This is a genomic window from Acetobacter sp. DmW_125128 (genome assembly GCF_008704325.1).
GTDB classification, from domain to species: Bacteria; Pseudomonadota; Alphaproteobacteria; order Acetobacterales; family Acetobacteraceae; genus Acetobacter; species Acetobacter oryzifermentans.
In genome coordinates this window covers 1-57,671 of sequence record NZ_VHOP01000019.1, presented here as the reverse complement: position 1 = coordinate 57,671, position 57,671 = coordinate 1, and the positions used below count along the sequence as shown (strand labels likewise).

Below are 57,671 nucleotides of genomic sequence, written 5' to 3'. Positions count from 1 at the left end.
GCCGCGCTGGCAGATGGCACGATAGACGCCATTGGTTCAGACCACCTCCCGCGTGATGCAGATGACAAGCGCCTGCCCTTTGCGCAGGCCGCAACCGGCGGCACAGGTTTGGTAACGCTTCTGGGTGTTACGCTGGCACGGGTGCATGATGGCACGCTCACACTGCCTCAGGCTCTTTCTTTGCTAACCCATCGCCCGGCACAGTTGCTGGGTGCAGAATGCGGCACGCTGGCCGTTGGCGCTGCGGCTGATCTGTGCTTGTTCGATCCCGAACAAAGCTGGCTGGTGGAAGCTGGCAAACTGCCGGGCCGGGCGCAAAACACACCCTTTGATGGTCGCCCGCTGGAAGGCCGTGTGCTTGGCACATGGAAAGCCGGCCGCCGGGTTTATGAGGCAGGGCAGGCATAATGGACTCCCTGCCCCCCTATGCCTTAAAGCTTATCGCGGCCATGGCGTTCATGGGCTACACGCTGGGCAGCGTGCCCTTTGGGCTGCTCCTTACCAATCTGGCTGGTGCGGGAGATTTACGCAAAATTGGTTCCGGCAATATCGGGGCCACCAATGTCTTGCGTACGGGCCGGAAGGATCTGGCAGCCGCAACGCTGCTGCTGGATGCTGCCAAAGGTTTTTTGGCAGTCGCCATTGCCTGGATTATGACGCCGCCTGATTTTTCAGACAACACCGTAACCGTGGCTGCACTGGCCGCTGTGGTGGGCCATTGCTACCCGATTTTTCTGGGGTTCAAAGGCGGCAAAGGCGTTGCAACCGGGCTGGGCGCCATGCTGGCCCTTTCTCCGCTTACCGGGCTGGCTGGCTGCGCCACATGGCTGGGTGTTGCCAAGCTGACACGCATTTCCTCTGCCGGTGCCTTAGCGGCCTTCATCATCATGCCGGTGGTGGTGCTCGCACTTTATGGTTTTTCCTTTCATGCCTCTCCCAAGCCATTGGCTGCTGTGCTGATCAGCGTGTTGGTGATTGCGCGGCATCATGAAAACATTGTCCGCATTTTTAGCGGGAAAGAGCCGCGGATTGGTGAGAAAAAGCCGTGATCTGCAACTTGGCTGTCTGATTTTTCGCATATGACATCTCTACCCGCCTGCCTACGTCTGGCCCGTACTGAACAGGTTGGCCCACGCACATGGCGGAAACTGGTAGATAAATACGGCTCTGCCGCAGCAGCGCTGGAAGCCCTGCCTTATCTGTCAGTGCGGGGGCGTAACCAGCCGGTTATGCCGCCTATGGATGTGGTGATGCGGGAGATAGACGCCACCTTGCAAATGGGTGGCTGTTTTCTCACACTTTTTGATACAGATTACCCTGCTTTTTTACGCCAGATTCCGGATGCGCCGCCTGTGCTAAGTGTTCTGGGCGATGTTGCGTGCCTTAGCCGTGCAGGAGTCAGCATTGTGGGGGCACGCAATGCCTCTGCACAGGGCATGCGGCTGGCAGAAAGCCTTGCAACAGAACTGGTAGAAGCCGAGCTAAGCGTTATTTCCGGCTTGGCGCGCGGCATTGATAAAGCCGCCCATAAAGGGGCGCTCCATCGGCTGGGCTGCACCGTAGCCGCCATTGCCGGTGGGCTGGATTGCCCCTACCCACCAGAAAATGCCAGCCTTCAGGCAGAAATTGCCCAAAAAGGCGCAGTAGTAACCGAGGCCCCACTAGGCACGGCCCCTTTGGCGCGCCACTTCCCACGCCGTAACCGGCTTATTGCAGGCTTGGGCCTTGGCTGCGTGGTGGTGGAAGCAGCACCCCATTCTGGCACACTCATTACTGCCCGCATGGTAGTAGATTATGGGCGGGAGTTATTTGCCGTTCCCGGATCACCGCTAGACCCGCGTTGCAGGGGCAGTAACAATCTTTTGCGTAATGGCGCTGTTTTAACAGAAAGCGTGGCAGATATTTTGCCACATTTGCCGCCTGTTGTTCCTCAACCTGCTGGCTCTACGCACCCCCTTTCCAGCGTTACCGCACCACGCCAGAAAAAATCTGCATCTGCTGCGCAAACTGGCCTGCCTTTTGTTTCAGACCCTCCGGAACCTGCATTTTTTACTTCTCCCCAAAATGTGGATGAAAAAGAGCCAATTGCCTTAAAACCGCATTTTTCAGCGCCTTCCACCGCACAAGATGTGCGCGAAAACCTGCTTTCGCTCCTCTCCTTTACGCCCATAGCGGTTGACGATCTGATAAGGCGCTGCCAGTTCTCGGCTTCTGCCGTGCTTGTCGCGCTCACGGAACTTGAGCTTTCTGGCTGCGTCTCCACTTATCCTGGGGGCATGGTCGGTCTGGCGGATAATCAGGCAGAAACGACAGGGTAAGTGCTGCTTGCAGGCAGGTCGGAGAGAGTATGACTGACGTTGTTGTGGTCGAATCGCCCGCAAAGGCAAAAACGATCAACAAATATCTGGGTGATGGCTACACGGTACTGGCCTCCTTCGGGCATGTGCGCGATCTGCCACCCAAGGATGGCTCCGTGCTGCCGGATGAAGACTTCACCATGAAGTGGCAGTCTGATGAACGGGGCATGAAGCAGGTTGCCGCCATTGCCAAGGCGCTTAAAGGCGCCCACCGACTGTATCTGGCCACTGACCCTGACCGCGAGGGTGAAGCCATTTCGTGGCATGTGCGCGCTATGCTGGAAGAACGCAAAGCCCTGAAAGGGGTGGATGTTCAGCGCGTTACGTTTAACGAAATTACCAAATCCGCCATTCGGTACGCCATGGAACACCCGCGGGATCTGGATTTCCCGCTGATTGAGGCCTATCTGGCCCGCCGGGCGCTGGATTATCTGGTGGGCTTTACGCTTTCCCCCGTGTTGTGGCGCAAACTGCCCGGCTCTCGCAGTGCGGGACGTGTGCAATCTGTGGCGCTCCGCCTGATTTGTGAGCGCGAAGCCGAGATTGAGGTTTTTAAGCCGCGGGAATACTGGAGCGTTATTGCATCGCTGCTTACCCCTGCGGGTGCCGCCTTTACCGCACGGCTAACGCATCTAAACGGCAAAAAGCTGGATCAGTTTGATCTGCACAACGCCGAACTGGCCGAAGCTGCTAAAAAAGCGGTGGAAGCTGAAAACCTTGCCGTAAAATCTATTGAACGCCGCAAGGTTCGCCGCAACCCGCAGCCACCGTTCACCACCTCTACGTTGCAGCAGGAAGCCTCCCGCAAGTTGGGCATGAGCGCGCAAACCACCATGCGCACCGCCCAGCAGCTTTATGAAGGCATGGATCTGGGCGGTGAAACTGTAGGTTTGATCACCTATATGCGAACCGATGGCGTGACGATGGCGCAGGAAGCCATTAATGCTATCCGTCAGCATATCGGCCAGAAAATTGGCACGGAATATGTGCCCGCCAAGCCGCGTATCTATACTTCCAAGGTGAAAAACGCGCAGGAAGCGCATGAGGCCGTGCGCCCCACAGATGTTTCCCGCACGCCCGACTCCGTTGCTCGGTTCCTGAACAATGATCAGCGCCGGTTGTACGAACTGGTATGGAAACGTGCAGTTGCCAGCCAGATGGAATCCGCATCTCTGGATCAGGTGGCGGTAGATATTGCTGGCCCCTCCGGCCAGACCGTGCTGCGCGCCAATGGCTCCATCATCACGTTTGAGGGCTTTCTCAAGCTCTACCGTGAAGGGCGCGATGATACGGAAAAAGCAGCGGATGATGATGCCCGTATGCTGCCCAGCATGCAGGAAAAAGACCCGCTCAAGCGCGAAAAAGTGGATGCCGAGCAGCACTTCACCCAGCCGCCGCCGCGTTATTCCGAAGCATCGCTGGTCAAAAAGATGGAAGAGCTGGGTATTGGTCGCCCCTCTACCTATGCTTCCATCCTGACCGTATTGCAGGATCGCAGCTATGTGCGGCTTGAAAACCGCCGCTTTATTCCCGAAGCGCGCGGGCGTCTGGTTACGGCCTTCCTTGTCTCGTTCTTTGAGCGATATGTGGATACGGGCTTTACCGCCAGCCTTGAAGAACTGCTGGATGATATCTCCGGTGGCCGCGCACAGTGGAAGCAGGTTCTGGCAGCGTTCTGGAACGATTTTTCCAAAGCCGTATCCGGCACCAAGGAACTCACCATTACCGATGTGCTCAACGCACTCGATAAGGACTTGGGGCCATTCTTCTTCCCCGATCGGACGGATGGATCAGACCCGCGGGTTTGCCCTTCCTGCGGCACAGGCCGCCTTGGGCTGAAGCTCGGCCGTTATGGCGCATTTATTGGTTGCTCCAACTATCCGGAATGCCAGTACACCCGCCGCTTAACGGCAGATAGCGCCGAAGAAGGTGATGATGCTGCCCTTAAGGACGGTATGCGCCTTTTGGGCCAGAACCCGGAAACGGGTGAGGATATTACTGTGCGCCAAGGCCCGTGGGGCCTGTATGTGCAGCAGGGTGAACCCAACCCCGAAGACAAAAAAGCCAAGCCCAAGCGTGCTTCTCTGCCCAAAAACATCAATGGGGAAAGCATTACGCTGGATCAGGCCCTTGGCCTGCTTTCCCTGCCCCGCCTTGTTGGCGTTCACCCCGAAACGGGCGAGCCCATTCAGGCCGGGCTTGGGCGCTTTGGTCCATTTGTAAAAATGGGCGCAGTATATGGCTCTCTGGACAAGGACGATGACGTTCTAACCATCGGCCTGAACCGCGCTGTGGATGCACTGGCCAAAAAGCTGGCCTCCATCCGCAATCTGGGTGTGCACCCCAAGGATGGTGAGCCGGTTATGGTGCGCAAGGGCCGCTTTGGCCCATATGTGCAGCATGGTCAGATAGTAGCCACCCTGCCGCGCGGCACAGATATGGATGCCGTAACGCTGGATGAGGCCGTGGCTCTGTTGGTAGACAAGGGCAAACCCCTAAAAGCCAAGGCTGGCGCCAAAAAGAAAGCCACCACCAAAACAACGGCCAAAAAGAAAACCGCAACCAAAAGCACAGCCAAGGCTGATGAAGACGGTGCGGAAAAAGCGGCGCCCAAGAAAAAAGCACCCGCCAAAAAGAAGGCCACCACCACAACGCGCAAGAAAAAAGCCGAGACCGAGTAATCTGTCGTGTTGGCAAGCCCGTATGTTTCTGCCCTGCCATCTGTGCAGGAGCTACGGGCTTTTCTTGAAAGCCGCGCCGGAGCCGCCACCGGGCTAACGGACATTCTGCGCACCTTCCAGCTTCCCGTGCGGCAAAAGGCCAGCATACGCGCTTTGCTGCACGATATGGCCGTTGCGGGGGATCTGCTTGATCTTGCTGCTGGCACGCTCAAGGCTTCCATCGGCCTGCCAGATGTTGCCCGTATGCGGGTTTCCTATATTCGGGATGATGGCAACGCGGCTGGCTTTTTGGCCGATGATGTACTCTCCCGCCCTGTTGTATTGCTGATAAAGCCGCCGGATACGCCGTATTTTTTCCCCGGCGATATTGTGCTGGTACGCCTGCGCCCGGCAACGGGCACTCAAAAGCGCGAAGCGCGTGGCCTGCGGCTTCTGACCCGGCTTGATAACAACCTGCCCGTTACCCCCGCCAACACGCCAGAACCCTTGTTGCTGCCATGTGATGCACGGTTAAACCTGCCGCTTACCCCAGAAGAAAGTACAAACTCCCTCCCTCTCGCACCGCAGCAGATTGGGCTTGCAACACCGCATGCTCTGCCTCATGGCGCTTATGCGGGACGTGTACACAGCGTTTTGGGCAAGGCGGATGATGCAGGCATGCCCTCACGCCTCAGCCTGCTTATCCATCATCCACCCACTACATTTTCAGAACAGGCCGAGGCCGAAGCCCGGCAGATCGCACACCAGAACACTGCCTTACAGAGCGCACCTGCGCCTTCTGGCCGCACAGATTTACGCCACCTGCCGCTTATCACCATTGATGAGGCCTCAGCGCATGATTTTGATGATGCACTCTGGGCCGAACAAACGGCTGAGGGTTTTCATCTTATTGTGGCCATTGCCGATGTAGCGCATTGGGTAAAGCCCGGCTCCGCGCTGGATATGGAAGCGCAAGAACGCGGCAATTCCATTTATCTGCCAGACAGAGTGGTGCCCATGCTGCCACTGGCTCTTTCTGCACAGGCTTGTTCCCTTTTGCCGGGGCAGGATCGGCTTTGCCTCTTTGCTGATATCTACATCACCTCGGATGGGCATGTAGTTTCTGCTCATATTGGCCGCGGGATCATGCAAAGTGCAGCGCGGCTGACATATGAGACCGTGCAGCAAGTCTTTGAGACACAAGCACATCAGCCCACTTTGCCGCCCGAACACCCTGCGGCCCTGTTAGCACCTGCGCTACTTCCCGCATTGCGCAATGCGGGTGCCGCCATTCGGCGCGCAGCCCTCCAACGCGGTGTTATGGAACGGGAAGAAACAGGTTGGAACGTGCAGTTTGATAGCAGCGGGCAACCCTGTGCCTTTGTGCCGCGTAACACTCAGGAAGCACATTATATGGTGGCGGCGTGCATGATTCTGGCTAATCAGATCGCAGCGGAAAAATTGCACGCGCAAGCGCTGCCAGCACTTTTCCGTACCCATGCGCAGCCCAGCCCCGATAGCCCGCGCCCTATGGCACGCTACAGCACCTGCGCAGCATCACATTATGGCCTGCGGCTCAAGCACTACACGCATTTTACCAGCCCCATCCGCCGCTATGCAGATCTGCTGGCACACCGCGCCTTAACCCATATAAACGACTCTTCTGCGCTGCCTCACGTCCCCCTGCCAGCACCAGATGTGGCTTTGGTATCACAGCTAAACTTTACAGAACGCCGGGCAGCAACCATCATGCAGGATAGTCTGAACCGGCTGGCTGCTCTCTTTCTTGCTCCGCTTATTGGCCAGAGAATGTCCGCCCATGTCATGACAGCAACACGGCATGGCTTGCGGGTGAGATTGACGAAAACCGGAACTCCGTCTTTCCTTGCATGGTCAGCTTTTCCGGATCGCACAGGGATGAATGACGACTCGCAGCACACCCATGCCTTGGCACATCACCCCCACGTGCAAAGTGGGGCTGTACTTTCAGTTACCTTGGCGGGCACCTGCCCGGCACGAGGTACGCTGATGCTGACTGATGCCGTATATGAGCACTGAAACCGCCATCTGGTTTGTGCGTGGTCTGCCGCGTGCCTTGCCGGGCATGGTGCTGGCTGTGTTGCTTTTTTGCCAGCCTGCACCCCTGCACGCCCAAAACAAATCCGATACACCGCTGCCAGACAGTGCTCCGGGCTCGGCCTCTGCAACACAGGCTACTGCATCCGTAGCACCTACGGCAGAACAACAACCCGCTGCTTCCGCTACTGCGGCGCCAGACAAAGCACCTGTGCCGGATATGCTGATGGTTAAATCCGTTATCAGCACCGCCCTTCAGTTTTTACAGCCGCGCACGCTGGAAGCTCATAGTTATCGGGATTTCACACTTTGGGGACTGGCCAGCCTTTCTGCGCTTGATCCTTCCCTGTCTTTCGATTCCCGCGGGGCCAATATCCAGCTTCTTTCTGGCCAAACCAGCCTGCTCTCCCGCCCTGCCCCTACAGATGGTTCAGCAGATGATTGGGCACAAATTGCCGTGGATTTTCTGGATACAGCCCGCGCCCATTCCCTTGCCGTGCGCACAACCAGCCGCGAAGAACTGGTGCAGGCGTTTTTTGATGAACTGTTTAACCATCTAGACCCCTATTCCCGCTATATTGGCCCCACTTCCGCCACATCAGATCGGGCTGCGCGTGTGGGTGGAGAAGCAGATATTGGCGTTAGCCTGGGGCAAAGTGGCCGCTACCTTGTTGTATCCGCCATAAACGCCAACGGCCCGGCCTGGACAGCCGCCATAGATACGGGTGACAGGCTGCTTTCCGTCAACAACCGCTTAACAGCAGGCAAAACGCCCGAAACGGTTATGGAATGGCTGCGCGGAGAGGAAGATACCCCCGTTGTGCTGCGCCTGCTCACCCCCGGCCAGCGCCGCGCCCGCACCGTAACCCTGCGCCGCGCCAAAACCCCGCCCGAAACCGTATTTGCTTTTGCCAGTGGCTCTATTGTGGTGCTGCGCGTAACGGCCTTTTCCTCCGATACCGCAGAGGAAATGAGCCAGTATCTGGATCAGGCCGTGCAGGATACGCACTTAAAAGGCCTGATTATAGATTTGCGCGGCAACCGTGGCGGCGTGCTGCAACAGGCCGTAACCGCCGCAGCCCTGCTGCTTGATAGAGGTGTGGCCGCTGTAACCAGCGGGCGGGATTCTCAGGCAAACCACATCTGGGCCGTGCAGGGTGGAGACATGACAAACGGCCTGCCCATTGCCATTTTAGTAGATGGGCGCACCGCAAGTGCGGCAGAAATTCTGGCCGCAGCCTTGGCGGATCATCGCCGCGCGGTAGTGATTGGCAGCGCCACATTGGGCAAAGGGCTTGTGCAAACCGTGGCGCAACTGCCTGATGAAGGTGAGCTGTTTGTAACATGGAGCCGCGTTATAGCTCCGTTGCGGTGGCCGTTGCAGGGCCTTGGTGTCATGCCTCAGGTTTGCACCAGCCTTGGTGCTGCTGATGTAGAAAAAAATCTGCATGATCTGGCAGAAGGGCAAGTAGCCAATCAGGCTGCCATTACGGCTTCTCGCAATGCGCGCTTTCCGATTCCCGTTTCCCAGATTATGTCTATCCGCAAAACCTGCCCCGCCGCTTTGGGAACAGACCGGGATGTAAACGTGGCGCGTAGCGTGCTGGAGAATCCACAGTGGTATAAAACGGCCATCAACGCCATTCCGGATGATGCCGTAACCGCCCCCCAGATTTCCGCAGCCCCTTAAAGCAGGATATATGGCACCCCCACCCCGCCTTAAAACCGATATCATGGCCCGCGCCATACTCCGCCAAAGCGGGCAAGATGGCCGTTCCGCCATGCTTTTGCGCAAGGGAGACCCAGATGCAGGTGGCATTCTGGTGGTGTTGGCGGCGCGCAACGGTTCTGGCGTGGTTTTAAGCCAGACCCGTACACCAGAAGGTGAACCCGCATGGCTGCGTGCAACAGGTAATACGCCTGTTGATGCGGAACAGATTCAGAAGTTTATAGAACGTCAGGTTAAGTTTGACCCCGACTTATGGGTTCTGGAAATTGAATCGGACAGCTTCAGCCCTTCGTTTGAAGCAATACTGCTCTGATACAATTTGCTTAATTGTGGCTTATCGCACACGCCTGCGGCATTTATTACACATAAAACCCGTCTGTTTGTGTCAACTGGCCGTTCTACCTGTTGCACACTGGGCAACTTTACAGCAAAGAAGGCAAGCATGTGTGCCTTCGTACTATTAGATGCGATGCCGGACGTATCGCGCGACTACTGCCATAGCAGGGAGAAGACCATGAAGCCGCGCCAGAAATTGCTTGCGCAAACGCTGCTTTCTGCGCCGCTGGCCGCGGGGCTTCTGTTGTGTGCTGCCGTAACCGCAAAAGCCCAGCCTGTGCAGGGGCTTTATATCGCGGGTGAAGGTGGTGCTACCTTTAACCAGGATCAGCGCGTACGTACGTCCGCCCAGTTTCCTGATGGGCGAGACCGCTGGCGCACTGGCGCTGCGGGTATTGGCTCCATCGGTTGGGGCTTGGGCAACGGCTTTCGTGTGGAAGTTGAAGGTGATTACCGCAGCATGGGCTACCAGCGGTTTGTTACCAACACCTTCAACAGCCGTGCAGATGGCCGCCGCCAGACTTATGGCGTTATGGCCAATGCCCTGTTTGATCTGGATGTCGGCAAGCCGTGGCTGTTTCCGTATTTTGGGGCCGGTATTGGCTATGGCTGGACCGCCATGCGCACATCCGTAACCGCACCGGGCAACCAGCTTGCAGAAAAAATGGGCGGCACGTTTGGCAATTTTGCCTATCAGGGCATTTTTGGCCTCGCCTTCCCCATTCCGTGGGTTGTTGGGCTATCTGCCACAGCGGAATATCGGTTCTGGACAATGCTTGGCCCGCAATCTCATGGCGCAACGTCATGGGGCACTATTGGCGGCACTATCAACAGCATCAACCAGACGCACCCGTATCAGTTCTCTAGCGGGCATCACGATACCAAAACCGATTTTAACCACACCCTCATGCTGGGGCTGCGGTATGAATTTAATCCGGCCCCACCCCCACCACCGCCAGCACCTACTATGGCCGCACCGGCCCCAGCGGCTGCCCGCAGCTATCTGGTGTTCTTTGATTGGGATAAATCCGATCTTACAGACCGGGCACGTTCCATTGTTGGCGTAGCAGCGCAGGCAGCCGCCCATGTGGCGCTTACGCGCATTACGGTTTCTGGCTATACGGATAACTCCTCCGCCCATCCTGGCCAGAAAGCTGGTGAAGAATATAATATGCGGCTCTCGCTCCGCCGTGCAGAAGTGGTGAAAGCCGAACTGATGCGTGACGGCGTACCGGGCACCACCATTGATATTCATGGATATGGTGAAACACATCCGCTGGTCACAACAGGCCCCAACACCAAGGAAGCCCAAAACCGGCGCGTGGAAATTATTTTCCGCTAAACGATCTGCTTCAGCTTTACAGCTTCAAAAAAAGCCCGTTGGCCATATGGCCGAACGGGCTTTTTTGTAGCTACCGGGCCAAATCTGACCGCTGAGAACCGACCTTACAGGCCGGTAAACAGAGGGGTGGACAGGTAGCGTTCAGCAAAGGAAGGCGCAATGGCTACAATGGTTTTACCTTTGTATTCATCCTGCACAGCCAGTTGTAACGCTGCGTGCAAAGATGCCCCAGAGGAAATACCTACCGGAATACCATCCAAACGGGCGCAACGGCGCGCCGCCGCAATGGCCTCACGCTCTGAAACAGTGATGACACCATCCAGCAGCTTTGTATTCAGCGTGGCAGGGCAAAAACCGGGGCCAATACCCTGAATACCGTGGGGGCCGGGTTCATCACCATTCAGAATCGCACTTTCCGCCGGTTCTACACCAAAAACCTGTAGCGTATTGCAGCGGGGTTTGAGGGCTTCTGCAATGCCGGTGGCCGTGCCGCCAGTGCCAACACCGGCCACAACCACATCCACCTTGCCTGCGGTATCTACCCAGATTTCCTCTGCCGTGGTGGCGGCATGTACTGCGGGGTTTGCCGGATTATCAAACTGATCTGGCATCCACGCATCTGGGGTTTCGTTCAGAATTTCGTTTGCGCGGGCAATGGCCCCGGCCATCCCCAAACGTGCGGGCGTAAGCTCTACCTGCGCATCCATCAGGCGCAGCATACGCCGCCGCTCAATAGAGGCCCCTTCTGGCATGGTTACAATCAGCCGATAGCCCCGTGCAGCAGCTACAAACGCCAGAGAAATGCCCGTATTGCCCGAAGTGGGTTCAACCAGCAAAGTACGGCCCGGTGTAATCAGGCCCTTGCGTTCAGCATCCAGCACCATAGCGGTGCCGATTCTGTCTTTTACAGAACTAAGCGGGTTAAAAAACTCCAGCTTCAGCAGTACGCGGGCTTTCAGCTCATCTTCCTGTGTCAACCGTGGCAACGCAACAAGCGGCGTGCCCCCCACCAAATTAAGGACAGACTCGTAAACCCGCCCTCTGGGTGCAGCAAAGCCGTAATCCGCTTTTTCCTGCGTTGATGCTGCCATTAGAAGTTCTCCCATGTCTGTTTTACAATTCTCAGACCCATATAATACGAATTTATAGCGTAGATAAACCATATCTGTGCTGCTATACTGAACATAAGATCTGGAAATAAAACATCATCAACCATACCCCAACCAAGACAGGGACTGTTTTGCATGATCCTCCGTCGTGATAGAGCCATGACCGCCGTTCTTATTATGCTGGATGTTGCGTTTCACGCCGGGCGTTCCGGCACGGTAAGTGCTGCTGATATTGCAGAACGCTCCGAACTGGCGCGCCGTGGCATAGAACCACTGCTTCAGGCTCTTTCTCGTTCTGGTTTGCTGGAAAGCATTCGTGGCCCACGTGGGGGCTATCGGCTTGGCCGCCCCCGGCGCGATATTGCCTTGGTGGATATTATTGAAGCCGTACTGAACACAGATACCGATGCCAATGATGGCCCGCAGGGTGCGCTTTTCCAGAAAGTTCTGGCCCCGTGTTGGGATAAATTTGATCAGAAGCTCATCACGCAGATGGGCAAAACCACACTGGATGATCTGGTTAAACAGGCAGAATCCGCAGGGCTGAAGCGCCCATTGGCTGAACCTATTACATTTTCCATTTAGTTTTTATCCTGCCCATCTTGCTGCCGGGTTTTGCCCGGCACATCAGAGCATAAAAAAAAACGGTGCTCCATTTCTGGAACACCGTTTTTTAATTCTATCACCCAAAAACTGGGTAGCAGGGCAAATTAACGCTTACGCGTAACAGCCTTACGCACCACTGCTTTCTTTTTAGGAGCTTCTGCGGCAGGTGCCGTTACAGCCGCGTGCGGAATCACCACACCCGTTGCATCTACCTGCGCCGTCACTGTCAGGCGTGTGCGCTGCTGACCGGGGCCGGGAATAAGGATAACCGTAAACTTATCCTGCCCAGCATAGCCCAGTGTGGGGGTGTAGGTAACATGCGTATCGCTATCCAGCGTGTACAGGAACGCCTTGCCGTGCTCTGGCGCAGGAGAAACCCCAAAGGATGCATACGCCTTGCCACCGGGCTGATCTACCAGCACTTCACACAGACCATCATCAGACCGCACGGTCATGGTGGTGGAAAGTGAGCCATCAGCCTCTTTCTTGATAGGCGTTGTGCTGCACACGGCAGACTTTTTAAGGTACCCAAAGGGATTGGGGGACCCGATATGAATAGGGCCGCCCGTTGTTGCACAGCCGGCAAGCATCCCACCAGTTAGCGCCAAACCGGCAATTCCTCGTAAGCGCACTCGACAGCTCCGCTTCTGTTGTATCAATTAAACTTGCAATCTCTTCTGCACGCTTCGGGGCTGAATGGAAAGAGGCCCAAACCGGGCATCTGCCCCTACCCACAAAGCATGATTCGCATTTGCCTTTAAAACATCCCGCAGCAGGAAGGAAGAGGCATACAGCACACGTTGGCAGCTTGTGGCGTATCAACATCCACACAACTGCGCGAAAACATCTTTTAACCGCAAATATTCTGCTAAACAGAGCGGCCTATTTTTCCAACTTTTACGCCAAAATAACATGCTGGTTTATCCGCAACCACCAAAGCAGGCAGAGGGTATGAAAAAATACCAGTTTCTTTCTTGCGTGAATGCGGTATTCCCTTTCCAGCATCTGTCGGAGGTACTATGTCCTTTTCCCGTTTCCTTGCCGCGGGGGTTCTTGCCGCGGGCGTTCTGCACAGCTCGGCTTCCTTTGCCGCCAGCGAATGTGGCCACTCCCCTGCGCACGAAGCCTTTAACGTGCAGGGCCTAAAAAGCGAACTGATGGTTACCGCACTGTCTTGCGGTGCGCAGGATCGCTACAACGCATTCGTGGCCAAGTTTCGCACCACCCTCCTGCGGGAAGAAGAACGCCTGAACGGCTACTTCCGCACCACCTATGGCCGCCGTGCCCAGCAGGAGCATGATGATTACATCACGCAGTTGGCCAACGTGCAGTCTGAACGTGGCCTGCAATCTGGCACCATTTTCTGCCAGCAGCGCCTTGCCATGTTTGATGAAGTGAATGCACTGGAAAGCGGAGAAGATCTTTCCAGCTACTCCGATGCCAAGGACGTCACGCAGCCTGCTTCCTTTGAAACATGCGCAGCGCCTTCTGCTTCCCGTTCTACGCACACCACAACGCGCCGCCGTACCACACGCCGCGCATAAAAAGCCCGCTGGTAAGGGGGCTTTGGCTAGGAAGCAGTTAAAAGCTTGCCGCCCCCTCACCACTACGCTTGACGAATCAGCGCCAACGCGGGACAGATTTCTCGCATGAGCGATCTGTTTTCCAATACCCCGCCAGCCCGCAAATCCTCCACCGGCAAATCCCGCGATGCCAAGCCGGGAACGCAGGCAGACTCTGCACAGGCCTATGATGCCAGCGCCATTGAGGTTCTGGAGGGGCTGGAACCCGTACGCCGCCGCCCCGGCATGTATATTGGCGGTACGGATGAAAGTGCGCTGCACCATCTGGCAGCGGAAATTCTTGATAACGCCATGGATGAAGCCGTGGCGGGCCATGCCAACACCATTGATGTGCGGCTGGATACAGAAAACCGCCTGACCATTCGGGATAACGGGCGCGGTATTCCGGTGGACCCACACCCGCGCTTTCCCGATCGTTCTGCGCTGGAAGTTATTCTTACAACCCTGCATGCCGGGGGTAAGTTTTCTGGCAAGGCTTACGCTACATCTGGCGGTTTGCATGGGGTTGGTTCTTCCGTGGTGAATGCGCTTTCCACCCGCATGGAAGTGGAAATTGCGCGTGATCGCACCGTATGGAAACAGGTGTACGAACGCGGTAAACCCGTAACAAAGTTGGAAAAAGTAGGCGCAGCGCCCAACCGACGCGGCACGCAAATCAGCTTTCAACCTGATCCTGAAATTTTTGGCACACATGTATTTGTGCCTGCCCGCCTTTACCGGCTCTGCCGCTCCAAGGCGTTTCTGTTCCGTGGTGTCACTATCCGCTGGTCGTGCGATCCTGCGCTGATCAAGACAGGAGATGAAACACCCGCAGAAGCCACCCTACACTTCCCCGGTGGGTTGGCAGACAGCCTTACGGATGAGCTTGGCCCCAAGGCCCCACTCCTTACCCCTCTGTGGGCTGGCGAGGCACCTCTGCCGCCAGCAGCAGACGGCACAGATAACGGCAAGGTGGAATGGGCCGTGGCGTTTTTAGAAAACGGCTCGGCCTCTCTGGTGTCTTACTGTAACACCATCCCCACCCCGCAAGGCGGCACACATGAAACCGGCTTCCGCAACGCGCTGGTAAAAGGCCTGCGCGCGTGGGGAGACCAACGCTCCATCAAAAAAGCCTCCGCCATTACCGCAGAAGATGTGCTGGGCATGAGCGCAGGTCGGCTTTCCGTGTTTATTCGTGATCCACAGTTTCAGGGCCAGACCAAGGAAAAACTCACCTCATCCACCGCCAGCAAGCTGGTGGAAACGGCTTTGCGAGACAGGTTTGACCACTGGCTGGCGCAAAACCCGCCACAGGCCGATACGCTGCTAGGCTTTGCCATAGAACGGGCAGAGGAACGCCTACGCCGTAAGGAGCAAAAAGAGACACCGCGCAAAAGTGCAACGCGCCGCCTGCGCCTGCCCGGCAAGCTGACGGATTGCACCAAGGAGTTTGCCCCGGATACAGAAATCTTTCTGGTGGAGGGCGACTCGGCTGGTGGTTCTGCCAAACAGGCCCGTAACCGTGAAACACAGGCCGTTTTGCCCTTGCGCGGTAAAATTCTAAACGTTGCCAGCGCCACGGCAGAAAAATTGCGCGGGAATCAGGAACTGCGCGATCTGATTGAAGCATTAGGCTGTGGATCGGGTGATAGATTCGATCTTTCCAAACTGCGCTATGGCCGCGTGATTATCATGACCGATGCAGACGTGGATGGCGCGCACATTGCCTCGCTGCTCATGACATTCTTTTACCGTGAGCTGCCAGAGCTTATCCGCAACGGGCACCTGTATCTGGCCCAGCCCCCGCTCTACCGCCTGACACAAGGCGCGAAATCGGTTTACGCCATGGATGATGCAGACCGTGACCGCAAAATGAAAACCGAGTTCAAGGCGCGTGGCAAAATAGATGTGTCCCGCTTTAAAGGGCTGGGGGAAATGCCGCCGGGGGATCTAAAACAAACAACAATGGACCCCAAACGCCGCACGCTGCTGCGCGTGATCACCCCGCAGGAAGACAGGCTGGCAACACGCCAGCGGGTGGAAAGCCTAATGGGCCGTAAGCCAGAACTGCGCTTTGCCTTTATTCAGGAACACGCAAGCACAGTGGATGATCTGCTAGATGTTTAACCCGCTCTCCTACGTGGTAGGCGGGCCGTATGGCTTGGGGCTTGCACATCTGCCACATGGGCGTGCATGACAGCAGCCCCTTCTTCTGCCTCTCTGCCCCTTCGCACACGCCTGCTGGCTTTATCCCAATTGTTAACCAGCATGCTGTGCATTCAGTTTGGCTCTTCCCTCGCCAAATCCATTTTTCCGGTATTTGGCACATCTGGCGTTGTGGGCCTGCGCGTCTGCCTGGCAGCATTTATGCTGGTGCCGTTTTTTAGAAGCTGGAGGTTTCTGTCCGTCCATGTTCTGCGGCTGGTCATCCCTTACGGGTTGGCCATGACAGGCATGAACCTCTGCTTTTATCTGGCGCTCCAACACATTCCACTGGGCACAACTGTTACATTGGAATTTATTGGCCCACTTGTTGTGGCTTTTGTGGGCTCTCGCAAGCTGTCTGATATTGGCTGGATTCTGCTTACCGTGTTGGGGCTGGCACTTGTGCTCAACCCATCTGCATCCACCAAAACCGATTTTGCAGGTGTGGGTTTTGCTCTCATGGCTGCGCTGTGCTGGGCGCTTTACATTCTGTTTGGGCAGCGTGTGGCTGGTAAAGTGCCGGGGGCACATGCCTGCGCACTAGGCATGGCATGCGGTGCCTGCGTTGTCTTTTTGCCCTGCTTTGTGCCTGCGCTGATTATCGGCTTTTCAGCCCCTACCATGTTGGGGCTGGGCGTTTTGGTGGCGTTCTGTTCTTCGGCCCTACCCTATTCTCTGGAAATGCTGGCCATGCAGAACTTGAATGCCCGCGATATCGGCATTCTCAGCAGTCTGGAACCTGTATGCGCAACCGTGGCGGGAGCGGTCATCCTGCACGAAACGCCCTCTCTACTTCAGCTTTGCGGAATTTTATGCGTGGTTGCAGCCTCGGCTGGCATTATTCTCAGCCCCAGCAAACCCAAACAAAAGGCAGTTCCAGCACGAGATGTGCCAGAACTGCCCAACTAAAAACCTGAGCGTGTTTTAAGCCCTATTAGCGGGCGGCCACATGCAAAACAGTATGGCCAGTGGCTGAAGCCACATTGGCAGCGCTACCGTGAATGGCCTGCATGATCACGGGGTCAAACAACCGGGTAAAGCTGCCCGGATGCACACCCATCCACAATGTTACGATAGCCAATGGGGCCAGCACGGCAATTTCTGCGGCGGTTAGATCTCGCAGAAGGCTTACCGTGCCTTTTACGCCGCCAAACAGCACCCGCCGATACAGTGAGAGCATGTAAACCGCGCCCATAATCATGGTGCTACCTGCCAGCAGCGCCACCCAGAAGGAAACATGCACAGCGCCCATAAGCACCAACAATTCCCCAACAAAGGACCCGGTGCCCGGCAGCCCTACATTGGCCATTGTAAACAACATGGCCAACAGCGCCAGCACCGGCATCTGGCGCGCAACACCGCCCAGTGCATCAATCTGCTGGGTTTCTGCCCGCCATACCACCGCTGCCACGCAGAAGAAGAGCGCTGCGATCACCACCCCATGAGAAAGCATCTGAAAGATTGCGCCATCAATACCTTCTGCCGTGAGCGTAAACAGCCCCACGGCAATCATGCCCATGTGGGAAAAGGAGGAATACGCAATCACGCGCTTCATGTCTGTTTGGGCAAAGGCCACAAAGGCTGCGTAAATAATAGCCACAACACCAAGAGCCAGCACATAAGGCGCAAACAGACGCACTGCATCGGGGAACATCAGCACCCCAAAGCGTAACAGCCCATAAGCGCCGGTTTTGGAAAGCACGCCAGACAACATGGCCGAAGCTGGTGTTGGGGCCTCGGAATACGCATCTGGCAGCCACGCGTGCAGCGGAAACAGCGGCAGTTTGACACCAAAAGCCAGCAGAAAGGCCAACAGCAACCACCCCTGTAAGGGCTGGGAAAAACCTGCGTGCATGAGGGCTGGAATATCCGTGGTGCCTGTTTGCAGCCACATGGTGATAAGCCCCACCAGCATGAACAGCGAGCCACCAAACGTAAACAGAAAGAACTGAAGCGAGGCCCAAACGCGCTTTGGCCCACCCCAAACGCCAATCATCAGGCTACCGGGGATAAGCGTTGCTTCGTAAAACACGTAAAACAGTAGCATATCCTGGGCAGAAAACAGGCCGAACAAGGCTGTTTCCAACGCCAGCATGGCAGCTACAAACTGCCGCCCCTGTGTTTGCACGCTACGCCAGCCTGCCCCTAACGCCAATGGGGTTAAAAACGCTGTTAGCAGAATAAACACCAAGCTGATGCCATCCACCCCCGTATGGTAGGAAATACCGTAATCCCCCATCCAGCGCAGGCGTGTTTCAAATTGCAGGCCGGGCTGAGTGGGATCAAACTCCAGCCACATCAGCACGCTAAGGCCAAGGGTGATCAGGCTGCTCCACAGCCCAACCCACCGGGCTGTACTATCTTGCTGCTCTGGCCTGCCGGGGGCAAAAAATGCCACCAATGCCGCAACAAGAGGAAGATAGGTTATGAGCGAAAGCAGGATGGGCTGCACGGCATCACCACCATTCAGGTTACATGAAGATGCTGCAAACCTGCTCTTTTTTGCGGGCTGACACCAGCAGGTGGGCGTTCACGTTCAGCCGATCACACCACGCAGAACAGCCATATTCTTAACGGCGGCCAAACAACTTTTCGAGATCAGCCTTGCTCAGCTTCAACCACGTGGGCCGCCCGTGTGAGCATGTGCCTGCACGGGGTGTTTCTTCCATCTGGCGGAGCAGCGCGTTCATTTCCTCCACGCTCAGCCTGCGCCCGGCCCGAATACTACCGTGGCAGGCCATGCGGGCAATAACGGCATCTAACCGCCCATCAAGCGCTGCCATTTCATCTGGCGCACCGTTTTCATCCGCTTCCAACTCATCTGCCAGATCACGCAGCAGGTTTACGGCATCGCTACTGCGCAGCATGGCGGGCAAGGCTCTTACCAAAACGGAGTCGCCGCCAAAGGCTTCAATTTCCACACCCAGTTTTTCCAGCGTGGGCTGACGTACCAACAGCAGTTCCACTTGCACGCGGGGCAGATCCACCACATCGGGCACCAACAAACGCTGCGCCTGCACATGCCCGCTTAAAAACTGCGCCCGCAAACGCTCATGCGTTAGCCGCTCATGCGCTGCGTGCTGATCCACCAGCACCAAACTGCCATCTGCCGCTACGGCCAGAATATATGTGTCCAACACCTGCGCAATTGCCGCACCCAAGGGGTGATCTGCTGCTACTGATGGCCCAGAGACCCCATCCATCACATATGATGATGCAGCTTGCCCGGTTGTTGGCGTGTTGACTGCTGAGGCATCCCACCCAGCGCTGGGAGAAGACATGGCAACAGGCGGTAAAGTTCTGGCGGCCGGGGCATCACCAAACTGCAACCGGCCTTCTGCAAAACGCACACCTTCTGGCGTTGGGGTATGAAACGCGGGAGCAGGCATAGGCGGCGCAGCCCCTTTTTCTGGCGGATACCAAATACGGGCTTGCCGTGGTGCAGAAGAAAGCACAGGCCGCACGCCCACACTGCCAGCCCCATGCTCTAACGCACGCTGAATGGTGCCAATAACCAAGGAGCGCACGCCTGCTTCATCCGCAAAGCGCAATTCTGTTTTAGCAGGGTGCACGTTTACATCCACCCGATCGGGCGGCACCGTAAGCATAATTGCCACCACGGGGTGCCTGCCGGGTTCGATCACACGCCTATAGGCCACGCGCACGGCGGTTTTAAGCACTGGGTCCACCACAGGGCGGCCATTCACCAGCATGAACTGCCCATTAGCCGTGGAACGATGCACTGATGGCGGGCAGATAAATCCGCTTAGGGTCATACCATCGCGTTCCCCAGAAATTTCCAGAAAACCATCGGCCTCGCTGGCATCTAACAAGGCGGCAGAACGGGCAGCCATATCCTGCGCGGGCAGATCAAATAGCACGCGCTCATCCAGCACAAAGCGAAAGGCCGTTTGCGGCACAGCCAAGGCCAGACGCCGCACCACGTTTTCAGCGTGTCGGCCTTCTACGCGCGCGCTTTTCAGAAATTTGCGGCGGGCAGGCGTGGCAAAAAACAGGTCTTCCACCACCACGCTGGTACCCGGTGCTCCGGCTGCGGGTTCAACGGGGGAAACCTTGCCGCCTTCTACCCTAATCCGCCACGCGCCGCTTTCTCCTTTTGGGCGGGAAGTTATGCACAGCCGCGCCGCCGCGCCGATGGAGGGCAAAGCCTCCCCCCGAAAACCGAGCGTGCTGATATGCACCAATGTTTCATCACGCAGTTTGGATGTGCAGTGCCGATCTACCGCCAAAGCCAGATCATCGGCGGACATGCCCACACCATCATCTGTAACGATAATGCGGTCCACACCCCCGCCCGCGAGAGAAACCTCCAGCCTGCGGGCACCTGCATCTATCGCGTTTTCAACCAGCTCTTTCACTGCTGCGGCGGGGCGTTCTATGACCTCACCCGCAGCAATGCGGTTGACAATAACCTCTGGCAGCCGCCGCACATGGGGCAATGTTTCGGGCTGGTTTGTATCCATACCGGGTTCAGCAAACAGGCCGGACATGCGTCAGACCTTTCCGATCAGAACAGACCGGAGCCTTTAGGGTGCTGTGTAGGTGTAACGCCTTTGGTGGGTGAATTGCCCAAGGCTGCATTGGTTTTCAGGCGGCGGTTTTCTCCATCCGCATCCACGACGCCCCCGGCCTTGCCGCCTTTCCAGAACATCAGTTCCTGCACAAAGCCCGAACCGGCTTCACCCAGTTCTCCCCGGTCTGGCGCATCCGATGCCTCTGTGGCTTCATTCACCAAAATGGTCTGGCCTTCACTGGTATCACCATTTGTGCCGCGCAGCGCCACATCGGGGGAAAGTGTTTCCAGCGCCTGCAGGCGTTCACTTTCATCCTGCCTGCGATCATCACCCTTTGAGGGCTTTACCAGCTCATCTGATGGCGGCATGGAAAGCGGAGCACGGGTTGTAACCGTGTATTCATCCGGCAGGCTGCGTTCCAGCCCGAAAGCACGGGCGGCTTCGTTTCCTGAGCAGCCACTTAGCAAAAAGCAGCCGCCAAGAAGCAGCAGCGGAGAAATCAGTGTCGAAACACGGCGCGCCATCGTCTGCCTTCCACTCATCCTGAAAAAACACCCAGCCCTTTGGGGGTTACCCGGTTTTTACGTTGTCTTGTTGCTGCCCGCCTGCCAGAAAATTCTGCACCAGCAGCATACATACGGCGCATACTATAGCGGAATCTGCCACGTTGAATACATACCATGACCACCCAAAAGCGTGGGCATGCAGAAAATCCACCACGGCCCCATAGCGCACACGGTCCATAACGTTGCCAATGGCCCCGCCTGTAATGGCCCCAACGCATGCAGCGGTTAGTTTGCTGTGGGTGCGAAAAATCCATACCAGCAGGCAGCAGGCCACGGCCAGCGCAATGGCGGAAAATACAATCCGCCCTGCCCCGCCAAGGCCGCCAAACATGCCAAAAGTAACGGCGTGGTTCCATACCATAGTGAAGTTAAGGAACGGCAGCACTTTAACAGAACCCCGTGCGGGCAAATCCAGCCCGTACAGAATCCAATATTTACTCAGTTGATCTGCTGAAAGAGTAAGCATCAGCATCAGCAGGCCAAGGCCTGCCGGACGCAGCATGAAGGGGCGAGAACTCACGCGCCCTCCTGCCCTGCGCGTGGGCCGCCCTGTTCTTCCACCACATCGGCGCAGCGCAGGCACAAGCCTGCGTAATCATCCCGGGTGCCGGTTTCTGGCAGAACCTTCCAGCAGCGCACGCATTTTTCACCGTCCGCAACCTGCACAACCGGGGCACCATGCAGCGTGCCGCCTTCATCACCTTCCACGTAAATGGAGGAAGACGTGGGGTCCACCACCACATCCACGTGGGAGACAATGGCCAGTTCGCTCCAGTTTACACCAGCAAACAGTGCAGCTTCTTCCTCAGAAAACGTCAGTTCAACCTGCGCCTGAAGGGAAGAGCCAATAATGCCTTCGCGCCGGGCGCCTTCAATTTCCGTGGTAATGATACGCCGCACGGAACGGATACGCGCCCAGCGTTCATCCAATGCCGGGTCATTCCATTCTGCTGGCAGTTCAGGAAATGCCTGTTCATGCACGCTCTGATCTGGCCCAAAGCGGGATGTCCATGCTTCTTCCGCCGTAAACACCAGCACGGGGGCCAACCATGTTGTTAAGCACCGGTGCAGGATATCCAGCACTGTGCGGGCTGCGCGGCGTGTGGGGTCGGAAGGCGCATCGCAATACAACGCATCCTTACGGATATCAAAGTAGAAAGCAGACAGATCCGTGGTGCAGAACCCATGCAGGGCCGGATACACACCCACCCATTCATGCGTTTCCACCGCGCGCGCAATCAGGCCGCCCAGTTCTGTTAGGCGATGCAGCACCCAGCGTTCCAGCTCTGGCAGTTCAGCGTAAGGCACGGCTTCTGCTTCTGTGTAGCCATCCAGCGCACCCAGCAGCCAACGCAACGTGTTGCGCAGGCGGCGGTAAAGTTCACCCTGCTGTTTGAGAATTTCCTTGCCAATGCGCAAATCATCATTGGTATCGGAGTTTACCACCCACAGGCGCAGCACATCTGCACCCAAGCTGTCATTCACATCCTGCGGGGCAATCACGTTGCCGAGGGATTTGGACATTTTGCGGCCTTGTTCATCCAGAACAAAACCGTTGGTAACGACTGCTTTGTAAGGTGAAACCCCGCGCGTGCCGACACTTTCCAGCAGGGAAGACTGGAACCAGCCACGATGCTGGTCTGAGCCTTCCAGATACAGATCGGCAGGAAAGTTCAATCCCGGATGGCCCAGCACGAAGGCGTGGGTGGAGCCACTTTCAAACCACACATCCACAATATCGAACACCTGATCGTAGTCATCCGGGTTCCGATCCGGGCCGAGGAAGCGTGCAGGTTCAGAACTATACCAGGCATCTGCCCCTTCTTCCTGAAAGGCCGCTACCACGCGCTGCATCACATCGGCATCGCGCAGCACTTCGCCAGTGCGTTTTTCAACAAACACGGCAATAGGCACGCCCCATGCGCGCTGGCGGCTAATGCACCAATCTGGCCGGGTGCGGATCATGGATGTTAAGCGGTTGCGCGCCTGTGCAGGCACGAATGTAACATCTTCCAGCGCTTTAAGGGCTTTTTCACGCAGCGAATCTTCACCGTCCATGCGGATGAACCATTGCGGCGTAGCACGGTAGATAACCGGAGCGCGGGAACGCCATGAATGCGGGTAGGAATGCACAATTTCACCACGCCCCACCAAGCCAGCCGGAGCTGTGCCGTTGGCGTTGGCGTGTTCCATCACCGCTTCCAGCGTGGAGCACACAACATCGGCTGCCTTGAACACGTGCGTGCCTGCAAAGCCTGCCACCCACGGAGCGTATGTGCCATCGGCCTGCACAACTTCCGGCACTTCCACGCCGTACATGCGGCAAAGCTGGAAGTCATCCTCACCATGAGAAGGCGCCATGTGCACAAGGCCAGTACCAGCCTCGGTGGTGACAAATTCACCCGGCAACATGGGCACATCAAAATCATACCCGGCGCCACGCAGCGGATGGGCGCATACAGCCCCTTTCAGCGCGCTACCCGGCAGGGTGTAGAGAATATGGTGCGCGGTAACGTGGGCTTCCTGGCAGAAGGCCTCCACCAACGCTTCGGCCACCAGCACCTTTGCGCCGGGTTCAAGCAATGCGCCCTCACCCGTTTCATCCACCCGCAGCACCACGTAGGTAATTTCTGGCCCATACGCCAAAGCGCGGTTACCGGGGATGGTCCACGGGGTGGTGGTCCAGATCACAACAGACACATCCTCCAGCGCATGGGCTGGTGTGGGGTCTCTTACAACCGGAAAGGCCACCAGAATGGTAGTGGATGTGTGATCGTGATATTCAATTTCGGCTTCGGCCAGAGCGGTTTTTTCAACCGGGCTCCACATAACGGGGCGCAGGCCACGATACAGCCGCCCGTTAAGCAGGAACTTGCCAATTTCATTTACAATGGCTGCTTCGGATGAGAAATCCATGGTGGCATAGCGGTTCTGCCATTCCGCCTGCACACCGAGCCGCTGGAACTCCTGCATCTGGATATTCAGCCACTCACCCGCATAAGCCCGGCATTCAGCACGGAATTCCAGCACAGGCACGGAATCCTTGTCTTTCTTTGCCTTGCGGTATTTTTCTTCCACCTTCCATTCAATCGGAAGGCCGTGGCAATCCCACCCTGGCACGTAGCGCACGCCATAACCGGACATGCGATGCGCACGATTGATCACATCCTTGTTGATCTTGTTCATGGCATGGCCAATGTGCAGGTGACCATTGGCGTATGGGGGGCCATCATGCAACGTAAAGACAGGCCGCCCTTCCGCCTGCTGTTTCAGCCGCGCATCCAGCCCGGTTTCTGCCCACTTTTTCAGCCACTGAGGTTCCTGCTTTGGCAGGCCCCCGCGCATGGGGAAAGAGGTACGGGGCAGGAACACCGTATCACGATACAGATCGGCGGGGGATTGGGTGTCCTGGTCGCTGCTGGATGTGGTCATGAGCGGGTGATGTCACTTCAGTTCGGGTTCATGGTCTGGCCCCGCATATGCTGGTCAAACCATCTTGCATTCAGGCTCTTATCAAAAAGGACAAGCGCAGGGTCAAGCATGAACGGCCACATTGCAGCCGCAAAATATATTCTGCCCCATCTGCCTGCGCTTTTATAGAGGGTTATATGCCTGCCAGTTCGGCGTTCAGAACCATGCGTGCCTGCTGCGCATCCTGCGCAATCTGGGCTTTGAGTTCATCCAGCCCGGCAAAACGCTGTTCTGGCCGCAACATTTTGTGCAACGCCACAGAAAGCGTTTGGCCGTACAGATCACCGTCAAAGTCAAACAGGTTCACTTCTACGCGGCTTTCCTGCCCATCGTTAATGGTGGGCCTGCGGCCAATATTGGCCACGCCGGGCCGCGTATAGCCGCCGGGCAGGCGCACCGTTACGGCGTAAACCCCACGGGCGGGCTCTAAATGCCGCCCAAGCGGGATGTTGGCTGTCGGGAAGCCCAGCAAACGCCCGCGCTTATCACCATGCTGCACTTGGCCACGAATAAACCACGGACGACCAAGCTCTTCCGTAGCACGCTCGGGGTATCCTTCCTGCAACAGCCGCCGGATACGGGTGGAGGAATACGGCCCGGCGGCATCTGCCAATGCGGGCACGGATGTAAAGCCCATGCCTAGCTCGCCCGTGCGTTCGGCCAAGAACGTAACATCGCCCCCACGGCGATACCCGAATGCAAAATCTGGCCCACAAGCAACGTGGCGTAGGCACAGGGCATCGTGCAGCACGTCTTCTACAAACCGCTCCGCCGTCATGCGGGAAAATGCTTCATCAAACCCGATCTGGAATACATGCTGCACACCTAACGCCTGTAGGGCAGCAAAGCGCTCATCCGGCAAGCTCAGGCGGAATGGTGGGTCCTGCGGGCGAAAGAGTTCTCGCGGGTGGGGTTCAAACGTTACCACCGCCAAGGGCAGATCTGGCCGCGCAGCGTGGGTGGAATGAACCAGATGGGCGTGGCCCAGATGCACACCATCAAAATTGCCAAGTGCTGCCGCACAGCCGTGCGCTTCTGGCGGAATATCCCGCCAGTTTGTGTGCAACTGTGCTTTCAGCACTTTTATGCTCCTTCCGGCAGGCCGAACATCTGCCCCGCCTGCGGCAGAGATTGCGCTACAGGGTGGGTGGTACCTGCCACCGTACCATCTTCCGGGCGGGCAATCTGGCATACACGCAAACCAGCTTGGGCTGCTGCATCCAATTCTGCCACCACATCGGACAGAAACAGCACATCCTGCCCCTGCCAGCCACTTTGTTCCAGAATATGGCGATAACTTTGTGCGCTTTTCTTACCACCAACGCGCAGATCAAAAAACGCGCTGAAAAGCGAGGTCAGGTTCCCCTGCTCGGTATAGCCATAAATCAGCTTCTGCGCGGCTTCGGAGCCAGAGGAATACACTGCAAGCGTAAGGCCTGCGGCTTTCCATGCCTTTAAGGTAGGCTCAACATCCGAGTAAAGCTGGGCTTCCAGCTCCCCTTTTTCATAACCCTGCTGCCAGCACAGGCCTTGCAGGCTTTTAAGCGGGGCAACTTTGGCATCTTGCGCCATCCAGCGTTCAAGCTGCTCCAGCGGGGGCACGCCGGGGGCTTCTTGGGCAATCTGTGCCAATGCTTCCTGCACCACTGGGTTTTCGTGCTGTTCCAGCAATGCGGGCAGGTGTTTGCGCGCGTAGGGAAACAGCACTTTATGCACAAAAGCCACTGGCAGGGTGGTGCCTTCAATATCCAGCAGCACCATGCGCGGAGGAATCCGAGTATCGGCCATTATGCCCTCAATCAGTTTTCGTAAGATGGAAACTGCCGGGCAATATCGGTGCCTGTATAGCGGGCTACCCAGCCTTCCTTGTGTGTGAAAATACGCAGCGTGACCATATCTGGCTCTGGCCCGGCATCAAACCAGTGCTTTGTGCCTTCAGGCACAGAAATCAGATCGGTTTGCGTGCATTCCACATCGTAAACATAGCCAGCAATGTGCAGGATGAAGTGCCCGCTGCCATGCACAAAAAAGCGGATTTCATCTTCACTATGCGTATGTTCGGACAAGAACTTGTCCCGCAAGGCCTCTCTGTTAGGCGTAGAAGGGCTAACACGCAGCACATCGGCAGAGCCTGCGCCGGTTTCACCCATCAGCTTGTCCAGAAATGGGCCATACACATCCAGCACGGCCTGTTCGTCCGCATCCCTTGGGGGAATCTGTGGGCCTTCCCAACGCTCAAACCGCACACCTAGCGGGGCCAGAACGCGCGCCATTTCTGCCGGATCCTGCGTTTGCAGCACGGGGAGTTCGGGGGTGGTATCTTTGTAAATTGTCAGGGAACTCATACGTGCAGCTTCCTTCGCTCAAGCGCGCAGGCCAGCAGGAACTCCAGCCCCTCCAACCGCGCAAGGGCGGTGGGCATATCCTTGCCCCACACATACACACCGTGGCCTCGGATAATGTAGCCCGCTGGCATATCCCTACCAAAAAACGGTTCCACAACTTCCGCCAGCCGCGCAATGTCCTGATCGTTCTCAAACAAGGGCACCTGCACGGATGTTTCGTGCGTGGTCTGCCCTTCAAACACTTTCAGAACTTCGTAGTCCGCCAGTGTAAGTGCGGCTGTTTCTTCCTCCATAGACAGAACAGTGGAGGCCACGGAATGCCCGTGCAGCACTGCGCCCACATGGGGGAAGTAGCGGTAAATCTGGCAATGCAGCAGCGTTTCCGCACTGGGCCGATTTTCCGGGCTATGCGGTTTGCCCTGCATATCCACAGTAATTACGTCTGCGGCTTGCAAAAAGCCTTTGTGGCAACCTGAGCGCGTAATGGCTATGCGGCCATCCGCCAGCCTGCGGCTGATATTACCTGCCGTTGCAGGCACCCACCCGCGCTGATCCATACGCTGTCCGGCAAGCAGAATATCCTGCACGGCACGGGCAAAATCCGTAACGGTTTGATCCATGGCGTTATCTGCCCGTCTTAAACTGCCAGCGCCTTACGGCTGGACAGATTTATCCGCTGGTGCAGCCGTGCGCTGCTCCACTGTGGAAGATGCAGGAGGTGGGGCAATATGCCCGTTGCCGGGGCGTGCCGTGCCATCATCCATCGGTTCATCATCCGCCATGTGCTTCTTGAAGGATTTGATGCCCTTGGCCATATCGCCCATCAGCGAGCTGATCTTGCCGCCACCGCCAAAAACAACAAGCACAACTACAAGCACGATCAGCCAGTGCCAGATACTCAAGCTACCCATCAAACCAGTCCCCTACACTTGCATTACGCGCCCAAAATGAGCGTGTGCTGCACATCCTTAGTTTGTACATGATGGCGGAAACACTTTCTTGCAAGTTTTTCCTTACGCGGCCTACCCGCCTATTGGGTGCTAACTGCCACCCGTGCCCGTTGGTTCAATAAAGCCATAAACCGGATAAACCGTTTTGCCCATGGCATGAATGGGGCTCCACCACACGCGCACACGTGTCCAGTTATTATTAGGGGAAACATCAACAACAGGAGCATGGCGCGTGACTTGCCCCGGCTCCCAATTGGCATGGTCCACCAACACCAGGCGTGAATTCCGCACTTGTTTCACAACAGAAACATGGCCTGACGGCAGCCTACCGGTAGACCGAAACACCAGAACATCCCCGGCGCGGGGCGAGGATGTGCGGCTATATTGCCCCTGCGCTTCCCCCCACCAACTTGCCGCAGCACCCCGCAGGTTTATGGCGGAGTGTTCCCGCGCATAGGGCGCGCACTGCACAGATCCATTCCAACTTCCACGCCCACCCGCACAGGCAGCAAGTACTAAAGGCAGAATAAGAACAAGGCTACGCTTCACGATTCGGCCCTCAAACGTTGCATCCAGTCCTCCGCTTCTGCGGGAGACATATCCAAAACCTGTTCCGCCACATCCCGCGCATAGCCCGCGCGGGCCAGTACACCCAGCGCCTTGTGCCTGCGGGCAAGAGCCTGCTCACTCTCCACCTCATCATCCGCAACATAAGGCGTGGCAAATGGCCCCATCCTGCGCTTGCGGGCCAGAACCAGCGCCGCACATAACTCCCTTTGCGCAGGAGAAAACCCTTCCACCGCATCCTGCAAGGCGGCATCGCGCAGATCAGCCTCCACGCCGCGTGCGGCCAGATGCGCCTGCACCGCACGGCCAGATCGGCCAGACCGCACCAACCTGCGCGCGCGGGATGTGGCAAAACTGGCATCGTCCACAGCGCCAAGGCGCACCATTTCTTCTGATATTTCAGCCACCACGGGGCGCAGCGCCTGCACGGCTTCGGCCACTTCTTCCGTATCTGCCCCGGCTTTAAGGGCCTGTTTCTCCCACCGCGCAATGCGGCGCAAAAGCACTTGTTCCAACCCGTGGCGCGTGGTGCCAAACCGTGCCAGATGCGCCAACGCGGCCTCTCGCAACACGCGACGATCAAGCTGCGGAAACCCCGATGATGTGTGGGCAGATGAAAAAGAACCAGAATGCATCATCCCTCTTTCTTACCCACTCCTTGCGTGTAGGAAAATACGCAACGGGCCATGCCGCGCATGTTGCGTATGCAGAATTTTTTCACACAGAATATTTGACTTTAATCTGCACAAAAGGCCATGATACGCCCGCAATACGGGCCGCCCGCTCACCTTATATCAAGGCAGCGGGCGTTTTTCGTTCTGCATTCCACTTCTCACCTTGCAGGTTCAACAACCGCCAACACAAAGACCAGATTCCATGATTTCTGCCCTGATGCCGACATACAAGCGCGCTGATCTCGCCTTTGAGCGGGGAGAAGGCTCCTGGCTGCAAACGTCGGACGGGCGACGATTCCTGGACTTTGCTGCGGGTATTGCCACGTGCTCTATCGGCCACGCACACCCCAAGATGGTGGAAGCCATTAGCACACAGGCCGCAAAGGTGATGCACGTTTCCAACCTGTTCCAGATTCCGCAAGCGGAAAAACTGGCCCGCAGGCTGGTGGAACATTCCTTTGCCGATAGCGTGTTCTTCTGCAATTCCGGCGCAGAAGCCAACGAAGGCATGGTGAAGATGGCGCGCCGCGCCCAAATGATGGCAGGCCACCCCGAACGCACAGATATTATCTGCATGGATGGGGCTTTTCATGGCCGCACGCTGGCTATGCTGTCCGCCACAGGCAACCCCAAATATCTGGAAGGCTTTGGTGAGCCTGTAAAAGGCTTTCTGCACGTTCCGTTTAACGATATCGAAGCCGTAAAAGCCGCCATTACCCCCAATACCGCAGCCGTGATGCTGGAGCCTATTCAGGGTGAAAGCGGTATCAAGGTGGCCAGCCCGGAATATCTGCAAGCCCTGCGCGCATTGTGCGATGAAACCGGCGTGCTGCTGGTGCTAGATGAAGTGCAGTGTGGCGTGGGCCGCACAGGCCGCCTGTTTGCGCATGAATGGGCAGGCATTAAGCCGGATATTATCAGCACAGCCAAAGGTTTGGGTGGGGGCTTCCCCATTGGGGCTATCCTTACCACGGGAACCATTGCCAAGGCCATGACACCGGGCACACATGCCACCACATTTGGCGGCAACCCGCTGGCCTGTGCGGCTGGTAACGCTGTGTTGGATGTTATTCTGGCCCCCGGCTTTTTGGATCAGGTTTGCGCCCGCGCGGCCCTGCTGGATGAACTGCTGGATAGCCTTGTGGCAGATGCACCAGATATTTTTGCCCAGCGCCGTGGCCTTGGCCTGCTGATTGGCCTGCGCTGCGTGCCCGCAGTGGGCGATGTGCAGGGTGCCGCGCAGGATGCGGGCCTTTTGTGTGTTACGGCGGGCGATAACGTGCTGCGCGTGGTGCCACCGCTTACTGTTTCCGAAGAAGAATGCCGCCAAGCTGTGGCTCTGCTGGCGCAGGCTGTCAGCACCATCAGAAAAAATCATAACAACAAAACAGTTCTGGAGCCAACAGCGTGAGCGCCGCCAATATGACCACTGCCCTGCCTTCTGCCTCTTTGGCTACGCCACGCCATTTTCTGGATCTGAAAGATCTGGATGCCGCCACATTGCGCCAGATTCTGGATGTAGCCGCCAGCATGAAGCGCATGCAGCAGAACCGTCGGTTTCCGCTGCACCCACGCCAGCCGCTGGCCGGGCGGCAGTTGGGGCTTATCCTTTCCAAGCCTTCCACCCGCACGCGTGTTTCTTTCGAAGTGGGTATTCGCCAGCTTGGGGGCGATGCCGTGGTGCTCAGCCCGCAGGAAATGCAGATTGGCCGAGGTGAAAGCATTGCCGATACGGCCCGTGTGCTCTCCCGCTTTGTAGATGCCATTATGCTGCGCACGGGCAACACAAAAACCCTGCACGAACTGGCACAATGGAGCACGGTGCCTGTTATCAATGGTCTTACACCTCATTCTCACCCGGTGCAGATTCTCGCCGATATCATGACATTTGAGGAACACCGCGGCCCTGTGCGTGGGCGCACCTTTGCGTGGACGGGGGATGGCAACAACGTGCTGGTTTCCCTTATTGAAGGGGCCGTGCGTTTTGGCTTTGCCCTGCGTGCCGCCACCCCCGCAGACATGAAGCCCCCGCAGGATGTGCTGGACTGGGCCCGTGCCGAAGGCGGTGATGTGGAATGGACGATAGACCCCAAAGCTGCCGTAAAAGGCGCAGATTGCGTGGTGACGGATACATGGATCAGCATGTCCGATTCACCCAAGGAAGCCGCCAGCCGCATGAGCAAGCTGGAACCCTACCGCGTAAATGCAGATTTAATGGCCCTTGCTGCGCCAGAAGCCCTGTTCATGCACTGCCTGCCTGCCCATATAGGAGAGGAAGTGACCAAGGACGTGTTTGAAGGCCCGCATTCTGTGGTGTTTGATGAGGCAGAAAACCGCCTTCATGCCCAGAAAGGCGTGCTGGCATGGACAATGGGCGGCACAAACTGGACCTCTTTCGGCAAGGAATAAGCACATGAGCGGCACAGACAGAACAGTTTCCATGACATCTACCGAAGATACACCCGCCACCCCCGGTTGGGTGGAAAGCAGTCTGGACGCTATTCTGGCTACGTTGCCGTTTCCGGCAGAAAAGCTGGCATCGTTCCGTAACTCTTATCTGGATTGTCTGGCTGGCTGTGGCCGCACGGAAGATCTGGATAGCGAGCACGATGCCTGCCGCAAGGGTTTGCTGCTTGCGCTCAAGGAAGGCTTGAACATGGATTCAGAAACCGGCCGCGCCCTTGAACAGAAGCTGGAAAAGCTGGAACTGGATATTTCCGCAGGGGCGTAACCCCCTGCTTTTCGCTTTTTCCTTTTTGTCCGCCTGAAAAGCACCCTCCGAGTCCGCACGCATCAGGCGCATGTTCTTGATATTCCCGTATTCTTGATGGACTCAGGACAAACTTAAATTCCCATGGAAAAACCTGCTTTTCTTGACCGTGATCGCCCAGATGTGCCCGATTTGGTGGTGCCCGGTGGTGTAACACCTTTTTATCTGGCTGGTCGGCCCGTGCGTGGTCGGCTGGTGCGTTTGGGCGTGCTGGCGGATACGCTGCTCACACGGCATGATCACCCAGCCCCCGTTACCCGCCTTGCTGGCAAGGCGTTAGCACTGGTGGCGGCTTTGGCTTCGGCACTGAAGTTTCAAGGGTCTTTCTCGCTCCAGATAAAGGGCGATGGCCCTGTTTCCATGCTGGTGGCAGACTGCACCAACACTGGTGCCCTGCGCTTTTACGCCCGCACGGATGATGAAGCGCTGGAAACCCTGCTGGCCGAAACACCCAAACCCACAGACCGCGAACTGCTGGGCGATGGTTATATGGCCCTTACGGTGGACCAAGGGCCAGAGATGGACCGCCATCAGGGTATTGTGGAAATTGCGGGGGATGACCTGTCTGCAATGGCCATGCATTACTTTGCCAGCAGTGAACAGCACGCCTGTTGGATTATGCTTGCCTGCCAGATGACCGATGCAGGCTGGCGCGCAGGCGGCCTGATACTGGAACGCATTGCGGGCGAAGGCGGCAGCCACGTGGTGGAAGATGAAGCCGCAGAGGCAAGCTGGGAAACAGCCACCATTCTGGCAGACACGCTTTCCACCAAGGAACTGCTGGACGATAGCCTGCCAACATTGCAGCTTCTGCACCGGCTTTTCCATGAAGAAGACCTGCATGTCAGCCAGCCACGGGCTTTGGCCTTTGGGTGCCGCTGCTCCCGCGCACGGTTGGCCAATGTGCTGGAAACCTTCCCTCAAGATGATCTGGACCACATGTGCCAAGATGACGGGAACATCGTGATGACATGCGAATTCTGTAATGTAGATTTCCGCTTTGCGCGCAAAAATATTGCCACGCAGACGCAGTAAAAAGCATCAAAGTTTGCCAGCAGGGCCATAAGCGCAATATCTTAAGGCGCTGCTGGTATAAGGTCTTTGCCAAAAGGCAGGCATTTTTGAGAATGTCAGATAAAGTTTACAAGAGGTTTTGCGCCATGATGCTGTTTTCCCGCATGCGCCTTTCTGGCCTAACAGCCGCGCTGCTGTTTCCTGCCCTGCTGGCAGGCTGCGCGGATCAGAAGCAGCCTACGCAGTTTGCACCGCTGCGCTATGATAACCTCAGCCAGATCAACCTCAACGTAAATACCCTGACATTGGTGGATAACACTGCAACCCACCCGGTTGCGGGCGATATCGGCTATAAATCCCCCACCCCGCCCGTGCAGGCCCTGCGCCAAATGGTGCAGGACAGGCTGGCCGCCAAAGGGGGCATTACCAGCGCCAATTCCGCCCAGTTTGTAATTGATCGGGCTTCTATCCTGCACGAACCCGGCGGCACGCTACAGGGCCAGATAGATGTGCATCTGGATATCCTTAACCCCGATGGCAGCAAAACCGCGCATACAGAAGCCCACGCCACCCAGAGCCTGCACCCAGACCCCACAGAGGATACGGAAAGCCAAGCCAACCTGTACAACGTAACCAAAGGGATGATGGACAGCATCAATACCGAATTGGATACACAGGTACATCGCTCCTTGGGTAAATGGCTAGTGGATGCCGGAGGTATGCCGGTAGATGGCGCCATTCAGGCCCAGCCCCTTACGTCTGGTTCAGATACTGGCACAACAGATGCCACCACGGGGGCTGCTGCCGGTGCTACAAGTGCTGGTGCTACGCAAGAAGCGCTTTCTCCCGTTTCTGCGGCTAAAACCGGCCAGGCGACATCCCCCGTAACGGTGCCGGAAAACGCGCCTATTGTTGCGCCTTCCACAGATGCCACAACGCCTTCTTCCACCAGCACAACGGAAACCAAGCCTGCCGCAGCCACCAAAGTGCAGGACAGTGAACCCAACGCCATTTTCCCGGCGGGTGAGGATGATGATTCGTCCTCCGGTTCATCTTCTACAAAGGCCACGTCTCCCAAAGCGGGCTATCTCAAGCTGCCATCGCAGCCTCAATAAGGCTGTTTCCTCAGCAAAGCGCCTTAATTTCTGGCGCATATAGCCCCCACCGCCACGTAATATTGCACTGCGGCGGTGGGGTCGCCATAAAGCATGGCATGACTGCTTCTGCCCCTAGCCTGAACCCGTTTTCCATTGCGCAGGGCCTGCCTGTGCAGGATGTACTGCCAGAACTCTGCGCGGCACTGGCTCAAAACCCCACAGCAGACCATCCGGCATCGGCCATTTTAGTAGCGCCTCCGGGGGCAGGTAAAACCACATCTGTTCCACCCGTGTTGGCAGCAGCAGCATGGCGCGCCCCGTCTGATAAAATCATCATGCTAGAACCACGCAGGCTGGCAGCCCGCGCCGCCGCCCAACGCATTGCATCGCTGATGGGGGAAGATGTTGGCGGTTTTGTTGGGTTCCGCACCCGCTTAGATTCTGCTGTTTCAGACCGCACCCGTATTGAGGTGCTGACAGAAGGCTTGTTCCTGCGCCGTCTGCTGGGTGACCCCATGCTGGAAGGCGTAGCCTGCGTTATTCTGGACGAAGTGCACGAACGCTCATTGGATGCAGATCTGGCGCTGGCTTTCTGTCTGGATCTACAACGCACTTTGCGGCCTGATCTGCGGCTTGTGGCCATGTCTGCCACAGCGGAAACAGAACGCCTTGCCGCGCTGATGAATGCCCCTGTGCTAACAAGCGAAGGGCGGATGTTCCCGCTTACTGTCCACCATGCCAAGCACGATATTCCCAGCCTGCGCGATATTGCCACCGCCACGGCAACAGGTGTGCGGCAAGCCCTGGCTGAAACAGAAGGTGATATCCTCACCTTTCTGCCTGGCACAGGAGAAATCCGCCGGGTCATGCAACTTTTAGAAACCTTACCCGCCACGGTGCTGCCCCTGCATGGTGAACTCCACCCAGCAGAACAGGCCCGCGTGCTGCGCCCCGGAAATGAGGGCGAACGGCGGATTATTTTGGCCACTTCCATTGCCGAAACATCCCTTACCGTGCCCGGCGTGCGCGTTGTGGTGGATTGCGGCTTCCGCCGTGTGCCACGGTTTGATGCCGGGGCCGGGCTTTCCCGGCTGGATACGGTGCGTATTTCCAAAGCAGCCGCCCGGCAACGCGCTGGCCGTGCAGGACGAGAAGCGCCGGGTGTGGCCTACTGCCTATGGTCTGCCCACACGGAACGCGCTTTGCCCCAGCATGACAGGCCAGAAATTCTGGAAGCTGATCTGTCTGATTTTGTGCTGGCAACCGCCTTATGGGCAGATACGGTGGGCTCCGCCGATACGCCGCTTCCGCTGCCAGATCAGCCACCCGGCAGCGCGGTAGCCGCCGCAAAGGAATTGCTGATTTTGCTGGGTGCGCTGGATGATGCTGGCAAGATTACAAAACTTGGCCGCAACATGGCCGATTTGGGCACGCACCCACGCCTTGCCGCCATGATGCTGGCAGCCCGCACGGCAGAGGAAGCCGCACTGGCAGCAGACCTAGCAGCCCTGCTGGAAGAGCGTGACCCCCTGCGCCCACGCGCTGCCGGGCGTGGTGGGCCGCCACCTATTCCGCCCGCAGATATTACCCTCCGGCTGGATCTGATTGCAGGGGAAGATAACAACCCGCAGGCAGACCGTGGCGCTTTGGCCCGTATTCGGCAGGCTGCCGCACGTTTTCGCACCCGTATGGGGCTAAAAGCCCGCCACCCGGCAGCGGGGGATGCCGCAGCCCTTCTGGCCGCTGGCTTTCCTGATCGGGTTGCCTTGTGCCGGGGAGATATAGGCAGTTACCGCATGGCCAATGGCAGCAATGCCCGCCTGCGCCGAGATGACGGACTGGCAAAACACAAGCTACTGGCTGTAGCAGGCCTGCACCTGCGCACTGCTGCCGAAATACGCATGGCGGCCCCATTGGAAAGCAACGCCCTGCCCCCAGCCCTGCTGGAGCGCACGCGTGAGCAGGTTGAAACCACGCTGGACCCTGTATCGGGCAATATCATGGCCCGCAGGCGCACCCGCATTGGCTGCCTTGTGCTGCGAGACCGCACAGAAAAAGTAAAACCGGAAGATGCAGGCCCGCTCCTGCTGGCTCAGGCCAAGGAAGCGCCAGAAACTACACTCAACTGGTCAGATGCCGTGCGGCAGCTTCAGGCGCGGGTAGAACTGGCCCGCACCTTGCCCGATGGCGCCGGTATGGAAGAAGGCTGGCCAGATTTTTCCTCCACAGCCCTTGCTGGCTGTATGGATGAATGGCTGACCCCATATGTTGAAGGCTGCACATCCATCACCGCATTACGGGAATTGAATATACTCAACCTGCTCCGCACTTATTTGGGTTACGCCCGCACAAACTGGTTGGATAAGGAACTGCCAACCACCCTGCCCTTCCCCGGCGGTGTGGCAGAGGTGGATTATACGCAGCCCGTGCCTGTGGCCTCGGCCCGTGCCCAAACCTTTTATGGCACGGCACAAACGCCCAAATTAGCTGGGGGGCGCGTGCCGTTGCGGCTGGCATTACTTTCTCCCGCAGGGCGGCCTCAGGCCATTACGGCGGATCTGGCGGGCTTTTGGCAAGGGGGATGGGCAGATATGCGGCGCGATATGCGCGGGCGTTACCCCAAGCACGAATGGCCAGAAAACCCCGCTTTGGCCCCAGCGCGGCCACGCGCCAAACGCAGCTAGAAGATATGGGCGTGGCGGAAACAACACCCTACCGCCATAAAAACGTACCAGATCAAAGGCAAACACGTATAGCCGGTTGCATAAAGCAGATAATCCGGGCCACAAGTTTGTAATGTCTGGAGCTTTATTGCCATTTCCATGAAGATGCTTCTACGGAACCTGCCTGCACTGGCCGTAGCCTGCTTTTCCCTTCAGGAAACAGGCGCGCATTACTCAGCACAGGCTGCAACACTCCCGACATTCGAGCCTGCTGTACCGCTTGTTTCTGGCGGCCCTATCAGCTTTGCGCCTTTGGTGCGCAAGGTTGTGCCCGCTGTTGTTAATATTTCCGTTACGCGAGATTCCGATACCAGCGCCAAACACAAGCTGCCATCCACCGTGAAAGGCACCCCACTGGAAAAGCGCTACCGCGAACGCATGCGCCGCCATCAGGATGAACTTCTTGGGGCAGGTTCGGGCTTTATTATAGACCCCGAAGGCACCATTGTGACAAATGGCCACGTGGTGGAAGATGCAGATAAAATTACCGTTGCCCTTGCGAGTGGTAAGGAATTTACCGCCACGCTGGCAGGCATAGATAACCTAACGGATATTGCCGTTATCAAAATCAGATCCCCACAGCCTCTGCCCTATGTCACATGGGGTGATAGCAGACAGGTGCAGGTGGGAGATTGGATTATGGCTGCGGGCAACCCGTTTGGCTTGGGCTCATCTGTTACCGCTGGTATTGTTTCAGCCCGTGGGCGCGATATTGGCACCAGCCCGTTTGATGATTTTCTGCAACTGGATGCCCCCATAAACCCCGGCAATTCTGGCGGCCCCACGTTTAATCTTGCCGGGCAGGTGGTGGCGCTCAACACCGCCATTGTTTCCCCCACAGGCGGATCTGTAGGGCTTGGATTTTCCATCCCCTCCGAAATTGTTATCCCCATTGTGGAAACACTGCGGCAGGCCGGGCATATTGAACGCGGCTGGCTGGGCGCCACGCTGGAAGATATTATGACCCATAATGGCACGCAGGTTACAGAAGTGGATCGCAACGGCCCCGCAGCCAAGGGTGGGCTGAAAAAAGGCGATATCATTGTGGGCATGAACAATGAGCACGTAGAAACCGCACGCGCCATGATACGCGCCGTGGCTTCTGCCAAGCCGGGGCTGGATGCACAGTTAAACGTATTACGTAATAACCAGCCAATAACCCTTACCATCCACATTGGCCGCCGCCCTAAATGGGAGGACGGCAACGGGGGCAAATAGCCCCCACGCTCCGGCTTTTTAGATCATTTCCAGTGGTGTTTTTTTGGTAGGCGGCGGAAACGCTGCATCCAACTGCGCCAGATCCTGCTCTGTTAATTCAAGATCTCGCGCAGCCAAATTCTGCTTCATGTGCTCGTGCGAGGCAGCTTTGGGAATAGCCAGTACGTTGTTCTGGTGTAGCACCCATGCCAACGCAATTTGTGCCGGTGTAGCCGGGCCAACCACCGTACTGTGCCTGCTGGCAATATCTGCCAGAACCGGGCTTTTAAGCAGTTCCTGCCCCTGCCCGATGGGGGAATACGCCATGGTAACAATCTTGCGCCGATAATCCGTTTTCAGCAGATCATATTCCACGCCGCGATGTTCCAGATTATAAAGCACCTGGTTGGCAACACATTCCCCAATGCGGGAACAGCCATCCAGTTCATACACATCATCCGTATCAAAGTTTGAAACACCCCAATGGCGAATCAAGCCTTCTTTTTGCAGCTTCTTGAATGCGTCTATCGTTTCGCCCAACGGCACACCGCCCCGCCAGTGCAGAAGGTACAGGTCTATCCAATCTGTTCCCAAACGGCGCAAAGATTTCCGGCAACTTTCCGCCACACCTTGGCTAGATGCGTTTGAGGGCAATACTTTGGTAACCAGAAAAACCTTTTTGCGGTAGGGATAGATGGCCTCACCCACCACACTTTCGGAGCGGCCATTGCCGTACATTTCGGCTGTATCCACCACCTGCACACCGTTCAGCACGGCATAGCGCAGGCTTTCCACTTCCTCTGGCCAACGGGCGGGTTCTTCACCCATATTCCATGTGCCTACCCCTAAAGCGGGTAGAACAGTACCATCGGCCAGCGTTACTGTGTTTGCCATTGCGCCGGTTCTCCTTTGCAAAACAGACGGCTTATCTGCCTGTTAATTTTCTAAACGCGCTCAATCAGCCTTCTGCCCGCAGGTAAGGCTGGATATACTAACACGTATGACACAGATTGGTTTTTACCACCTTACGCGCACAAGCGTGACCGAGGCACTGCCCAAACTGCTGGCCCGCACACTGGCCAGCGGGCAAAAAGCCGCTGTGTGGTGCGCCAGCAAACCCATGCTGGATGATCTGGATAAAACCTTGTGGAAGGTTACAACCCCAACATGGCTACCACATGGGCGCGAAGGTATTGCCTGCCCGGATTTGCAACCTATCTGGCTGAGTATGGGGGAAGATGCCCCCAATGCCGCACGCTTTCTCTTTTTGCTGGAAAACCGCAGCTTTCCCGATCTGGCAGATTTTGAACGGGTGTTTGACCTGTTTGACGGGCATGATGAGGAAGCCGTAGCCGCCGCGCGCACCCGCTGGAGTGCCGCCAAAGCCGCCGGGCATGAACTGGCTTATTGGCGGCAGGAAGAAAAAGGCTGGAAACGCGCCCGGTAAGTTCACCGTAACGCCCTTCCAGCCTTTGGTATCATGCCAACTGCTTTATATTACAGCGGATTCAGTCTTTTGGTTCGTATTCGTAGCCATCACGCACAAAGCGATCAAGCAGACGCACACCAAAGCCCGTAGCCCCTTTGGGCTGACCATTCTGCGCCTTGGATGCCCAAGCCACACCGGCAATATCCAGATGCGCCCAAGCTGTTTCACCCACAAAGCGCTTCAGGAACTGCGCTGCGGTAATGGAACCACCGGCACGGCCACCGCTGATGTTCTTCATATCCGCGATATCGGATTTTAGCTGGACATCATATTCCTTGCCCATGGGCATACGCCACAGCTTTTCACCCGCAAATGCGCCAGCATCTGCAAGGCCCGCTGCAAGCTGATCATTATTGGAGAACAGGCCTGCATATTCATGCCCAAGGCTAACAATAATAGCCCCGGTAAGCGTTGCCAGATCCACCATAATCTGTGGTGCAAAACGTTCACGCGCATACCAAAGAATATCTGCCAGCACCAAGCGGCCTTCGGCATCGGTGTTCAGCACTTCAATGGTCTGGCCAGAAGCACTGCGCACCACATCGCCCGGGCGCTGGGCGGTGCCGGACACCATGTTTTCTACCAGCCCCACAACACCAACAGCGTTCACCTTGGCTTTACGCCCGGCCAGTGCCGTCAGCAGGCCGGTTACCGTAGCGGCACCTGCCATATCCCACTTCATGTCTTCCATGCCAGCGGCAGGTTTGATGGAAATACCGCCGGAATCAAACGTTACACCCTTGCCAATAAAGGCCAGCGGGGCTTCATCCTTGTTGGCAGCACCATTCCAGCGCAGGATAACGGTGCGCGGTTCGTTCGCACTGCCCTGTGCCACACCCAGCAGCGCACCAAAGCCCAGCTTTTCCATGGCGGCGCGGTCCAGCACTTCCACTTCCAGCCCCAAGCTTTTTAATGTGGTGGCGCGCTCTGCAAATTCTACCGGATTCAACACGTTTGCAGGTTCGGTTACCAGATCACGCGTTAGCACCACACCACGGGCTACGGCAGAAAGAGAGGGCCATGCTTCATTTGCGGCATCTGCGTGGTCTGTCAGAACAGAAAGCACGGCAAGCCGATGGTTTTTGCTGGCATCTGGTGCGCCATGATACAGCCCAAAGTGGTAAGCCCCCAGCACAGCACCCTGTGCAGCGTGTGCGGCCAGCACGCCAGACAGATCACCCACTGCCAGCGTGGCCTGCTCATCCCGGCCAAGGTGAGATGCCGCTGCACCCCCAGCCTTTTCTGCGGCCCAGGCATCTACCGCTTCCGGCTTGCCAATGCCAATCAGCACCACGCGCTCAAACGCAGCAGATGGTGCCAGCACAACGCAGGCGGTGCCTTCCTTGCCTGTAAAATCATCCGCTTTGGCTGCACGGGTTAGCGCGCCATTGGTGGCTTTATCGGCTTCCTGAAAAATGGCAGAGCGCTTTTCCCCTTCCGGCACCAAAATGGCCAGAGCGCCACCGGCTGGCAGCGTAGCGGAAGAAAACTTGATCTGAAGCATGGTGTTTACTGCCCTTTCTGTAAACTCATTCTTCCTTGCGTACGTCTCCCCCGGCGGCTTGGCAATAGGAAGCCCGCGGGTGCATGACATGCGCTTGCAATTGTAGGCATGACGCAGCCCGCGTGCTGGCGTATGCTAGGCGGCATGACAAGCCATACCGATGCCGACCTTCTGGCCCTAGCCGCCAGACTGGCCGATGAAGCTGCTGAAATTATTCGTACAATTCGTGCGCGCGGCTTTGAAACCATAACCAAAACCGATTCTTCCCCCGTAACGGAGGCAGACCACGCAGCAGAAGCGCATATTCTGCGCGGCCTGCGGGCGGCAACGCCGGATATTCCCGTTATTGCGGAAGAAGAAGTGGCCGCTGGCAAACAGACCGCTGTAGCCCCCGCCTACTGGCTGGTGGACCCGCTGGATGGCACGCGTGAATTTGCCGCCGGGCGTGATGATTTTACCGTAAATATCGGTCTGGTGCGTGATGGCCAGCCGGTGTTGGGTGCAATGGCGCTGCCTGCTTACCATCAGCTTTACACAGGCGGTGTTGGTTTAGGCGCACACCGCACAGATAAAAACGGCACGCAGCCCATTCATGTGCGCAAAGCCCCGGCAGAAGGGCTGACTGTTCTGGCCTCTCGCCATCATGCGGATGATAAACGGCTGGCGGAATATCTAAACGGCCGCCCGGTGGCCAAGCTGGGCAATATTGGTTCTGCCGTAAAATTTGCCCGCGTGGCCGAAGGGCTGGTAGATTTGTACCCACGCCTTGGCCCCACCATGGAATGGGATACCGCAGCCCCGCAGGCTATTGTAGAAGCCGCTGGCGGAAATATTACGCTACTGGATGGATCTCCGCTGGTTTATGGCAAAACGGGCTGGAAAAATCCGCCATTTGTCTGTACCGGAACGCTGTAAACCCATTACGCTGCACTTTGGCCAACCTTATGCGCAGGCTGGCCAATGCAGCAAACAGGCCACCCCTTTGTTACCATTACAGAGACGTATGACTGACCTTCTGGACGCCTCCTCCTCTGGCCTTCAAACAGCCGCCCGCATCTTGCGCGAGGGTGGCTTGGTGGCGTTTGGAACAGAAACAGTTTACGGCCTTGGCGGAGATGCCACGCAGCCCCAAACCGTGGCCCGGATTTTTGAGGCCAAAAACCGCCCACGCTTTAACCCGCTTATCAGCCATTTTGCAGATGCACAGGCCGCTTTTACGCAGGTTACCGCCAACCCGCTTGCGCATAAATTAGCGCACATGTTCTGGCCCGGCCCGCTTACGCTTATTCTGCCCCGCGCCCCCCACAGCACCGTAAGTGATCTGGCTGCCGATGGCCTGCCCACCTTGGCCGTGCGCGTGCCCAAAGGGCAAACCGTGCAAGCTTTGCTCAAGCTGGTGCAACGCCCCATTGCGGCCCCTTCCGCCAACCGCTCCGGCCGCATCAGCCCCTCCGATGCAGCCCATGTGCTGGAAGAACTGGATGGCCGTATTGATGCGGTGCTGGATAGCGGCCCCTGCCAAGTTGGTGTGGAAAGCACCGTGCTGGATATTTCCAACCCTGAACGCCCTACCCTCTTACGCCCCGGCGGCATAACACTGGAAGCCTTGCAAGTTGTATGCGGCACCATTTTTATGCCGGAAACAGAGGTGGATGCCGCCCCGGCATCTCCCGGCAGAATGCTTTCACATTACGCGCCGCACCTTCCCGTTCGGCTCAACGCAGTTGATGTTGCGCCAGATGAAGCCTTGCTGGCCTTTGGCAACACGCAGCCCAGCAGCGCACCCCTAAGCTGGAACCTGAGCGAAAGTGGCAATCTGGAAGAAGCTGCCGCACGCCTGTTTACCGGCCTGCGGACGCTGGACAAGCAAGGCCAGAACCTTCACCTACGCGGCATTGCAGTGCAGCCTATTCCGCCCCACGGGCTTGGGCTTGCCATACAGGACCGGTTAAACCGTGCGGCAGCCCCACGCCCTACCCTGCCCCCGGAAGACTTGCCCGCATGAGCGATATTGACCCCAAAGAACTGAAAATTCTTTCGGATATTCTGGCACTGGTGCTGGAAGATCAGCCGGGCCAATCCGCTACTGCGCTGGAGGCCTTGCGTAACCGGGCCAAACGCAACGCCACCACAGGCGGCGCGCTTAAAAACCTATTCCAGACCATTGCAGCAGACCCCGAAAAGGCCAAACCTGCGCGGGCCAGCAAAACACGGGCCAGCAGCCGCGCTTCAGCCACCAAAGCACAGACAGATATGTCTGATACCTATCGCGCCCAGTTGCAGGAACTGAGAAACAACATTGTTTCTTTGGATCGGAAACTGCGCAGCGCCAATGCCCAGAACGAAACCCTTAAATCTGAGCTGTATCTGACCTTGCAGGCCCGCGCAGAAATGCAGGCCCAGATGGCGCAGATACAAAGCTTGGGCCAGTATCAACGCCGTATGACCATAGTGATTGCCACTGTTGCCGGGCTTTTGGCTGGCATTGCGGGGGCGGAACTTTATCATTCCTTTTTTCCACCGCACATTAGTACTGCGTCAGAAAACGCCCGTTACCTTTACTGATGTTTTCTTTATTTTATGTGCTCACCCCTTTTGCAGGAACTCGCGCCTATGCCTGAAAACGCCGCCCTTCCCCAATCCCTGCATGATGCCCTTTTACAGCTTCTGGGGCCGACAGGCCTGCTGACAACGGCTTCGGATGTAGATCCGTTCTGCATAGATTGGCGCGCGCTTTACCATGGCAAATGCGCTGCTGTTCTGCGCCCGGCTAACACAGAAGAATGCGCAAAAGCTGTTGCCCTGTGCCAGCAACACAACGTGCCCATGGTGCCACAAGGCGGCAACACCAGTATGGTTGGCGGCGCAACGCCAGATAACACCGGCAAGGCTGTTGTTATTTCCACCACCCGCATGACGCGTATTCATGACATTGATCACGCTGATCTCACCATGACGGTAGAAGCTGGCGTAACGCTTAAAGCCGCGCAGGATGCCGCAGCCAAGGAAGGGCTGCTGCTGCCCCTTTCCATTTCATCTGAAGGCTCTGCCGATATTGGGGGTATTCTGGCCACCAATGCTGGCGGCAACAACACTGTGCGCTACGGCAACGCGCGTGAACTGGCATTGGGGCTGGAAGCTGTCATGCCCGATGGCAATGTGCTGAACCTGATGCGCAAGCTACGCAAGGATAATACCGGCTACGCCTTGCGCCAGCTTTTGGTTGGATCTGAGGGCACGCTGGGTATTATCACGCAGGCTATTATTCAGCTTCAACCAGCCCCCCGCTCGCGCGAGACAGCTTTGTGTGCCGTAGCGGATGCCAAGGGGGCGCTGGATCTGTTTGCGGCATTCCGCAAGCAGGACCCTTCTGCCATTCAGGCTTTTGAGTTCATGTCTGGCACCAGCATGGCATTGGTTAACAAACTGATTGAAGGCGCACCGCTGCCATTAAGCGAACCCGCACCCGCTTATGCGCTGGTAGAATTAGGCAGCCCACGTGCAGATGACAGCCTGCGTTCCCTTATGGAAGAAGTGCTGGGCACAGCGCTGGAAGACGGGTTGGTAACGGATGCCGTGCTGGCAGAAAGTGAAGCCCAGCGCCAAAGCCTATGGATGATTCGTGAGGAACATGCAGAAGCCCAGAAACGCGCCGGAGCATCTGTTAAAAACGATGTATCCGTGCCTCTGGCCGCTATTCCAACCTTTATAGATGAAGCCACCAAAGCGTGCGAAGCGCTTATTCCCGGTATTCGGGTGGCACCGTTTGGGCATATTGGGGATGGTAACATCCACTTTAATCTGGTGCAGCCCGAAGGCGCAGACCCCAAGGCGTTTCTGGCGCAGGACCATGCCATGATGGACACTGTGGCTGCAATTGTGCGCAAACTTGGCGGTTCTTTCTCTGCCGAGCACGGTGTAGGCCAGCTTAAAACTTACATGATGCCATCATGGCGCGGCGGCGCAGAACTGGAAACCATGCGCCGTATCAAAAATGCGCTGGACCCCAAGAACCTGATGAACCCGGGCAAGGTCTTCCCCGCATCCTGAAAAAATAATCAGGCACTCTGTATAATAAAAAGGGAGACCAATTCAATGGTCTCCCTTTTTATTACTTGAACAGATATTGCAGACTACAGAATTATCTACGGATTTTTAAAAAATCCATGGCAGGGTAGCGTAACGCCAAAAGCTGCAAAATAAACGCAGGCAACACCACAAGCCCCGGATCAAACCCCACCAGCACCATGGCGGCAAAGGTAAAAACCGGCGCCAGATTACGTTCCATACGTGCGCCATCTGGGGTGCCACATGCCATAAGAGAGCACGCGCCCCCTACCACCAGCAATGCGGCAGCAGAAGCGGCCCGGAACGGATGGGCCATCATATCTGGCACCAATCCGCCCTGCATGGTTTCCAGAGAGGACATATCAGACGACCATCCCGCCAACCCGAACAAAAAGCTAAACGGCAGGATAAGCACGCCAAAAATATCCTTCAACAGAGCCAGAAAGCCCATAACAAGAGGCGGCAGCAACACACAGGCCACCCCTACGGCAATATCCGCCACCAGCAACACCAACGCTGGCGTGACAGGAGGATTCCTCACGCAGAGTGTCTTTTTACAAACAGAAGCAGAGTGTTAATCCTTCCACCATTTAACAGGCTGCGGTTCATCTTCAACCACGTCTTCCTTTGCCAGCTCATACTGGCGGCGCGGGCGGCCGCGCGGTTTGGCTTCCACTTGGCGCTTTAGGCTGGTAATTTCTTCATCACGTTCTGCCACCAGCCGGTTTGCGGCCCGAAGCTGGCGGCCTGTTTCAGCCAGTTCCGCTTCCTGCTCCGCCACTTTGGCTTTCAGCTCACGCACCATCATATCGGCGTGGCCTTTTTGGGTTTGCAGGGCATGCTGCGCAGCCTGCACTTCACCCAATTGGCGTTCCATTTCTTCCACACGCAGCTTTTCTTCCGCCACCAAACGGCGCAGACGAGAAACTTCGCTGTTTTCTTCTTCAGAAAAATGAACAGCGCGGGATGTTGTAGGGGTGCGGGGGGCTGCAACCGTGCGGGGCGTAATACGGGCCAGAGAATGCTTTTCTACCGGCACTTCGCCATCACGCACAAATCTTCGCCGCTTGTTGCCTGTGGCATCTGCGGCAGGCCGAGGGGCGGACGGCGCAGACCGCCCTTTGTGAGATGCGCCAAGCCGTTCCAGCGCATTGCGCATGGAAGCTTCTTCCAGCCCTTCATCCCGTTCTCTATCGGCATCCAAGGGTGGCATAAAAGATGTTGTATTCATAAATCTGGAAGTCACTTTAAGAAAAATGGTCTGTTGATACAGTTCTTAAGCATTCCATCAGCCGTTATATTCTGGCATTTGCCCGTGCGATATCCAACACGGTTCCAGCCAATCCTTCATGATGCTTTGCAGCAGACATGAAACCACACATTACAAACGGACAGACAGAATTATTACACACGTTTTATAATGTGTTTTTGTTCTTACTAGACAGTATTATCATGTCTCCCCTGCCATGTTCAAGCACAAGACAGAGGTTTTCATCAGGTTTTCTCTTATTTTTCAGGAATCCATACCAGATCGGTCTGCCCATCTGCATTAAAGTGACGCGCCAGAACAAAAAAGTAATCAGATAACCTGTTCATGATCTGTAGCAGAACAGGATTGATTGTTTCTTTCTCAGCCAGCGCCACCATGCGCCGTTCTGCCGCACGTGCCTGCGTGCGCGCCAGATGCGCCCACGCTGCGGGAACAGACCCACCGGGTAATACAAAACTTGTGAGAGGCTTTTGGGCAGACCGCAACTGCTCTACCCATTCTTCCAGTTTTAAAACAGCACTTTCCTGCATGCGCTTAGCGCGGGCAGCCTTTGGCCCTTCCTCTGGCTGGCACAAATCTGCCCCCATATCAAACAGCATGTTCTGTACAGCAGCAAGTTGGCTTACCACAGCGCTATCTTGTGGTGCATGGGCGCGCACAAGGCCAGTTATGGCATTCACTTCATCCAACGTGCCCAAAGCTTCTATGCGTGCACTGCTTTTTTGAACGCGCGCACCATTGCCTAAAGATGTCTGCCCACTATCTCCACCGCGTGTGACGATACGATCCAGCCTGATGCTCATGTTTTAGATTTTCCTGCTCTCATTTTTGCATAATGCGCCACCACAATTTGGCGCAAACTTTATAAAGGCCAACGCAGGAAATAGCCGGGCATGTTGCCTTTCCTGTTTTCCATTACGGCGGCTGCGCCTATACAGCAGAACTTATGTCCTTTTCACTTCTTCTTCCGCGCCTGTGGCGCATATGCGGGGGCCTTCTGGCCGCTACCGGCACCGTTATGGGCGCGCTTACCGCCCACCTGCCAGATTCGGCCTTTGCTGCCGGTGGCCGCGTTATGGCCCATAGCGGCATGGAAATGCAGATGTGGCAAGGCATTGCCCTTGTTGCGCTGGGCCTTACAACCAAACCCCAAGCTGGCCGCATATTGCTGGCAGGGGGGTGCGGGCTGGTGCTGGGCACGCTGCTGTTTTGCGCAGGCGTGTATTACACAGCCTTTACCGGCCACCATGCAGCCCATGTTGCCCCTACGGGTGGCAGTTTGCTGATTCTTTCCTGGCTATTACTTTCCATTAGCTGGATGTGCCGAGCATGAGCACCATTCGCACAGCATGGCTTGCCGCCGATGGCCTGACATCCGTTTTAGAAGCTGATCTGGCATGGCGCGGCGTGACAATTGACCGCTGGCATGGCCGTTTAGCACTTTCCAGCAGCAAACCCGTATATTCCCCTTGGGCGCTGGATATCTGGCTGAACCCACAGGTGGTAGAGATAACCTCTATCCGCAATGCCGCAGATACTTTGCGTGCTCTTCAGCGAAACTGGAGCCTGTATGCGGTTGATCACTTTCGACGCACCGCGCTGATTACAGACAAACTGCCTCCGGTTAAAGCGGCGCCACTGGTGTTTCCCACACTGCCGCCCACCAGCCCCTTGGGTGCGTGGACGCTGCTGGATACCAACACGCTGCTTTTTTCTGCACGCAAAACCAGTCCGTTTGTAAATGGTGCACCGCAGTTTGTAGAAAACCGCACCGGCCCACCTTCTCGCGCCTATCTGAAATTATGGGAAGCCTGCACGCGCCTTGGCCGCTGGCCCACACCGAATGAGCGTTGTTATGATCTGGGTGCAACACCGGGCGGATGGACATGGGCCATTGCCAACCTTGGAGCGCAGGTAACAGCGTTTGATCGCGCACCGCTTGACTCCAAAGTGGCCACCATGCCGGGCGTATCCTTCCAGCAAGCCAGCGCCTTTGGGTTGGAACCCGAAAAACTTGCTGCGGTGGACTGGATGTTTTCAGACATCATTGCTTACCCGCAGCGCCTTTTACGGCTTACGCAAAACTGGATTACTTCTGGCAACACCAACAACATTGTGCTGACGGTAAAGTTTCAGGGTGAAACCGACCATGAAATTGTTGCTGCGTTTGAGGCCATTCCGGGTGGCAGCTTGGCGCATCTGGCCCATAACAAACATGAGCTGACATTTTTCTGGAACAAAGCAGCCGCAGCCGAAAACAGGCCCACATTAGCAGGCACAAACCTTGCGGAAGAAGCCGCGTAAACCACACGCCAAACGTGCCGCCTAATACCTCACCCCAGATAAAGCCCGCTTTGGAACGGGCGTTATCTGGCCCGCTTGCGCCACAATTTTTCCAGCACCTGCACCAGCAGAACAGCCAGAATAAAGCAGCCCAGCATCAACCCGATAGAAACGGCATTTTGAGTGCGGGCTTGCCCATCACCAGCCAGAAGTTGCAACAGGTGCGTGCCAGCCTGCCCACCCGTAACGGAATCAAATTTGGGCAGCAACGCTAAGCCGCCGCGCAAAAGAGCAATGAGCACCACGGTAATTGCCACCGTGGCCAGTGTTTTTAGCGCCGTATAGGCCAAACCGGGTTGAGGTGCTGGCACTTTAAAAATTACCGGGTTGAGGACTTACCGTGTTTGCGCATCTGCGCCTGATGCTGCTCGATAGAATCTTTCAACCCCGGTACATCCTGCGCCACAATGGTATCTACATAGGTGTTGTTCTTCCAAACCCAGCGGTCTGTGCCATCCACCACAATATCCTTCATCCCCCCGTGGGCGGTGGACATCAGTTCAATTGGCCCGCTAACGGAATCCAGAATCTTGTCCCAATCATTCCCGCGCTTCAGATACACATCTGTTGAACACCCCGCAGAGCCACACAGGCTGGCAGATTGCACCTGCACAAACAGCGCCATGCTACCGCCACTGGTGCCAAGTGGGGCAGAACCAATCAATACCAATGGTTTTTCCTTATGCCGGGCGGCGGCAGCCATATCCTCGGCATTCAGGCGGCGGGCTTCCTTGTCCAGCGATGTTCCCGGCTGGCTTGTGAGCACAACCGGCGCACCACCAGCGGGGCTACGGGCCGCAGCCGCATGATGCGTGCGCTTGGATGTATGCGCATGCGTTTTGGTATGGCCCGTGGTTGTGGCGTGGCCGGGATTAACGCAAAACAGAAACATAAAGCCAGTTAACGCCTGACACAGCACAACACGATGGTTCAAAAGTGCGCTCCTTCCGCAACACAGGATCATAACCTACCCAGCAGGATATCCCGATCATGATAGAACATAACCAGAATAAAGCAGATACCCAAGTGCCAGAAATGCCCTGCCCCGGTCTTTATAAACATTACAAGGGCGGACTTTATACTGTGATCTGCACAGGCCGCCACAGTGAAACCGAAGAATGGCTTGTAACCTACCGCAGTGAAGCACGAGGAGATTACTGGGTGCGTCCCCTTGCCATGTGGCAGGAAAGTGTAAACGGCGCGCCACGCTTTGCGTTGCTTAAAGCTGCCAGAGTGGCAGAAACCGGGGCATAAGCGCCCCGGCTATGTGTAATAAGGCCCAGTTAATCAGCTATTCTGCTGGGCAACCAGCTTTATCAGCTCGGCCACAATATCCGGATCTGCCAAGGTAGACAGATCCCCCATATTTTCCAGATCATTGGATGCAATTTTGCGCAACAGACGCCGCACAATTTTGCCCGAACGTGTTTTAGGCAGATCCGGCACAACGTAAATTTTTTCTGGCACCGCATAGCGGCCCACACCGGCTGCCACGGCCTTGTTTACGGCTGTGGCATCAAACGCGCCCTCCGCCTTGGGCACCACAAACACCACAAGGGCCTGCCCTTTCAAATCATGCGGCACGCCAACAGCCGCACTTTCCACCACGGCATGATCTTCGGCCACGGCATCTTCAATTTCCGCCGTGCCAATGCGGTGGCCAGATACGTTCACCACATCATCCACCCGGCCGGTAATCCAGTAATAGCCGGTGGCATCCCGCCGCGCACCATCGCCAGAAAAATAATGTCCCGGGCATGTGCTGAAATAGGTTTTACGGAAACGTTCGTGATCCTGCCATAACGTCATGGCCTGTCCGGGCCAAGATTGAGCAAGGCACAGCAGGCCTTCGCCCTCGCCTTCAATATCCTGCCCTTTGGTATCTGTAAGCGTAACAGCAATACCCGGCAGAGGCAGCCCTGCGGCCCCCGGCTTGCCCGCAACATTCTGGGCACAGGCGGTAATCATCACGCCGCCAGTTTCTGTCTGCCACCATGTATCGGCCACCGGGCAGGCATTGCGCCCCACTTCTGTATAAAACCACTTCCATGCTTCCGGGCTAATCGGCTCACCCACCGTGCCCAGCACACGCAGGCTGGACAAAGAACGACTTTGCACCACGGCATCATCTTCCCGCATGGCAGCACGAATAACTGTGGGAGATGTATAGAAAACCGAAACCTGATTCTGATCTATAACATCCCACCAGCGGCCGGGCTGCGGCCATGATGGCAGGCCTTCATATACAAGAATGGTGCCGCCATTTACCAGAGGCCCATACACAACATAGGTGTGGCCGGTAATCCAGCTTGTATCCGCCGTGCACCAGAACACATCATTGGGTTTGGCATCAAACACCATTTCATGCGTGAAAGAGGCCCACACCAAATACCCGCCGGTGCTGTGTACCAACCCTTTGGGGCGGCCAGTGCTGCCAGATGTGTAAAGCAGGAACAGCGGATCACACGCGTTCATAACTTCTGGCGGGCAATCCGGCATTTCAAGCGCTACTTCTGCTGTGTAGGACAGATCCCGCCCTTCTTGCATCGGCACAGCGGCTCCCGTTACAGGCACCACCAGCACGTTGCTTACAGTGCTTTCTGCCCCACACAACTTTATGGCGTCATCCATTGTGGCTTTGCTGGGGATTTGCTTGGGCCCTCGGCGTGCCACGTCTGCAGTAATAACCACCACGGCGCCACTGTCCTTTAGGCGTTCGGCCAGCCCTTCAGCAGAAAAACCACCAAACAGCACCACATGCACAGCACCAATGCGGGCGCAAGCCAGCATGGAAATAACCCCTTCCGCCACCATAGGCAGATGGATGGCCACGCGGTCTCCCTTTTTTACACCCAAGCGGCGCAGCACATTGCCCAAGCGGCATACACGGGCATGCAGTTCCCGGTATGAAAGTACCTCGCGGTGCCCATCTTCCTGCCCCTGCCAGATCAGGGCCGCGTTATCGGGCTGATACAGAACGTGCCGATCAAGGCAGTTTTCTGCCGCATTCAGCCGCCCGTCTTCATACCAAGAAATACGCACATCGCCTGTAAAATCAGAGCGGGAGGCCTGCATCGGTTGCGTATGCCACGCAAGCCGTTGCGCTTGAGCAAGCCAGAATTCCTCCGGATCACGTTGCGCCCGCTGCACAAGATCCTGATACCGATCAGAAACGGGGTTATCCGTTGCGGGGAAAAACGCATCTACCACTCTGTCTGGCCCTTTCGGCTTCTGTTGTTCTTGTTACGAAACAGAACTGGTTTGACCATATTGCACGCCAGCATGAAAGACCCTGCGCCCTATGAACACTAAATTAAAGTGCGTTCATACAGAAAAAGGGTCAGCCACCTGTGTGACTGACCCTTCCATCATGCCGTGTTCAGCGTGATCCGGCCTTATCAAGAAAACCGGAATAACAGCCTTGTGCTTACAGAGAAGCCTTGGCCCGTTCCAGAACAGCCTTACAGGTTTTCTGGCGCACTGGCAGAACAGCCATGGCAATGGTGTAGGTGTGGTTGTTGGCATGCAGCAGACCAGCAGAACCGTTGGCGTAAGACATATTGCCTTCCTGCCCTTCCGGCACGGCGTTGGTCTTTTTGTTGTATTCCTGCAACGTGCGCCAGCCATCGTCGTAATCAACGTATTCGTTCTGCACACAGTAGTTCAGCAGGCCAGCATTTTCTGCCGGATCAATGGAACCAACAAAGCCAGACGGATCTACATCTGTCAGGCGGGATGTATCTCCGGCGCGTGTTACGGGCGCATCTGTATTTTCCTGCGCATGGGCAGACACAGCAGCCCCTGCCAGCAGAGATGTGGTGAGGGCAAGCGCCGACAGGGCACGTACGGCAATCAGTTTCATTCAGAATCTCCCTAGCGGAATATGCCTCAAACTGCCCTGTATCTGCCTGAAAGATCAAGCAGCCCCATTGCGCACCCCGCACATGGCAGACCACAGATATATCAGGGTTTTTCCACAACCCCTGCCCCAAGGCTTGTCTTGCACGCGGCCCGTGCCTGCCTTTGCGCAGCACCAACAGCCCAAGCCCCGCCAGCCTGCCCCCACATGGCAAAGATACGAATATTGATGAATCTGCCTCACTTTTCTTAATTCACCCACAACACAAAAAGCCTGATTTTTGTGAACTTCCCTGTTGCGCCTCTGTAAGATGTGTGGAGTATCTGGAGCCGCTTCTTTATGTTATAACAAACTGTGCAGAAAGTGTTATTCGTGCTTTCTTGCACCCCTCACGCTAGATCACGATCTAGTGAGTGTCTGAGCAAAGCTGGGCCTTCTATCCAAATATACACCTAACTTTCACCGAAAATTGGACAGCCAGCCAGCCAGCAGGGTACAACGTTAACTTGTATCGAAAAAGAAACGACAAGCGGGAACACAAGGCATGCTGCCAGCCAGCCTTTTTGCAAGCACGGAAATAACAGGCCACGGCACCGCTTCTGAAACCATATGCGATGCCCTGCGCCGCGCCATTTTGGAAGACCAGATTCAGCCCGGCCAACCTCTGCCACAATCTGAACTGGCAAGTGGCTTTGGTGTTAGCATTATTCCTGTGCGCGAAGCCCTGAAACATCTGGAAGCCGAAGGGCTTGTCACCTTCATGCCTAATAAAGGGGCGATGGTGATTGGCATGAATGAGGCGGATATTCTGGAATACTCCCAGATTCGTGCCATTTTAGAGGAACGCGCCGCCGCAGAAGGTGTGCGCAACATGACACGCGTTGATTTTGCCCGTGTAGAAGATGCGTATGAGGCCTTTGTAGAAGGTGTGCATGGCCCTTCTGGCCGTATTCGCTCTGGCGCGCTCAACCGCGCTTTTCATAATTCCATTTACGCCTCAGCCCGCAGCCCGCGCCTGCTGGAAATGATAGAAGACCTGCACGTGCGGCTTGATCGCTATATTCGGGGGCATCTGGTGATAGAGGGCCGCAAGGATATTACAGATCTGGAACACAAGGCGATTCTGGATGCCTGCCGCAACCGCGATGCCGATTTATGCGCAAAGCTTACACGCGCGCATATTCTGGAATCCGCTGCTATTTCCATAGATGTGTTCCGCACCCGAAAAGCCGCTAAAACCGCCGCAACAGGCACCTAATTTCCTCTCACGGAAACTCACAAAAACCTCAGCGCTACAGGTCGGATTTACAGAGCGGAACACCTCTGCATTTTCGGATAATATATTATGTTGCAAATCATATATTATCATGCAAGGAGGGAATAATCATTATGAAGCCAAAACTACCTGCACACTCGGCAGGCCCGGTTCTGGCTCACCAATCCGGAATGAAAAGCCCATGTCATCCACAGACACGTTCGCTCCTGATTTTGCATCCCGCACCCCACTTCGGCAGGCTATTATTGAAGCCATGCGCCGCCCCGAAGCCCAGTGTGTGGAAACCCTGACACCAGATGCCACATTAACAGAGGCCGAAAACGGCAGCGTAGCCACTATGGCCTCTCAACTGGCCGAGGCCCTGCGTGCACGCCGCAGCCCGGGGCTGGTGGAAACGCTGGTGCAGGAATTCTCTCTTTCCTCCACCGAGGGCGTGGCCCTGATGTGTCTGGCCGAAGCGCTGCTGCGTATTCCCGACATGGCCACGCGCGATGCGCTGATTCAGGACAAGATTGGTGAAAGCAACTGGCTTTCTCATGTTGCGCGCGGCAAGCCTTTGTTTGCCAACGCTGCCGCATGGGGGCTGGCGCTTACCGGCAAACTTGTAACCGGTCATGATGAAGGCACGCTTGCCAGCTCTCTGCTCAACTTTGCAGAACGCACATCCAAACCCATTATCCGCAAGGCCGTAGATGCCGCCATGCGCCTGATGGGCGAACAGTTTGTGCTGGGCCAGACTATTGATCAGGCCCGTAAGAACAGCGCCAAGCTAGAAGCTATCGGTTTTTCCTATTCCTACGATATGCTGGGCGAAGCGGCGTTTACCGCGCATGATGCCGAACGCTACCGGCAGGATTACATCAACGCCATTAACACCATTGGCCGCAGCGCAACCGGCAACAATGTGTATGACCGGCCCGGCATTTCCATCAAACTCTCCGCCCTGCACCCACGCTATGCCCGCGCGCAGCATGACCGCGTTATGGGTGAACTGCTGCCAGTTGTGCAGGAACTTACGCTGCTGGCCCGCAAATACGATATCGGCCTGAACATTGATGCGGAAGAAACAGAACGTTTGGATGTTTCTTTAGATATTCTAGAAGCCCTGTGCGCCACACCGGGGTTGGAAGGCTGGAACGGTATTGGGTTTGTCGTGCAGGCTTACGGCAAACGCTGCCCGTATGTGCTGGATTACATTATTGATCTGGCCAAACGCAGCAACCGCCGCATTATGGTGCGTTTGGTAAAAGGCGCTTACTGGGATAGCGAAATCAAGAAGGCGCAGGTTGAGGGCATGGCGGATTTTCCCGTTTATACCCGCAAGTGCCACACAGATATCAGCTACATTGCCTGTGCCCGCAAACTGCTGAACGCGCGTGATGTTATTTTTCCGCAGTTCGCCACACATAACGCTCGCACGCTTTCCACCATTTACACTTTGGCGGGCGAACAATTCGCGCTTGGCTCTTACGAATTCCAGTGCCTGCATGGCATGGGTGAACCGCTATACAAACAGGTTGTGGGGGCAGACAAGTTCAACCGTCCGTGCCGCATTTATGCACCTGTTGGCACGCATGAAACCCTGCTGGCTTACCTTGTGCGCCGCTTGCTGGAAAACGGTGCAAACTCCTCCTTTGTCAACCAGATTGGAGATAGCGCCATTCCGCTGTCATCCCTGATTGAAAACCCCATTGATGTGGCCCGCCGTTACACACCTTACGGCGCACCGCACACAGAAATCCGCAACCCGCGTGATCTGTTTGCGCCCGAACGCACCAATTCCGCAGGGGTAGATCTGGCGGATGACAAAGTGCTGTCTGCACTGGCCGCCGGTATTAAAGATGCCCCGCAAACGTGGGAAGCCACGCCAATGGTTGTGGGTGTAAAAAAGAAAGGCACTTTCCGCCCTGTTACCAACCCGGCAGACCGGCGCGATGTCGTGGGCAAAGTGTCTTACGCCACGCCAGATATTGTAACAAAAGCTGTAGATGCCGCACAAAAAAGCCAGCAGGATTGGGCTAACCGCAGCCCGGCAGAACGTGCAGACATTCTGCAAAAAGCCTCTGACATTCTGGAAGAACGCACAGATGATCTTCTGGCGCTTCTGGGGCGTGAAGCCGGAAAATCCCTTCCCAACGCAGTGGCGGAAGTGCGCGAGGCTGTAGACTTTCTGCGTTATTACGGCGCCACTATCCGGCGGGATTTTGATAACACCACCCACAAGCCGCTAGGTATTGTGACCTGCATTAGCCCGTGGAACTTCCCGCTGGCCATCTTTATCGGCCAGATTGCCGCAGCCCTTGCGGCTGGCAACGTTGTGCTGGCCAAACCGGCAGAAGAAACACCGCTTGTTGCTGCCGTGGCCGTAGGCATTTTGCAAGAAGCAGGCGTACCCCCCGCAGCCCTGCAACTGCTCACGGGGGAAGGTGACATAGGCGCTGCTGCCGTGGCGGATGAGCGCGTAATGGGTGTGATGTTCACGGGTTCCACCACCGTGGCGCAGATTATCAACCGCCAGCTTCTGGAACGCCGCACAGCCACCGGCCAGCCTGTGCCATTTGTGGCCGAAACTGGCGGCCAGAACGCCATGATTGTGGATTCCTCCGCACTGGCAGAACAGGTTGTGGCCGATGTTCTGGCCTCGGCTTTTGATAGCGCGGGCCAGCGCTGCTCCGCACTGCGCGTTCTGTGTGTGCAGGAAGATTGTGCAGACCACATTCTGGCCATGCTGCGTGGCGCTATGCGCGAACTGCGCATTGGCAACCCCGCACATCTTTCCTGCGATGTCGGCCCGGTGATTACCGAAGAAGCCGCAGCCAACATTACCGCACACGTTAACGCCTTTAAGGCCCGCAAGGCTCCGGTTATGGCGCTGCCTGTGCCAGAAGCCTGCGCCAACGGCAGCTACGTGCCACCCACGCTGATTGAGGTGCTGAACATTCGGGAAATTGGGCCAGAAGTATTTGGCCCCGTGCTGCATGTTCTGCGTTTCCAGCGCGACAAGTTGGAAGAACTGCTGCTGGAAATTAACGATACCGGCTACGGGCTGACATTCGGCCTGCATACCCGGTTGGATTCCACAATCAAAAGCGTGCTTTCACAAGTTGAGGCTGGCAACCTTTACGTCAATCGCAACACCATTGGCGCAGTTGTGGGCGTGCAGCCTTTTGGCGGGCGTGGCCTTTCTGGCACCGGCCCCAAGGCAGGCGGCCCGCTTATTCTGCGCCGTCTGTTATCCGCAGCGCCAACCGTGGCGCAGATTGTGCGTGGCCGCACCACGCCAGAAATGGCGCAGTGGACAGACTGGCTGCGTGAAAAGGGTGAAAGCAAAGCCGCACAGGTTGCTGGCCATCTGGCACGCCTACCGCTGGTGGGTGGAGAAATCACCTTGCCCGGCCCAGTGGGGGAACAGAACATCTACCGCCTGAGCGCACGTGGCAATGTGCTCTGTGTGCCCATTACGCTGGCCGGATTGTATGATCAGGTCTCTCTGGCGCTGGCTGGTGGCAATACGGCACTGGTACTGGCCGAAGAAGAACTGACCGAATGGTTGGACAGACTGCCAGATATTCTGCGCCAAGCTATTCGCCCGGTTGCCAGTGCAACGGCCCTGCCCTGCTCCATCCTGCTGGGAGAGGACGATAACGCCATTTTCCGCAGTGCGCGCAAAACACTGGCCGAAGCCAATGGCCCCATTGTTTCTGCCTTTGTAACAGGCCAGACATTGCCTTCTGTTGAAGTGGTGCTGGAGGAGCAGTCCCGTAGCATCAACACCACCGCAGCGGGCGGCAATGCCAGCCTGATGACGCTGAACTAATTAGCCTGCGCTTTACAAACCAAACCCTCGGCGTTTTTGTGCGCCGGGGGTTTTGTTTGTACGGCTGTGCCACCTGGAGGGTTCTAAAAACCCCCTGGTTTTGAGGTCTTCTGTATGATTCTATTTCTTCTGCGTTGATTGAGGGAATGGCGAT

General features: G+C 56.5%; 52 protein-coding genes (1 of these 52 running past the window's edge). 29 read left to right on the top strand and 23 right to left on the bottom strand.

The window, feature by feature from the left end; genetic code table 11:
• From FKW19_RS07915 to FKW19_RS07880, 8 genes are all read left to right on the top strand, one after another.
• Positions 1 to 408: the end of a dihydroorotase family protein gene (locus FKW19_RS07915; protein ID WP_006116238.1), read on the top strand. The gene continues 885 nt to the left of window position 1, outside the view; the window shows 408 of its 1,293 coding nt (coding positions 886-1,293); its start codon lies beyond the left edge, outside the window; it ends in the stop codon at positions 406 to 408.
• Positions 408 to 1,049: a glycerol-3-phosphate 1-O-acyltransferase PlsY gene (gene plsY / locus FKW19_RS07910; protein ID WP_089178743.1), complete on the top strand. Its 642-nt coding sequence runs from the start codon at positions 408 to 410 to the stop codon at positions 1,047 to 1,049. The genes FKW19_RS07915 and plsY overlap by 1 nt, the downstream gene beginning before the upstream one ends.
• 30 nt (positions 1,050 to 1,079) lie before the next feature.
• Positions 1,080 to 2,318 (top strand): DNA-processing protein DprA, encoded by a 1,239-nt coding sequence (gene dprA / locus FKW19_RS07905; protein ID WP_089178742.1) that lies wholly within the window; start codon positions 1,080 to 1,082, stop codon positions 2,316 to 2,318.
• A 29-nt stretch (positions 2,319 to 2,347) separates the two neighbouring features.
• The gene (topA, locus tag FKW19_RS07900) at positions 2,348 to 5,038 is read left to right on the top strand and encodes a type I DNA topoisomerase (RefSeq protein ID WP_089178741.1); all 2,691 of its coding nucleotides are present in this window, start codon (positions 2,348 to 2,350) and stop codon (positions 5,036 to 5,038) included.
• Between the two features lie 6 nt (positions 5,039 to 5,044).
• Complete coding sequence (locus FKW19_RS07895; RefSeq protein ID WP_089178740.1) at positions 5,045 to 7,075, top strand: ribonuclease R family protein; 2,031 nt, start codon at positions 5,045 to 5,047, stop codon at positions 7,073 to 7,075.
• A 46-nt stretch (positions 7,076 to 7,121) separates the two neighbouring features.
• The gene (locus tag FKW19_RS07890; protein WP_193561061.1) at positions 7,122 to 8,783 is read left to right on the top strand and encodes a S41 family peptidase; all 1,662 of its coding nucleotides are present in this window, start codon (positions 7,122 to 7,124) and stop codon (positions 8,781 to 8,783) included.
• Between the two features lie 10 nt (positions 8,784 to 8,793).
• Positions 8,794 to 9,135, top strand: a complete 342-nt coding sequence (locus tag FKW19_RS07885; protein ID WP_089178738.1) for a DUF1491 family protein — start codon at positions 8,794 to 8,796, stop codon at positions 9,133 to 9,135.
• 129 nt (positions 9,136 to 9,264) lie between these two features.
• Positions 9,265 to 10,500, top strand: coding sequence for an OmpA family protein (locus tag FKW19_RS07880; protein WP_170315302.1), 1,236 nt, complete (start codon positions 9,265 to 9,267; stop codon positions 10,498 to 10,500).
• Between the two features lie 104 nt (positions 10,501 to 10,604).
• Here FKW19_RS07880 and cysK read toward each other — a convergent pair whose 3' ends face one another.
• On the bottom strand, positions 10,605 to 11,606 hold the full coding sequence (gene cysK, locus FKW19_RS07875) for a cysteine synthase A (protein WP_162870719.1): 1,002 nt from the start codon (positions 11,604 to 11,606) through the stop codon (positions 10,605 to 10,607).
• 138 nt (positions 11,607 to 11,744) lie between these two features.
• On the opposite strand from cysK, the gene FKW19_RS07870 reads away from it, so the two are divergent.
• Complete coding sequence (locus tag FKW19_RS07870; RefSeq protein ID WP_006116249.1) at positions 11,745 to 12,194, top strand: Rrf2 family transcriptional regulator; 450 nt, start codon at positions 11,745 to 11,747, stop codon at positions 12,192 to 12,194.
• A 125-nt stretch (positions 12,195 to 12,319) separates the two neighbouring features.
• On the opposite strand, the gene FKW19_RS07865 is transcribed toward FKW19_RS07870, so the two are convergent.
• Positions 12,320 to 12,847: an Ig-like domain-containing protein gene (locus FKW19_RS07865; protein ID WP_035354042.1), complete on the bottom strand. Its 528-nt coding sequence runs from the start codon at positions 12,845 to 12,847 to the stop codon at positions 12,320 to 12,322.
• 387 nt (positions 12,848 to 13,234) lie between these two features.
• On the opposite strand from FKW19_RS07865, the gene FKW19_RS07860 reads away from it, so the two are divergent.
• The 3 genes from FKW19_RS07860 (at position 13,235) to FKW19_RS07850 (ending at position 16,891) form a co-directional block, all read left to right on the top strand.
• Entirely contained in the window at positions 13,235 to 13,759 is a 525-nt protein-coding gene (locus tag FKW19_RS07860) for a hypothetical protein (RefSeq protein WP_035354045.1), read from the top strand.
• A 105-nt stretch (positions 13,760 to 13,864) separates the two neighbouring features.
• Entirely contained in the window at positions 13,865 to 15,904 is a 2,040-nt protein-coding gene (gene parE, locus FKW19_RS07855; protein WP_006116253.1) for a DNA topoisomerase IV subunit B, read from the top strand.
• Between the two features lie 66 nt (positions 15,905 to 15,970).
• Entirely contained in the window at positions 15,971 to 16,891 is a 921-nt protein-coding gene (locus tag FKW19_RS07850) for a DMT family transporter (protein WP_089178737.1), read from the top strand.
• Positions 16,892 to 16,916: 25 nt separating this feature from the next.
• Here the strand turns inward: FKW19_RS07850 and FKW19_RS07845 are convergent, their stop codons facing one another.
• The 12 genes from FKW19_RS07845 to FKW19_RS07790 form a co-directional block, all read right to left on the bottom strand.
• Positions 16,917 to 18,434 carry a NuoM family protein gene (locus FKW19_RS07845; RefSeq protein WP_089178736.1) on the bottom strand — a complete coding sequence of 506 codons (1,518 nt, stop codon included), beginning with the start codon at positions 18,432 to 18,434 and terminating at the stop codon, positions 16,917 to 16,919.
• A 118-nt stretch (positions 18,435 to 18,552) separates the two neighbouring features.
• A complete protein-coding gene (mutL, locus tag FKW19_RS07840; protein ID WP_089178735.1) occupies positions 18,553 to 20,493 on the bottom strand; it encodes a DNA mismatch repair endonuclease MutL in 1,941 nt (646 codons plus the stop codon).
• A 17-nt stretch (positions 20,494 to 20,510) separates the two neighbouring features.
• The gene (locus FKW19_RS07835) at positions 20,511 to 21,041 is read right to left on the bottom strand and encodes a DUF3035 domain-containing protein (protein WP_019089721.1); all 531 of its coding nucleotides are present in this window, start codon (positions 21,039 to 21,041) and stop codon (positions 20,511 to 20,513) included.
• Between the two features lie 46 nt (positions 21,042 to 21,087).
• A complete protein-coding gene (lspA, locus tag FKW19_RS07830; RefSeq protein WP_006116260.1) occupies positions 21,088 to 21,603 on the bottom strand; it encodes a signal peptidase II in 516 nt (171 codons plus the stop codon).
• Positions 21,600 to 24,515 (bottom strand): isoleucine--tRNA ligase, encoded by a 2,916-nt coding sequence (gene ileS / locus FKW19_RS07825; RefSeq protein WP_089178734.1) that lies wholly within the window; start codon positions 24,513 to 24,515, stop codon positions 21,600 to 21,602. The genes lspA and ileS overlap by 4 nt, the downstream gene beginning before the upstream one ends.
• 172 nt (positions 24,516 to 24,687) lie before the next feature.
• Complete coding sequence (locus tag FKW19_RS07820) at positions 24,688 to 25,635, bottom strand: bifunctional riboflavin kinase/FAD synthetase (protein ID WP_006116263.1); 948 nt, start codon at positions 25,633 to 25,635, stop codon at positions 24,688 to 24,690.
• 2 nt (positions 25,636 to 25,637) lie between these two features.
• Positions 25,638 to 26,342, bottom strand: a complete 705-nt coding sequence (mtnC, locus tag FKW19_RS07815; RefSeq protein ID WP_089178733.1) for an acireductone synthase — start codon at positions 26,340 to 26,342, stop codon at positions 25,638 to 25,640.
• Positions 26,343 to 26,353: 11 nt separating this feature from the next.
• A complete protein-coding gene (locus FKW19_RS07810) occupies positions 26,354 to 26,899 on the bottom strand; it encodes an acireductone dioxygenase (protein ID WP_089178732.1) in 546 nt (181 codons plus the stop codon).
• Positions 26,896 to 27,519: a methylthioribulose 1-phosphate dehydratase gene (locus FKW19_RS07805; RefSeq protein ID WP_089178731.1), complete on the bottom strand. Its 624-nt coding sequence runs from the start codon at positions 27,517 to 27,519 to the stop codon at positions 26,896 to 26,898. The genes FKW19_RS07810 and FKW19_RS07805 overlap by 4 nt, the downstream gene beginning before the upstream one ends.
• A gap of 33 nt (positions 27,520 to 27,552) precedes the next feature.
• On the bottom strand, positions 27,553 to 27,810 hold the full coding sequence (locus FKW19_RS07800) for a twin-arginine translocase TatA/TatE family subunit (RefSeq protein WP_004448930.1): 258 nt from the start codon (positions 27,808 to 27,810) through the stop codon (positions 27,553 to 27,555).
• A gap of 129 nt (positions 27,811 to 27,939) precedes the next feature.
• Positions 27,940 to 28,398, bottom strand: coding sequence for a CHAP domain-containing protein (locus tag FKW19_RS07795; protein ID WP_063353728.1), 459 nt, complete (start codon positions 28,396 to 28,398; stop codon positions 27,940 to 27,942).
• Positions 28,395 to 29,054 (bottom strand): RecX family transcriptional regulator, encoded by a 660-nt coding sequence (locus FKW19_RS07790; protein ID WP_063353727.1) that lies wholly within the window; start codon positions 29,052 to 29,054, stop codon positions 28,395 to 28,397. Before FKW19_RS07790 ends, FKW19_RS07795 begins: the two co-directional genes overlap by 4 nt.
• A gap of 238 nt (positions 29,055 to 29,292) precedes the next feature.
• On the opposite strand from FKW19_RS07790, the gene FKW19_RS07785 reads away from it, so the two are divergent.
• The 7 genes from FKW19_RS07785 to FKW19_RS07755 all read left to right on the top strand — a co-directional run bounded on the left by FKW19_RS07785 (position 29,293) and on the right by FKW19_RS07755 (position 37,912).
• On the top strand, positions 29,293 to 30,501 hold the full coding sequence (locus FKW19_RS07785) for an aspartate aminotransferase family protein (protein WP_150150554.1): 1,209 nt from the start codon (positions 29,293 to 29,295) through the stop codon (positions 30,499 to 30,501).
• Positions 30,502 to 30,512: 11 nt separating this feature from the next.
• Entirely contained in the window at positions 30,513 to 31,499 is a 987-nt protein-coding gene (argF, locus tag FKW19_RS07780) for an ornithine carbamoyltransferase (protein ID WP_089178729.1), read from the top strand.
• Between the two features lie 4 nt (positions 31,500 to 31,503).
• Positions 31,504 to 31,821 (top strand): hypothetical protein, encoded by a 318-nt coding sequence (locus FKW19_RS07775; protein ID WP_006116271.1) that lies wholly within the window; start codon positions 31,504 to 31,506, stop codon positions 31,819 to 31,821.
• 123 nt (positions 31,822 to 31,944) lie between these two features.
• The gene (locus FKW19_RS07770; RefSeq protein ID WP_006116272.1) at positions 31,945 to 32,895 is read left to right on the top strand and encodes an Hsp33 family molecular chaperone HslO; all 951 of its coding nucleotides are present in this window, start codon (positions 31,945 to 31,947) and stop codon (positions 32,893 to 32,895) included.
• Positions 32,896 to 32,987: 92 nt separating this feature from the next.
• The gene (locus FKW19_RS07765) at positions 32,988 to 33,989 is read left to right on the top strand and encodes a hypothetical protein (RefSeq protein WP_238331264.1); all 1,002 of its coding nucleotides are present in this window, start codon (positions 32,988 to 32,990) and stop codon (positions 33,987 to 33,989) included.
• Between the two features lie 98 nt (positions 33,990 to 34,087).
• The gene (hrpB, locus tag FKW19_RS07760) at positions 34,088 to 36,655 is read left to right on the top strand and encodes an ATP-dependent helicase HrpB (RefSeq protein ID WP_089178727.1); all 2,568 of its coding nucleotides are present in this window, start codon (positions 34,088 to 34,090) and stop codon (positions 36,653 to 36,655) included.
• Positions 36,656 to 36,793: 138 nt separating this feature from the next.
• Positions 36,794 to 37,912 (top strand): S1C family serine protease, encoded by a 1,119-nt coding sequence (locus tag FKW19_RS07755; protein ID WP_006116276.1) that lies wholly within the window; start codon positions 36,794 to 36,796, stop codon positions 37,910 to 37,912.
• A gap of 18 nt (positions 37,913 to 37,930) precedes the next feature.
• On the opposite strand, the gene FKW19_RS07750 is transcribed toward FKW19_RS07755, so the two are convergent.
• Entirely contained in the window at positions 37,931 to 38,785 is an 855-nt protein-coding gene (locus tag FKW19_RS07750) for an aldo/keto reductase (protein ID WP_089178726.1), read from the bottom strand.
• Between the two features lie 106 nt (positions 38,786 to 38,891).
• On the opposite strand from FKW19_RS07750, the gene FKW19_RS07745 reads away from it, so the two are divergent.
• On the top strand, positions 38,892 to 39,338 hold the full coding sequence (locus FKW19_RS07745; RefSeq protein ID WP_006116279.1) for a DNA polymerase III subunit chi: 447 nt from the start codon (positions 38,892 to 38,894) through the stop codon (positions 39,336 to 39,338).
• Positions 39,339 to 39,399: 61 nt separating this feature from the next.
• Here FKW19_RS07745 and FKW19_RS07740 read toward each other — a convergent pair whose 3' ends face one another.
• Positions 39,400 to 40,884 (bottom strand): leucyl aminopeptidase, encoded by a 1,485-nt coding sequence (locus tag FKW19_RS07740; RefSeq protein WP_035354254.1) that lies wholly within the window; start codon positions 40,882 to 40,884, stop codon positions 39,400 to 39,402.
• A gap of 144 nt (positions 40,885 to 41,028) precedes the next feature.
• On the opposite strand from FKW19_RS07740, the gene cysQ reads away from it, so the two are divergent.
• The 4 genes from cysQ (at position 41,029) to FKW19_RS07720 (ending at position 44,934) form a co-directional block, all read left to right on the top strand.
• Positions 41,029 to 41,799 carry a 3'(2'),5'-bisphosphate nucleotidase CysQ gene (gene cysQ / locus FKW19_RS07735; protein WP_170315309.1) on the top strand — a complete coding sequence of 257 codons (771 nt, stop codon included), beginning with the start codon at positions 41,029 to 41,031 and terminating at the stop codon, positions 41,797 to 41,799.
• 88 nt (positions 41,800 to 41,887) lie between these two features.
• On the top strand, positions 41,888 to 42,889 hold the full coding sequence (locus tag FKW19_RS07730; RefSeq protein WP_089179894.1) for an L-threonylcarbamoyladenylate synthase: 1,002 nt from the start codon (positions 41,888 to 41,890) through the stop codon (positions 42,887 to 42,889).
• Positions 42,886 to 43,449, top strand: a complete 564-nt coding sequence (locus FKW19_RS07725; RefSeq protein ID WP_035354065.1) for a hypothetical protein — start codon at positions 42,886 to 42,888, stop codon at positions 43,447 to 43,449. Before FKW19_RS07730 ends, FKW19_RS07725 begins: the two co-directional genes overlap by 4 nt.
• A gap of 15 nt (positions 43,450 to 43,464) precedes the next feature.
• Positions 43,465 to 44,934 carry an FAD-binding oxidoreductase gene (locus tag FKW19_RS07720; RefSeq protein WP_089178725.1) on the top strand — a complete coding sequence of 490 codons (1,470 nt, stop codon included), beginning with the start codon at positions 43,465 to 43,467 and terminating at the stop codon, positions 44,932 to 44,934.
• Between the two features lie 91 nt (positions 44,935 to 45,025).
• On the opposite strand, the gene FKW19_RS07715 is transcribed toward FKW19_RS07720, so the two are convergent.
• The 3 genes from FKW19_RS07715 to FKW19_RS07705 form a co-directional block, all read right to left on the bottom strand.
• Positions 45,026 to 45,493, bottom strand: a complete 468-nt coding sequence (locus FKW19_RS07715) for a hypothetical protein (protein ID WP_063353717.1) — start codon at positions 45,491 to 45,493, stop codon at positions 45,026 to 45,028.
• 33 nt (positions 45,494 to 45,526) lie between these two features.
• Positions 45,527 to 46,183: a hypothetical protein gene (locus tag FKW19_RS07710; RefSeq protein WP_035354071.1), complete on the bottom strand. Its 657-nt coding sequence runs from the start codon at positions 46,181 to 46,183 to the stop codon at positions 45,527 to 45,529.
• Positions 46,184 to 46,458: 275 nt separating this feature from the next.
• Positions 46,459 to 47,025: a cob(I)yrinic acid a,c-diamide adenosyltransferase gene (locus FKW19_RS07705; RefSeq protein ID WP_089178724.1), complete on the bottom strand. Its 567-nt coding sequence runs from the start codon at positions 47,023 to 47,025 to the stop codon at positions 46,459 to 46,461.
• Positions 47,026 to 47,168: 143 nt separating this feature from the next.
• Between FKW19_RS07705 and FKW19_RS07700 the strand changes: the two genes are divergently transcribed.
• The gene (locus FKW19_RS07700; protein ID WP_231621270.1) at positions 47,169 to 47,555 is read left to right on the top strand and encodes a DUF423 domain-containing protein; all 387 of its coding nucleotides are present in this window, start codon (positions 47,169 to 47,171) and stop codon (positions 47,553 to 47,555) included.
• Entirely contained in the window at positions 47,552 to 48,526 is a 975-nt protein-coding gene (locus FKW19_RS07695; protein ID WP_089178722.1) for an SAM-dependent methyltransferase, read from the top strand. The genes FKW19_RS07700 and FKW19_RS07695 overlap by 4 nt, the downstream gene beginning before the upstream one ends.
• A gap of 62 nt (positions 48,527 to 48,588) precedes the next feature.
• Here FKW19_RS07695 and FKW19_RS07690 read toward each other — a convergent pair whose 3' ends face one another.
• Both FKW19_RS07690 and FKW19_RS07685 read right to left on the bottom strand, forming a co-directional pair.
• The gene (locus FKW19_RS07690; protein WP_063353712.1) at positions 48,589 to 48,876 is read right to left on the bottom strand and encodes a hypothetical protein; all 288 of its coding nucleotides are present in this window, start codon (positions 48,874 to 48,876) and stop codon (positions 48,589 to 48,591) included.
• A gap of 8 nt (positions 48,877 to 48,884) precedes the next feature.
• Complete coding sequence (locus FKW19_RS07685; protein WP_193561062.1) at positions 48,885 to 49,457, bottom strand: hypothetical protein; 573 nt, start codon at positions 49,455 to 49,457, stop codon at positions 48,885 to 48,887.
• 98 nt (positions 49,458 to 49,555) lie between these two features.
• Between FKW19_RS07685 and FKW19_RS07680 the strand changes: the two genes are divergently transcribed.
• The gene (locus FKW19_RS07680) at positions 49,556 to 49,819 is read left to right on the top strand and encodes a DUF1653 domain-containing protein (protein ID WP_193561060.1); all 264 of its coding nucleotides are present in this window, start codon (positions 49,556 to 49,558) and stop codon (positions 49,817 to 49,819) included.
• A 33-nt stretch (positions 49,820 to 49,852) separates the two neighbouring features.
• On the opposite strand, the gene acs is transcribed toward FKW19_RS07680, so the two are convergent.
• Both acs and FKW19_RS07670 read right to left on the bottom strand, forming a co-directional pair.
• Positions 49,853 to 51,775 carry an acetate--CoA ligase gene (gene acs, locus FKW19_RS07675; RefSeq protein ID WP_089178721.1) on the bottom strand — a complete coding sequence of 641 codons (1,923 nt, stop codon included), beginning with the start codon at positions 51,773 to 51,775 and terminating at the stop codon, positions 49,853 to 49,855.
• A 217-nt stretch (positions 51,776 to 51,992) separates the two neighbouring features.
• Positions 51,993 to 52,427, bottom strand: a complete 435-nt coding sequence (locus FKW19_RS07670; RefSeq protein ID WP_089178720.1) for a DUF4148 domain-containing protein — start codon at positions 52,425 to 52,427, stop codon at positions 51,993 to 51,995.
• 541 nt (positions 52,428 to 52,968) lie between these two features.
• Here FKW19_RS07670 and FKW19_RS07665 point away from each other — a divergent pair.
• Positions 52,969 to 53,682 carry a GntR family transcriptional regulator gene (locus FKW19_RS07665; protein WP_063353709.1) on the top strand — a complete coding sequence of 238 codons (714 nt, stop codon included), beginning with the start codon at positions 52,969 to 52,971 and terminating at the stop codon, positions 53,680 to 53,682.
• A 109-nt stretch (positions 53,683 to 53,791) separates the two neighbouring features.
• Positions 53,792 to 57,517 (top strand): bifunctional proline dehydrogenase/L-glutamate gamma-semialdehyde dehydrogenase PutA, encoded by a 3,726-nt coding sequence (gene putA / locus FKW19_RS07660; RefSeq protein ID WP_089178719.1) that lies wholly within the window; start codon positions 53,792 to 53,794, stop codon positions 57,515 to 57,517.
• Positions 57,518 to 57,671: the final 154 nt, after the last annotated feature.

Excerpts from the sequence above, each read along its gene's own strand:
- plsY (WP_089178743.1), top strand. The coding sequence starts at position 408 with ATGGACTCCCTGCCCCCCTATGCCTTAAAGCTTATCGCGGCCATGGCG.
- dprA (WP_089178742.1), top strand. The coding sequence starts at position 1,080 with ATGACATCTCTACCCGCCTGCCTACGTCTGGCCCGTACTGAACAGGTT.
- topA (WP_089178741.1), top strand. The coding sequence starts at position 2,348 with ATGACTGACGTTGTTGTGGTCGAATCGCCCGCAAAGGCAAAAACGATC.
- FKW19_RS07890 (WP_193561061.1), top strand. The coding sequence starts at position 7,122 with ATGGTGCTGGCTGTGTTGCTTTTTTGCCAGCCTGCACCCCTGCACGCC.
- FKW19_RS07885 (WP_089178738.1), top strand. The coding sequence starts at position 8,794 with ATGGCACCCCCACCCCGCCTTAAAACCGATATCATGGCCCGCGCCATA.
- FKW19_RS07880 (WP_170315302.1), top strand. The coding sequence starts at position 9,265 with ATGTGTGCCTTCGTACTATTAGATGCGATGCCGGACGTATCGCGCGAC.
- cysK (WP_162870719.1), bottom strand. The coding sequence starts at position 11,606 with ATGGGAGAACTTCTAATGGCAGCATCAACGCAGGAAAAAGCGGATTAC.
- FKW19_RS07870 (WP_006116249.1), top strand. The coding sequence starts at position 11,745 with ATGATCCTCCGTCGTGATAGAGCCATGACCGCCGTTCTTATTATGCTG.
- FKW19_RS07860 (WP_035354045.1), top strand. The coding sequence starts at position 13,235 with ATGTCCTTTTCCCGTTTCCTTGCCGCGGGGGTTCTTGCCGCGGGCGTT.
- parE (WP_006116253.1), top strand. The coding sequence starts at position 13,865 with ATGAGCGATCTGTTTTCCAATACCCCGCCAGCCCGCAAATCCTCCACC.
- FKW19_RS07850 (WP_089178737.1), top strand. The coding sequence starts at position 15,971 with ATGACAGCAGCCCCTTCTTCTGCCTCTCTGCCCCTTCGCACACGCCTG.
- mutL (WP_089178735.1), bottom strand. The coding sequence starts at position 20,493 with ATGTCCGGCCTGTTTGCTGAACCCGGTATGGATACAAACCAGCCCGAA.
- FKW19_RS07835 (WP_019089721.1), bottom strand. The coding sequence starts at position 21,041 with ATGGCGCGCCGTGTTTCGACACTGATTTCTCCGCTGCTGCTTCTTGGC.
- ileS (WP_089178734.1), bottom strand. The coding sequence starts at position 24,515 with ATGACCACATCCAGCAGCGACCAGGACACCCAATCCCCCGCCGATCTG.
- mtnC (WP_089178733.1), bottom strand. The coding sequence starts at position 26,342 with ATGGCCGATACTCGGATTCCTCCGCGCATGGTGCTGCTGGATATTGAA.
- FKW19_RS07810 (WP_089178732.1), bottom strand. The coding sequence starts at position 26,899 with ATGAGTTCCCTGACAATTTACAAAGATACCACCCCCGAACTCCCCGTG.
- FKW19_RS07805 (WP_089178731.1), bottom strand. The coding sequence starts at position 27,519 with ATGGATCAAACCGTTACGGATTTTGCCCGTGCCGTGCAGGATATTCTG.
- FKW19_RS07800 (WP_004448930.1), bottom strand. The coding sequence starts at position 27,810 with ATGGGTAGCTTGAGTATCTGGCACTGGCTGATCGTGCTTGTAGTTGTG.
- FKW19_RS07790 (WP_063353727.1), bottom strand. The coding sequence starts at position 29,054 with ATGATGCATTCTGGTTCTTTTTCATCTGCCCACACATCATCGGGGTTT.
- FKW19_RS07785 (WP_150150554.1), top strand. The coding sequence starts at position 29,293 with ATGATTTCTGCCCTGATGCCGACATACAAGCGCGCTGATCTCGCCTTT.
- argF (WP_089178729.1), top strand. The coding sequence starts at position 30,513 with ATGACCACTGCCCTGCCTTCTGCCTCTTTGGCTACGCCACGCCATTTT.
- FKW19_RS07775 (WP_006116271.1), top strand. The coding sequence starts at position 31,504 with ATGAGCGGCACAGACAGAACAGTTTCCATGACATCTACCGAAGATACA.
- FKW19_RS07770 (WP_006116272.1), top strand. The coding sequence starts at position 31,945 with ATGGAAAAACCTGCTTTTCTTGACCGTGATCGCCCAGATGTGCCCGAT.
- FKW19_RS07765 (WP_238331264.1), top strand. The coding sequence starts at position 32,988 with ATGTCAGATAAAGTTTACAAGAGGTTTTGCGCCATGATGCTGTTTTCC.
- hrpB (WP_089178727.1), top strand. The coding sequence starts at position 34,088 with ATGACTGCTTCTGCCCCTAGCCTGAACCCGTTTTCCATTGCGCAGGGC.
- FKW19_RS07755 (WP_006116276.1), top strand. The coding sequence starts at position 36,794 with ATGAAGATGCTTCTACGGAACCTGCCTGCACTGGCCGTAGCCTGCTTT.
- FKW19_RS07750 (WP_089178726.1), bottom strand. The coding sequence starts at position 38,785 with ATGGCAAACACAGTAACGCTGGCCGATGGTACTGTTCTACCCGCTTTA.
- FKW19_RS07745 (WP_006116279.1), top strand. The coding sequence starts at position 38,892 with ATGACACAGATTGGTTTTTACCACCTTACGCGCACAAGCGTGACCGAG.
- FKW19_RS07740 (WP_035354254.1), bottom strand. The coding sequence starts at position 40,884 with ATGCTTCAGATCAAGTTTTCTTCCGCTACGCTGCCAGCCGGTGGCGCT.
- cysQ (WP_170315309.1), top strand. The coding sequence starts at position 41,029 with ATGACAAGCCATACCGATGCCGACCTTCTGGCCCTAGCCGCCAGACTG.
- FKW19_RS07730 (WP_089179894.1), top strand. The coding sequence starts at position 41,888 with ATGACTGACCTTCTGGACGCCTCCTCCTCTGGCCTTCAAACAGCCGCC.
- FKW19_RS07725 (WP_035354065.1), top strand. The coding sequence starts at position 42,886 with ATGAGCGATATTGACCCCAAAGAACTGAAAATTCTTTCGGATATTCTG.
- FKW19_RS07720 (WP_089178725.1), top strand. The coding sequence starts at position 43,465 with ATGTGCTCACCCCTTTTGCAGGAACTCGCGCCTATGCCTGAAAACGCC.
- FKW19_RS07710 (WP_035354071.1), bottom strand. The coding sequence starts at position 46,183 with ATGAATACAACATCTTTTATGCCACCCTTGGATGCCGATAGAGAACGG.
- FKW19_RS07705 (WP_089178724.1), bottom strand. The coding sequence starts at position 47,025 with ATGAGCATCAGGCTGGATCGTATCGTCACACGCGGTGGAGATAGTGGG.
- FKW19_RS07700 (WP_231621270.1), top strand. The coding sequence starts at position 47,169 with ATGTCCTTTTCACTTCTTCTTCCGCGCCTGTGGCGCATATGCGGGGGC.
- FKW19_RS07695 (WP_089178722.1), top strand. The coding sequence starts at position 47,552 with ATGAGCACCATTCGCACAGCATGGCTTGCCGCCGATGGCCTGACATCC.
- FKW19_RS07685 (WP_193561062.1), bottom strand. The coding sequence starts at position 49,457 with ATGTTTCTGTTTTGCGTTAATCCCGGCCACGCCACAACCACGGGCCAT.
- FKW19_RS07680 (WP_193561060.1), top strand. The coding sequence starts at position 49,556 with ATGATAGAACATAACCAGAATAAAGCAGATACCCAAGTGCCAGAAATG.
- FKW19_RS07670 (WP_089178720.1), bottom strand. The coding sequence starts at position 52,427 with ATGAAACTGATTGCCGTACGTGCCCTGTCGGCGCTTGCCCTCACCACA.
- FKW19_RS07665 (WP_063353709.1), top strand. The coding sequence starts at position 52,969 with ATGCTGCCAGCCAGCCTTTTTGCAAGCACGGAAATAACAGGCCACGGC.
- putA (WP_089178719.1), top strand. The coding sequence starts at position 53,792 with ATGCAAGGAGGGAATAATCATTATGAAGCCAAAACTACCTGCACACTC.